The 55538-nt window shown below is 73.9% G+C and carries 59 protein-coding genes (1 of these 59 only partly in view); 36 read left to right on the plus strand and 23 right to left on the minus strand.

Annotated features, from left to right (window positions below):
* Window positions 1-148, minus strand: partial view of an HNH endonuclease signature motif containing protein gene (locus A6V29_RS07845; protein WP_137159791.1) — the start only. The gene continues 1745 nt to the left of window position 1, outside the view; the window shows 148 of its 1893 coding nt (coding positions 1-148); its start codon is at window positions 146-148; the stop codon falls past the left edge of the window.
* An 83-nt stretch (window positions 149-231) separates the two neighbouring features.
* Window positions 232-678: a hypothetical protein gene (locus tag A6V29_RS07850; RefSeq protein ID WP_137159792.1), complete on the minus strand. Its 447-nt coding sequence runs from the start codon at window positions 676-678 to the stop codon at window positions 232-234.
* Window positions 679-1176: 498 nt separating this feature from the next.
* Here A6V29_RS07850 and A6V29_RS07855 point away from each other — a divergent pair, with 498 nt between their 5' ends.
* From A6V29_RS07855 to A6V29_RS07870, 4 genes are all read left to right on the plus strand, one after another.
* Window positions 1177-1608 (plus strand): hypothetical protein, encoded by a 432-nt coding sequence (locus A6V29_RS07855; RefSeq protein WP_137159793.1) that lies wholly within the window; start codon window positions 1177-1179, stop codon window positions 1606-1608.
* Between the two features lie 32 nt (window positions 1609-1640).
* A complete protein-coding gene (locus A6V29_RS20725; RefSeq protein ID WP_170977749.1) occupies window positions 1641-2549 on the plus strand; it encodes a hypothetical protein in 909 nt (302 codons plus the stop codon).
* A gap of 122 nt (window positions 2550-2671) precedes the next feature.
* Window positions 2672-3568: a PrsW family glutamic-type intramembrane protease gene (locus A6V29_RS07865; RefSeq protein WP_170977750.1), complete on the plus strand. Its 897-nt coding sequence runs from the start codon at window positions 2672-2674 to the stop codon at window positions 3566-3568.
* 352 nt (window positions 3569-3920) lie between these two features.
* Window positions 3921-4568, plus strand: a complete 648-nt coding sequence (locus A6V29_RS07870; protein WP_137159795.1) for a DUF4352 domain-containing protein — start codon at window positions 3921-3923, stop codon at window positions 4566-4568.
* Between the two features lie 123 nt (window positions 4569-4691).
* Here the strand turns inward: A6V29_RS07870 and A6V29_RS07875 are convergent, their stop codons facing one another.
* Window positions 4692-6092, minus strand: coding sequence for an ADP-ribosylglycohydrolase family protein (locus A6V29_RS07875; RefSeq protein ID WP_137159796.1), 1401 nt, complete (start codon window positions 6090-6092; stop codon window positions 4692-4694).
* Between the two features lie 282 nt (window positions 6093-6374).
* On the opposite strand from A6V29_RS07875, the gene A6V29_RS20730 reads away from it, so the two are divergent.
* Both A6V29_RS20730 and A6V29_RS07880 read left to right on the plus strand, forming a co-directional pair.
* Window positions 6375-6542 (plus strand): hypothetical protein, encoded by a 168-nt coding sequence (locus tag A6V29_RS20730; RefSeq protein WP_170977751.1) that lies wholly within the window; start codon window positions 6375-6377, stop codon window positions 6540-6542.
* Window positions 6543-6633: 91 nt separating this feature from the next.
* On the plus strand, window positions 6634-6918 hold the full coding sequence (locus tag A6V29_RS07880; RefSeq protein WP_137159797.1) for a hypothetical protein: 285 nt from the start codon (window positions 6634-6636) through the stop codon (window positions 6916-6918).
* Window position 6919: 1 nt separating this feature from the next.
* On the opposite strand, the gene A6V29_RS07885 is transcribed toward A6V29_RS07880, so the two are convergent.
* The gene (locus tag A6V29_RS07885) at window positions 6920-7948 is read right to left on the minus strand and encodes an NAD(P)-dependent alcohol dehydrogenase (RefSeq protein ID WP_137159798.1); all 1029 of its coding nucleotides are present in this window, start codon (window positions 7946-7948) and stop codon (window positions 6920-6922) included.
* A 125-nt stretch (window positions 7949-8073) separates the two neighbouring features.
* Here A6V29_RS07885 and A6V29_RS07890 point away from each other — a divergent pair, with 125 nt between their 5' ends.
* Both A6V29_RS07890 and A6V29_RS07895 read left to right on the plus strand, forming a co-directional pair.
* Window positions 8074-9729 (plus strand): NAD(P)/FAD-dependent oxidoreductase, encoded by a 1656-nt coding sequence (locus tag A6V29_RS07890; protein WP_137159799.1) that lies wholly within the window; start codon window positions 8074-8076, stop codon window positions 9727-9729.
* Window positions 9730-9856: 127 nt separating this feature from the next.
* The gene (locus tag A6V29_RS07895) at window positions 9857-10813 is read left to right on the plus strand and encodes a GGDEF domain-containing protein (protein ID WP_170977752.1); all 957 of its coding nucleotides are present in this window, start codon (window positions 9857-9859) and stop codon (window positions 10811-10813) included.
* A gap of 7 nt (window positions 10814-10820) precedes the next feature.
* Here A6V29_RS07895 and A6V29_RS07900 read toward each other — a convergent pair whose 3' ends face one another.
* Window positions 10821-11849: a transglycosylase domain-containing protein gene (locus tag A6V29_RS07900; RefSeq protein WP_137159801.1), complete on the minus strand. Its 1029-nt coding sequence runs from the start codon at window positions 11847-11849 to the stop codon at window positions 10821-10823.
* A 6-nt stretch (window positions 11850-11855) separates the two neighbouring features.
* Window positions 11856-12140 carry a WhiB family transcriptional regulator gene (locus tag A6V29_RS07905; protein ID WP_170977757.1) on the minus strand — a complete coding sequence of 95 codons (285 nt, stop codon included), beginning with the start codon at window positions 12138-12140 and terminating at the stop codon, window positions 11856-11858.
* 306 nt (window positions 12141-12446) lie between these two features.
* Between A6V29_RS07905 and A6V29_RS20735 the strand changes: the two genes are divergently transcribed.
* The 3 genes from A6V29_RS20735 to A6V29_RS07915 all read left to right on the plus strand — a co-directional run bounded on the left by A6V29_RS20735 (window position 12447) and on the right by A6V29_RS07915 (window position 14690).
* Window positions 12447-12587 (plus strand): hypothetical protein, encoded by a 141-nt coding sequence (locus A6V29_RS20735; protein ID WP_170977753.1) that lies wholly within the window; start codon window positions 12447-12449, stop codon window positions 12585-12587.
* Between the two features lie 162 nt (window positions 12588-12749).
* A complete protein-coding gene (locus A6V29_RS07910) occupies window positions 12750-13724 on the plus strand; it encodes a matrixin family metalloprotease (protein WP_137159803.1) in 975 nt (324 codons plus the stop codon).
* Window positions 13725-13736: 12 nt separating this feature from the next.
* The gene (locus A6V29_RS07915) at window positions 13737-14690 is read left to right on the plus strand and encodes a D-2-hydroxyacid dehydrogenase family protein (protein ID WP_137159804.1); all 954 of its coding nucleotides are present in this window, start codon (window positions 13737-13739) and stop codon (window positions 14688-14690) included.
* A 79-nt stretch (window positions 14691-14769) separates the two neighbouring features.
* Here A6V29_RS07915 and ilvA read toward each other — a convergent pair whose 3' ends face one another.
* Entirely contained in the window at window positions 14770-16032 is a 1263-nt protein-coding gene (gene ilvA / locus A6V29_RS07920; protein ID WP_137159805.1) for a threonine ammonia-lyase IlvA, read from the minus strand.
* A gap of 129 nt (window positions 16033-16161) precedes the next feature.
* Here ilvA and A6V29_RS07925 point away from each other — a divergent pair, with 129 nt between their 5' ends.
* A complete protein-coding gene (locus tag A6V29_RS07925; RefSeq protein WP_212719126.1) occupies window positions 16162-17109 on the plus strand; it encodes a matrixin family metalloprotease in 948 nt (315 codons plus the stop codon).
* On the opposite strand, the gene A6V29_RS07930 is transcribed toward A6V29_RS07925, so the two are convergent.
* A complete protein-coding gene (locus tag A6V29_RS07930) occupies window positions 17082-17516 on the minus strand; it encodes an ATP-binding protein (RefSeq protein WP_137159806.1) in 435 nt (144 codons plus the stop codon). The two genes, A6V29_RS07925 and A6V29_RS07930, sit on opposite strands and share 28 nt — an antisense overlap.
* Window positions 17517-17587: 71 nt before the next feature.
* On the opposite strand from A6V29_RS07930, the gene A6V29_RS07935 reads away from it, so the two are divergent.
* The 3 genes from A6V29_RS07935 to A6V29_RS07945 all read left to right on the plus strand — a co-directional run bounded on the left by A6V29_RS07935 (window position 17588) and on the right by A6V29_RS07945 (window position 21324).
* Complete coding sequence (locus A6V29_RS07935) at window positions 17588-17950, plus strand: STAS domain-containing protein (RefSeq protein WP_170977754.1); 363 nt, start codon at window positions 17588-17590, stop codon at window positions 17948-17950.
* 10 nt (window positions 17951-17960) lie between these two features.
* On the plus strand, window positions 17961-20147 hold the full coding sequence (locus tag A6V29_RS07940) for a SpoIIE family protein phosphatase (RefSeq protein ID WP_137159808.1): 2187 nt from the start codon (window positions 17961-17963) through the stop codon (window positions 20145-20147).
* A gap of 103 nt (window positions 20148-20250) precedes the next feature.
* On the plus strand, window positions 20251-21324 hold the full coding sequence (locus A6V29_RS07945) for a DUF3048 domain-containing protein (RefSeq protein ID WP_137159809.1): 1074 nt from the start codon (window positions 20251-20253) through the stop codon (window positions 21322-21324).
* 3 nt (window positions 21325-21327) lie between these two features.
* Here A6V29_RS07945 and A6V29_RS07950 read toward each other — a convergent pair whose 3' ends face one another.
* From A6V29_RS07950 to proA, 4 genes are all read right to left on the minus strand, one after another.
* A complete protein-coding gene (locus A6V29_RS07950; protein ID WP_137159810.1) occupies window positions 21328-22071 on the minus strand; it encodes a DUF2332 family protein in 744 nt (247 codons plus the stop codon).
* Between the two features lie 136 nt (window positions 22072-22207).
* Window positions 22208-23371: an RtcB family protein gene (locus tag A6V29_RS07955; RefSeq protein ID WP_137159811.1), complete on the minus strand. Its 1164-nt coding sequence runs from the start codon at window positions 23369-23371 to the stop codon at window positions 22208-22210.
* A gap of 221 nt (window positions 23372-23592) precedes the next feature.
* Window positions 23593-24378, minus strand: a complete 786-nt coding sequence (locus A6V29_RS07960; RefSeq protein ID WP_137159812.1) for an LAGLIDADG family homing endonuclease — start codon at window positions 24376-24378, stop codon at window positions 23593-23595.
* A 58-nt stretch (window positions 24379-24436) separates the two neighbouring features.
* On the minus strand, window positions 24437-30349 hold the full coding sequence (proA, locus tag A6V29_RS07965) for an anti-phage protein ProA (RefSeq protein ID WP_137159813.1): 5913 nt from the start codon (window positions 30347-30349) through the stop codon (window positions 24437-24439).
* Window positions 30350-30575: 226 nt separating this feature from the next.
* Here proA and A6V29_RS07970 point away from each other — a divergent pair, with 226 nt between their 5' ends.
* The 9 genes from A6V29_RS07970 to A6V29_RS08010 all read left to right on the plus strand — a co-directional run bounded on the left by A6V29_RS07970 (window position 30576) and on the right by A6V29_RS08010 (window position 37111).
* Window positions 30576-31058, plus strand: coding sequence for a DUF1707 SHOCT-like domain-containing protein (locus A6V29_RS07970; protein ID WP_137159814.1), 483 nt, complete (start codon window positions 30576-30578; stop codon window positions 31056-31058).
* A gap of 118 nt (window positions 31059-31176) precedes the next feature.
* On the plus strand, window positions 31177-32421 hold the full coding sequence (locus A6V29_RS07975) for an HNH endonuclease signature motif containing protein (protein WP_137159815.1): 1245 nt from the start codon (window positions 31177-31179) through the stop codon (window positions 32419-32421).
* A gap of 120 nt (window positions 32422-32541) precedes the next feature.
* The gene (locus A6V29_RS07980) at window positions 32542-33336 is read left to right on the plus strand and encodes an enoyl-CoA hydratase/isomerase family protein (protein WP_137159816.1); all 795 of its coding nucleotides are present in this window, start codon (window positions 32542-32544) and stop codon (window positions 33334-33336) included.
* A 90-nt stretch (window positions 33337-33426) separates the two neighbouring features.
* Entirely contained in the window at window positions 33427-33903 is a 477-nt protein-coding gene (locus A6V29_RS07985; protein ID WP_212719129.1) for a DUF4234 domain-containing protein, read from the plus strand.
* Window positions 33904-34058: 155 nt separating this feature from the next.
* Window positions 34059-34622, plus strand: coding sequence for a DUF4234 domain-containing protein (locus A6V29_RS07990; protein WP_249933101.1), 564 nt, complete (start codon window positions 34059-34061; stop codon window positions 34620-34622).
* Window positions 34623-34644: 22 nt separating this feature from the next.
* Window positions 34645-35214 (plus strand): NUDIX hydrolase, encoded by a 570-nt coding sequence (locus tag A6V29_RS07995; protein ID WP_137159817.1) that lies wholly within the window; start codon window positions 34645-34647, stop codon window positions 35212-35214.
* Window positions 35215-35237: 23 nt separating this feature from the next.
* Window positions 35238-35444 carry a hypothetical protein gene (locus tag A6V29_RS08000; protein ID WP_137159818.1) on the plus strand — a complete coding sequence of 69 codons (207 nt, stop codon included), beginning with the start codon at window positions 35238-35240 and terminating at the stop codon, window positions 35442-35444.
* Between the two features lie 145 nt (window positions 35445-35589).
* Complete coding sequence (locus tag A6V29_RS08005; protein ID WP_137159819.1) at window positions 35590-36564, plus strand: ferritin-like domain-containing protein; 975 nt, start codon at window positions 35590-35592, stop codon at window positions 36562-36564.
* Between the two features lie 142 nt (window positions 36565-36706).
* Window positions 36707-37111 carry a hypothetical protein gene (locus A6V29_RS08010; protein ID WP_137159820.1) on the plus strand — a complete coding sequence of 135 codons (405 nt, stop codon included), beginning with the start codon at window positions 36707-36709 and terminating at the stop codon, window positions 37109-37111.
* Window positions 37112-37398: 287 nt separating this feature from the next.
* On the opposite strand, the gene A6V29_RS08015 is transcribed toward A6V29_RS08010, so the two are convergent.
* Window positions 37399-37782 (minus strand): PaaI family thioesterase, encoded by a 384-nt coding sequence (locus A6V29_RS08015; protein ID WP_137159821.1) that lies wholly within the window; start codon window positions 37780-37782, stop codon window positions 37399-37401.
* Window positions 37783-37825: 43 nt separating this feature from the next.
* Complete coding sequence (locus A6V29_RS08020; RefSeq protein ID WP_137159822.1) at window positions 37826-38338, minus strand: DUF421 domain-containing protein; 513 nt, start codon at window positions 38336-38338, stop codon at window positions 37826-37828.
* Window positions 38339-38392: 54 nt separating this feature from the next.
* Between A6V29_RS08020 and A6V29_RS08025 the strand changes: the two genes are divergently transcribed.
* Window positions 38393-39283: a potassium channel family protein gene (locus A6V29_RS08025; protein WP_212719132.1), complete on the plus strand. Its 891-nt coding sequence runs from the start codon at window positions 38393-38395 to the stop codon at window positions 39281-39283.
* Here the strand turns inward: A6V29_RS08025 and A6V29_RS08030 are convergent.
* The gene (locus tag A6V29_RS08030; protein WP_137159823.1) at window positions 39274-40515 is read right to left on the minus strand and encodes a cation:proton antiporter domain-containing protein; all 1242 of its coding nucleotides are present in this window, start codon (window positions 40513-40515) and stop codon (window positions 39274-39276) included. The two genes, A6V29_RS08025 and A6V29_RS08030, sit on opposite strands and share 10 nt — an antisense overlap.
* 175 nt (window positions 40516-40690) lie before the next feature.
* Here A6V29_RS08030 and A6V29_RS08035 point away from each other — a divergent pair, with 175 nt between their 5' ends.
* A complete protein-coding gene (locus tag A6V29_RS08035; RefSeq protein ID WP_137159824.1) occupies window positions 40691-41116 on the plus strand; it encodes a YciI family protein in 426 nt (141 codons plus the stop codon).
* On the plus strand, window positions 41116-42411 hold the full coding sequence (locus tag A6V29_RS08040; RefSeq protein ID WP_137159825.1) for an RNA polymerase sigma factor: 1296 nt from the start codon (window positions 41116-41118) through the stop codon (window positions 42409-42411). The genes A6V29_RS08035 and A6V29_RS08040 overlap by 1 nt, the downstream gene beginning before the upstream one ends.
* Window positions 42412-42497: 86 nt before the next feature.
* On the opposite strand, the gene A6V29_RS08045 is transcribed toward A6V29_RS08040, so the two are convergent.
* Together A6V29_RS08045 and A6V29_RS08050 are read right to left on the minus strand one after the other, a co-directional pair.
* Window positions 42498-42797 carry a hypothetical protein gene (locus A6V29_RS08045; RefSeq protein ID WP_137159826.1) on the minus strand — a complete coding sequence of 100 codons (300 nt, stop codon included), beginning with the start codon at window positions 42795-42797 and terminating at the stop codon, window positions 42498-42500.
* Window positions 42794-43255, minus strand: coding sequence for a GNAT family N-acetyltransferase (locus A6V29_RS08050; RefSeq protein ID WP_249933103.1), 462 nt, complete (start codon window positions 43253-43255; stop codon window positions 42794-42796). The genes A6V29_RS08045 and A6V29_RS08050 overlap by 4 nt, the downstream gene beginning before the upstream one ends.
* Window positions 43256-43345: 90 nt before the next feature.
* Between A6V29_RS08050 and A6V29_RS08055 the strand changes: the two genes are divergently transcribed.
* The 6 genes from A6V29_RS08055 to A6V29_RS08080 all read left to right on the plus strand — a co-directional run bounded on the left by A6V29_RS08055 (window position 43346) and on the right by A6V29_RS08080 (window position 49431).
* A complete protein-coding gene (locus A6V29_RS08055) occupies window positions 43346-44365 on the plus strand; it encodes an iron ABC transporter substrate-binding protein (protein ID WP_137159828.1) in 1020 nt (339 codons plus the stop codon).
* A 125-nt stretch (window positions 44366-44490) separates the two neighbouring features.
* On the plus strand, window positions 44491-45975 hold the full coding sequence (locus A6V29_RS08060; protein WP_249933104.1) for an ABC transporter permease: 1485 nt from the start codon (window positions 44491-44493) through the stop codon (window positions 45973-45975).
* Window positions 45972-47051: an ABC transporter ATP-binding protein gene (locus A6V29_RS08065; protein ID WP_137159829.1), complete on the plus strand. Its 1080-nt coding sequence runs from the start codon at window positions 45972-45974 to the stop codon at window positions 47049-47051. The genes A6V29_RS08060 and A6V29_RS08065 overlap by 4 nt, the downstream gene beginning before the upstream one ends.
* 9 nt (window positions 47052-47060) lie before the next feature.
* Window positions 47061-47879: an aldolase gene (locus A6V29_RS08070; RefSeq protein ID WP_249933105.1), complete on the plus strand. Its 819-nt coding sequence runs from the start codon at window positions 47061-47063 to the stop codon at window positions 47877-47879.
* Window positions 47876-48739 (plus strand): NAD-dependent epimerase/dehydratase family protein, encoded by an 864-nt coding sequence (locus tag A6V29_RS08075; RefSeq protein ID WP_137159830.1) that lies wholly within the window; start codon window positions 47876-47878, stop codon window positions 48737-48739. The genes A6V29_RS08070 and A6V29_RS08075 overlap by 4 nt, the downstream gene beginning before the upstream one ends.
* Window positions 48736-49431: a glycosyltransferase gene (locus A6V29_RS08080; protein ID WP_249933106.1), complete on the plus strand. Its 696-nt coding sequence runs from the start codon at window positions 48736-48738 to the stop codon at window positions 49429-49431. The genes A6V29_RS08075 and A6V29_RS08080 overlap by 4 nt, the downstream gene beginning before the upstream one ends.
* Window positions 49432-49438: 7 nt before the next feature.
* Here A6V29_RS08080 and A6V29_RS08085 read toward each other — a convergent pair whose 3' ends face one another.
* The 3 genes from A6V29_RS08085 to A6V29_RS08095 are packed head-to-tail and all read right to left on the minus strand — an operon-like array spanning window position 49439 to window position 51834.
* A complete protein-coding gene (locus A6V29_RS08085; protein WP_137159831.1) occupies window positions 49439-50881 on the minus strand; it encodes a glycosyltransferase family protein in 1443 nt (480 codons plus the stop codon).
* A gap of 26 nt (window positions 50882-50907) precedes the next feature.
* A complete protein-coding gene (locus A6V29_RS08090; protein ID WP_137159832.1) occupies window positions 50908-51177 on the minus strand; it encodes a DUF2277 domain-containing protein in 270 nt (89 codons plus the stop codon).
* A 24-nt stretch (window positions 51178-51201) separates the two neighbouring features.
* The gene (locus A6V29_RS08095) at window positions 51202-51834 is read right to left on the minus strand and encodes a hypothetical protein (RefSeq protein ID WP_249933107.1); all 633 of its coding nucleotides are present in this window, start codon (window positions 51832-51834) and stop codon (window positions 51202-51204) included.
* 130 nt (window positions 51835-51964) lie between these two features.
* On the opposite strand from A6V29_RS08095, the gene A6V29_RS08100 reads away from it, so the two are divergent.
* Window positions 51965-52372 (plus strand): hypothetical protein, encoded by a 408-nt coding sequence (locus tag A6V29_RS08100; RefSeq protein WP_137159833.1) that lies wholly within the window; start codon window positions 51965-51967, stop codon window positions 52370-52372.
* Between the two features lie 30 nt (window positions 52373-52402).
* Window positions 52403-53299 carry an SDR family NAD(P)-dependent oxidoreductase gene (locus tag A6V29_RS08105; protein WP_137159834.1) on the plus strand — a complete coding sequence of 299 codons (897 nt, stop codon included), beginning with the start codon at window positions 52403-52405 and terminating at the stop codon, window positions 53297-53299.
* Window positions 53300-53307: 8 nt separating this feature from the next.
* Here the strand turns inward: A6V29_RS08105 and A6V29_RS08110 are convergent, their stop codons facing one another.
* Window positions 53308-53553, minus strand: a complete 246-nt coding sequence (locus tag A6V29_RS08110; protein WP_137159835.1) for a hypothetical protein — start codon at window positions 53551-53553, stop codon at window positions 53308-53310.
* A 19-nt stretch (window positions 53554-53572) separates the two neighbouring features.
* On the opposite strand from A6V29_RS08110, the gene A6V29_RS08115 reads away from it, so the two are divergent.
* The gene (locus tag A6V29_RS08115) at window positions 53573-54202 is read left to right on the plus strand and encodes a hypothetical protein (RefSeq protein ID WP_137159836.1); all 630 of its coding nucleotides are present in this window, start codon (window positions 53573-53575) and stop codon (window positions 54200-54202) included.
* A 1-nt stretch (window position 54203) separates the two neighbouring features.
* On the opposite strand, the gene A6V29_RS08120 is transcribed toward A6V29_RS08115, so the two are convergent.
* Both A6V29_RS08120 and A6V29_RS08125 read right to left on the minus strand, forming a co-directional pair.
* Window positions 54204-54755, minus strand: coding sequence for a dihydrofolate reductase family protein (locus tag A6V29_RS08120; protein ID WP_137159837.1), 552 nt, complete (start codon window positions 54753-54755; stop codon window positions 54204-54206).
* 31 nt (window positions 54756-54786) lie between these two features.
* Window positions 54787-55538: ATP-binding cassette domain-containing protein (locus A6V29_RS08125; protein ID WP_137159838.1), on the minus strand; the 752-nt coding region annotated here is incomplete at its 5' end.

Here is a 55538-nt window from a genome sequence, read left to right on the forward strand (position 1 = left end):
GGCGGATCCGCGAGTCCAGGAAGCGCTGCTGTTCGTCGCGCACGAACAGCGCGGCGTCGGGGTAGTCGTCCCCGAACGGGGTCTCGAGACACGCGTGCAGGTAGTCCGCGTACTCCTCCATGGAGAGGACGACCTCAGTGTCGAACATGTGTTCGAGTGTAGCGCATGACCGAGGCGCTGACCAGCTGAAACGGGCGGAAAGGGCCTGGGGCCGCCGGTCGAGTGGTTCGTTCAGACTCGCCGGTCGGGCCAGCGTCGGCGGGGCAACACGGGGACGGCGGTGCGGCCGTTGCCGACGTGCAGGCTGCAGTCCACACCGGCGCGGTCGCGCACCACTGCCTCGACCGCCGAGCACCAGGCGTGGTCGTCAGGGGACAGCCCGGCCGGGCCACGGCGCTCCAGCAGCAGAGCCAGGTGCAGCTCCCCGGGATCGACGTCCTCGGTCTCGGCGAACGTGTCGTGCAGGGCGACCAGATTGCCGAGGGTCGCGCGGTCGGGTTCGAGCGGCACGTCCTCGAACGGCATGAGCAGCGGGACCATTCTGCCGTCCCGGCGGAGCCAGGCGAGGAAGAGCGTGCGACGGGAGGGCGGGCCGTCGAGCTGCAACAGGGCGCGCCAGCGCTCGGTCAGCTCGGCGTCGCTGGTGACAGGAACAGTGGGGTGCGGGCGGGTCGACATGGACCAGGACTCTGGCGCATCGACGGGACCTCAGCTGACGTTGTCCACAGGCGCGGGCGTCGGTTGCCGCGCCCGGGTCCTAACGAGAAACCAGCGCGGCCATCGCTTACGTGAGCAGTGAGGCGTCGAGGCGCGGCTCCTGAGGCGGTCGCGCTCGACAGGCGAAGCGTTCTTCCGAGCCTGTCCGGATCAATAAGTCGCCTTCTCTGCCGAAGTCTTCTCGAGCCCGAGCATCGGAGAAACATGGAGATCGCGCCCCCGTGTGCGCAGTGTGGGACGCCGTTGCGCGGCAAGGCGTTCTGCACGACCTGCGGCACGCCTGCGCCGGCGCCCGCGACGGTCGACCAGACCGCCGGGCACGCGCCTAGCGACGCCCCGGACCGCGTCACGGACGGCGTGCCTGCACTGGCCAGGGCCGTAGCGGCCACCGCCGCGCAGCCCCCCATGGCAGCTGCCCCGCCGCAGGAGTCGGCTCCGCCGTGGTCAGGTGGACCCACCGTGGCCGCACTCCGCACGAGAACCAACGTCATCGCGCCCCTCGTGCTCGTGGCGCTGTTGCTCTCTGGGTGGGCCATCTGGCGGGGCGTCGAGCAGCACACGGTGAGCGGCACCGTGCTCCTGGTCGACTCGGCCTACTTCGGTCTCGCTCCCGGTCGCACCTGCAGCGGTGAGCTGGGATACGACGACCTGCGCGCAGGTGCGCAGGTGATCCTGACCGACGGCGACGGTGAGACGCTGTCCACGGGGCGCCTGTCGCGCGGCGAGTTCGACGGCCTCGGTTGCGTCTTCTCCTTCGAGGTCGAGGACGTGCCACGTGCGGAGTTCTATGGCGTCAGCGTCGCCAGCGTGTCGCGGGGACACCTGCAGTACTCGTACGACGAGCTGACCGAGGCCGACTGGTCGCTGCAGCTCTCGATAGGGGACGACTGATGCGCCTGCCCCGAAGGTTCACCGCGGACGCCGTGGCCGGCCTGCTGCTCGTCGGGGCGGCAGCTGTCCTGGTCGGCACCCCCTACGACGGCGGCTCATGCACCAACGTCCTCGCCGCCTATGCGATGCCGGCAGCCTCGTTGACCGAAGAAGATCGTCCCCAGAAGCCGCGGACTCTCACCGAGGCGCAGCGTGCCGTCACCGAGGCCGGTGCGGCGGTGGCCGAGCTGGAGTCGGAACGCGCCCAGGTCAAAGATCTCCAAGCGGCGGCCGACGCCGCACGCCAGGCAGCCGCCGACGCGCAGTCCGATCTGTGGGACCTGCCCTACTCCTCCTACTACTCGGGCTCCTACAGCGCCGAGCTGGAGGTCGACATCGCCGAGAGTGCGGTCGAGTCGGCCGAGAGTTGGCTGGAGTACGTGCAGGGTCGAGCGGCCGACACCTCCGGCTACAGCTTCTACACGCAAGACGACGTCGTGGACGCTCAGGCCGATCTGGACGAGGCGAAGGCGGAACTCAGCGACGCGGAATCTGCGCTGGCCGAGGCGGAGGCCGAGGAGGCGGCGAGCGAATCGGAGGCCGAGAACGCGGAGGCCACCGCCGAGCAGCTCGACGCGGCGGCCGAGGCGGCGGAGCAGGCAGCAGCAGACGCCGCCGCCGACCTCGCGGATCGCGAATTGGCCGCCAATCAGCGCCTGTACTCGGCTCGCGACCGCGTCGCGGGACTGGAGGCCCAGCACGATCGAGCGATCGCGGAGTGGTTCCACGAACAGCGGGTGGCAGCCGACGAGGTGACGGCGTCGAACAACGTGCGCGAGTCCTGCCGGGAGAACGGCGCGTGGCGGGTAGGTGTCGCCCTGCTCGACGTCGCCCTCGCCGGGGGTCTCGTGCTCCGCAGGTGGCGCCCCCGCCTGCCACGCTTCTGGCGGCCTACGCGATGAGCCAGCCCTGGCCGTCGGTCAACTTCTGCGGGCAGTGCGGATCGAAGCTGTCCGGCGACGAGCATTTCTGCGGTGACTGTGGCGCCAGACTCGGCGCGACCGGGGACCCTGTGCCGGTTGACGTGCCGGCCTCTGCGGCACCCTCCTCGGTGCCGGGTGCCCTCGACGGCGTGGTCGCCCAGTTCCAGCGGCTGCCGTTCGCAGCACTCCTACCGCTGCAGAGCTGGGCGTCGGACGCCTGGTGGCGTCAGGGGAGGTCGGCGCTCTTCCTGCTGATGGCGCTCGCGCCCTTCGCGCTGCTGCAGGCCACATCGGAGGACGCCGACGTCGAGCGGTCCGCCGTCGGCTTCGCGGTCTACTTCGCCATCCTCTGGCTGGTCGCCATCCGCGAACTCGTCCAGCCCGAACCACTTGGGTGGTCGGTCGTGGCCGGCATCAGCGCATTCACGGCGATCGCCGGGGTGGCGCTGGCGGTCGCCGTCGAGGAACAGCTGGGTGCCAGCACGGACGATCCCTTCTCGAGCATCCTGACCGTGGGGCTGCCCGAGGAAGCCGCAAAGGCAGCTGCCGTCCTCATCTTCCTGATGATCGGGCGGGGGCGATGGAGCCCCCGCACGTACCTCTACGCCGGCGCCGTCAGCGGGCTGGCGTTCGGCGCCGCCGAGGCGGTCACCTACACCACCGCCTACGCCTCGTTCCTGGACCTCGAGGGCGGGCTGGCCGTGACGTTATGGCGGCTGCTCTGCGGCAGCCTCTTCCACGCCTGCATGGCCGGGATCGTCGCGTTCTTCGTCGGGCTCGGCGCGTGGCACCGCGACGTGCTGTGGCACCTGGTCGTCGTCGGTCTTCTGATCGCCGGTGTGCTGCACGGGCTGTACAACTACTTCTCCGACGGGTGGGGAGGTGCCGTGCTGGCAGCCCTCACGGTCTTCACGTTCGTCGGCTACGCCCGCACCGGTGATCGCATCGCGGCGAGGCTGACCGCGTCCAGCGCAATGCCTACCGCCGCAACTCAGTGAGCGCTACGGCGCTCCGAACGCCCCGGTGAGCTCGCACGGCTCGATGCGGAAGCGCGTGGGGGGCGGCTCCAATCGTGATGCAGATGGTCCTGCAGGAAGCCGTGAGGCGTGAGTGGTCGCCCAGCGTAGACCCGGCCGTCATCGCTCTCAAGCGATTGAGCCAGGCAGACGCTGTCCATTATCAGCAACATGGCAACTGCTGCCATGTTGGATAAGTTCCCATGTCAGGCGTCGTAGGTGTTTGGCGCCTTTCCTGCACATAGCCTGTGTGACCTATGGCCACGGGTATCCGGGCCGCGCGGACACAGGAAGTCGATGTCCACGCCCAACGTCAGCTATGCATGGGGGATTCATGTCTCAGCCCACTCCTACGCCAGGTCAGTTCACGGACCCCAGGGGTGCGAAGGCGCAGGCGAAGGCCGAAAGGGCCTACCGGAAGGCCAGCAGGCCGTTCTACAAGAAGAAGCGCTTCATCCTTCTCGCTCTCGTCGCGCTCATCGTCATCATCGTCATCGCGACCAGCGGTGGGAGCGACGATTCCGCGTCGTCCGGCGGCAACGGTTCTGGCGACGGCGGTTCGTCCTCCGGTGGGTCTGCCGCTGAGGCGGGGCTGAACGAGCCGGTTCGCGACGGCAAGTTCGAGTTCACCGTGAACGGCGTCGACTGCTCCAAGACGACGCTCGGCACGGGCCCGATCTCCACGCAGGCAAATGGCACCTTCTGTCTGGTGTCCGTGCGGGTGGAGAACATCGGGAACGAGGCGCAAACCCTCGATTCCACCAGTCAGGTCGCTTACGACGCTCAGGGCAGCAAATACTCGACGGACACTGAGGCAGCGTTTTACCTCGACAACGCCGGCAGCGCGCTCTTTGAGCAGCTCAACCCGGGGACTGGCGTGGACGGGACGCTCGTGTACGACGTTCCGGTCGGTACGACCCTCACCAAGTTGGAGCTCCATGACTCCATGTTCTCGAACGGTGTGACGGTCAATCTCGGCTGATTCGGGGACCAGCGCCGCCCCCTCCCTGGCGTCAGGGAGGGGGCGGCGTCGTGTTCTCTTAGCCCACCGCAGCCGGCTTTGTCCCATGCTGCGGTGCAAGGCGTTGCGCGGGTGACCTGCCACTCAGCAGCGGGCTCCCATTCGATGCAGTGCTTTCGTGAAGCTGGCGTTCCACAGACCGAGGTGCGGCCAGCGCTCGGCGACGTGCGCCGTCGCCTCGTCCGCCGTCATCCCCTCCGTGCGCATCAGCCAGGCCCGCAGCACCAGACCGGTCCGCGAGGCGCCGCCGTGGCAGTGCACCACGAGTCGGTGGCCCTCCGCGCGCAGCGCCGCCATGTCCTCGAGGACGTCGGCCAGCACGACATCCAGGTCGCTGTTGTGCTCGTTGTCGGCGACGTAGGCCATCCGCTGCAGCTCGTGCTCGAACGGCTCGCCCAGCCGGCACAGCGAGATCACCGCGAAGTCTTTCTCGCTGTACCGCGCCCCGTCGAGGTTGGCCGCCCAGATGCCGGGCAGTACCTCCGTCGGCCCGATCCGCGGGATCACGCCCGGGTCGTAGCTCTGCTGCACCCCGGTGTCCAGCGCCGCCGCGAGCTGCTGCAGGTCCGCCAGCCGCCACACGCGATCGCCGTGCCCGGGCACGCGGCCGTGCACCACCGAGGCCCACCGGCTCGGGATGCCGCCCATCCCGTAGACCGCACCGGCCAGCCCGCCGGCCACGCAGGCAACGGTGTCGGTGTCCCCGCCCAGGTCGATCACCAGGCGCAGCACCTCGGCGAAGTCGCGCCCCTCCCGCAGCGCCCACACGGTCTGCCCGAGCGTCGGCCACACCGCGCCGTTCGACTCGGTCGCCCGGTCCGGCGTCCAGTCCTCGGCCAGCACCGTCGCCCACCGGTCGCGGTGCTCGTCGGCCACCAGCGCCAGCGCCCACGGGACAGCCGCCAGCGGATCCCCGCCGTCCAGCGCCACCCGCATCAGCTCGTGGAAGATCGCGCAGCCCTCGCCGGCCGCCGGGTCGCCGTGGGTCAGGGCCGAGATCCGCCGCGCGGCGTCCGTCGTCGCGGCGGTCCCGAACCGCGCGAACCAGATCGCCGCCGGCGTCGTCCGCATCAGCGAGCCGTTGCCCGCCGCGTGCCCGGAACGGGCGAAGTGCTCGGCCGCGGCGACGTCCCACGGCCGGCCGGAGGAGAGCACCGATCGGGTCTGGTTGCCGATGTCCGGCGGCCCGGCCGCCGCCCACCGGGCGAAGCGGTCGAACACGTCCACGAGGTCGAGACCGTCGTGCTCGACCAACGACGTCGCCACGAGCAGCGACACCTGGGTGTCGTCGGTGAACTCGCCCGGCGCCCAGCCCAGCGAGCCACCGCCGCACATCTCGGTCTTCGAACCCCGCGCCGGCACCGGGAAGCGACGGGAGAACTCGCCGGCAGGGCCGAACTCGAACGGCGCCCCAAGCGCGTCGCCGACGGCCGAGCCGACCAGTGCTCCGGCAACCCGGTGCGAGCGGTGCATGGACGTGGTCACGGGCTCTCCTCGATGCGGCGAACTCGACCAACCTCTCACGCCTTCCTGGGGTGTTCCGCCCGGCCCGGGCCGCGCTGCGTCGTCCGCCTGCCCCCGCCGTGAATCGCCCGGACCAGCGATGTCCCGCGCCGTCGCATCGCGGGCGCCACCAGCGACTGGTGGGGCAGGGCGTCAGCAGTGGGACGACCGCCCGCTCCGACTCGCTGACCCGGGCCGCGGCTTCGACGTCACCGGCTCGCACCCTTCGTACGCTGGAGCCGACCCACGGAAAGGACTGATGTCGTGGCCAAGCACCTGCTCGACGAGACGGCCGAGTTCGCCATGCCCCGCATCGGCCGGCACGCCGCCCCGGACACCGGGGAGCTCGAGATCACCCAGCGCATGGAGCCGCTGTCCCCGCGGCAGGCGGCCCGGCAGCCGAGGCCGGACGACGACGTTCGCACTCGCTGACCGGCCGGGCGACGACGCCCGCCGCACCCTGGACCCCGTTCTCACCCGCTACCTCGAGGACAGGGCCTGGTCGGCTGCCCGGGCGCGCCGCATGGTCGACGGGCTCCGGCTGCTGCAGGAGCTCGCCCGCACCGGCGACCGCCCGGTGACCTACGGCGAGTTCGCCGAGCAGCTGCAGCCGGGTCTCGCGCCGCTCGCGTCGTCCCGGGTCCTGGACGACATCGGCACCTTCTGCGAGGTCGCCGGCTGGCCGAACGTCACCTGCTTCGTCGTCTCGGCGACGACGGGGGAGGCCTCACCCGGCTGCCGGCACATCGGCCCGGAGGGGCCGGCCGCCGCCCGCGAGCGGGCGCGGGCCCAATACGGACAGCGGTAGGTCAGGGGACGACGACGGCGCGGCCGCGGATCGTGCCCTCGTGCATCTTCCGGTAGGCCTCGGGCGCCTGGTCGAGCGTGTACCGCTCGGTCTCCACGTGGATCGCGCCCGCGCGCGCCAGATCGAGCACCTCCATGAGCTCCGACCGCGTGCCCCAGTACGGCGCACGCACCGACGCGCCCATCGGCGTCGAGAAGAAGCCGGTCGGCAGCACCGCCCCGCCGATGCCGACGATCTGGATCACGCCGTTCGTCGCGACCGACTGCCGGGCGATCTCCAGCGTCGGCGCGGTACCGACCATGTCGAACACCGCCTGCGCGCCCGTGCCGCCGGTCAGCGAGCGGATCGACTCCACCGCGTGCTCGTCCGACGGCAGCGCCCGGTGCGCTCCCACCTCCCGGGCGAGCTTCAGCTTCTCCTCGCTGATGTCCAGCGCGATCACCGTCGCGCCGGTGATCGCCCGCAGGATCTGGATGCCCACGTGCCCGAGCCCGCCGACCCCGATCACCACGGCAGTCGAGCCGGCCGGCAGCGCGCCCAGCGAGGCCTTGATCGCGTGGTAGGGCGTCAGCCCGGCGTCGGTGAGCGACACCGAGGCCACCGGGTCGAGATCGCCCAGCGGCACCAGGTGCCGGACGTCGTCGACGATCACGTACTCGGCCAGCGCCCCGGGCGCACCCAGCCCGGGCGGCTGGATGCCGAGCGACGAGGCCCGTGGGCAGTAATTCTCCGCCCCCTGCGCACATGCGTGGCAGCGACCGCAGCCCCACGCCCCATACACCGCCACCGACTCGCCGATCTCGACGCCGGTCACCCCCGAACCCAGCGCGTCCACCACGCCGGCGCCCTCGTGACCCAGCGTCAGCGGCAGTTCGTACATGCCCTCCGGCAGGCTCATCACGAACTGGTCGGAGTGGCACAGCCCCGCGGCGGTCACCTTCAGCCGCACCTGGCCCGGCCCCGGATCCGGCGTGGGGATCTCCACCACCTCGGGCTCCGCCCCGATGGTCCGGTACTGCACCGCGCGCATGGGATTCCCTCCGTGAGGTCGACGAGTCAACCGACCCTAGGTCCCGACCTGACTTTTCGTCCTTGGCACCGCGACGGGGCGTTCCTACGATGGCCGGGACACGGGCCCCAGCGTCGGAGCTGCTCATGACCGCGCCCCTGATCCTCGCCGTCGACGACGATCCCGCCTTGCTCGCCCCGGTCGAGCGCGAGCTGCGCACCCGGTACGACCCGGACTACGCCATCTGCTGCCTGAGCGCCCCGGCCGACGCGCTCGACCTCCTCGAGCAGCGCGCCCAGGACGGGGACGACATCGCCCTGGTGCTCGCCGGCGAGGAGCTCGCCGGCGCGCCGGGTTGGGAGTTCCTCGGCCAGGTCGCGCAGTTCTTCCCGCATGCGCAGCGCGGCCTGCTCATCGGCTGGGAGCACCTCGGCGTCCCCGACGTCGGCGACCAGATCTTCGAGGCGATCGCCCAGGGCCGCATCGACCACTACGTCGTCCGGCCCGCGCCGCCGCCCGACGAGCAGTTCCACCAGGCCCTCTCGTCGTTCCTCCTCGCCTGGGCCGAGGCCCGCCGCCGCGCGCCGCACACCATCGAGGTGGTCGGCGAGACCTGGTCGGGCCGGGCCTACGAGCTGCGCGAGGTCCTCGGCCGCTGCGCCATGCCGCACCGCTTCCACCTCGCCGGGTCCGAGCAGGGGCGCGCGGTCCTGGCCGGCACCGGCCCTCGCAGGCTCCCGCTCATCGTCATGCCGAGCGGCGCGGTCATGGAGGACCCGAGCAACACCGACATCGCGCGCTCCGCCGGCAAGGAGCTCGACCCGTCGGGGGAGCGGTACGACCTGGTCATCGTCGGGTGCGGGCCGGCCGGCCTGTCCGCGGCCGTCTACGGCGCCTCCGAGGGGCTGCGCACGGTGGTCATCGACTCGGGCAGCATCGGCGGGCAGGCGACGAGCAGCTCCTCGATCCGCAACTACCTCGGCTTCCAGCGCGGCATCACCGGCGCCGAACTGGCCCGCCGCGCCTACCAGCAGGCCTGGGTGTTCGGCGCCCGCTTCGCCTTCATGCAGGAGGTCACCGACCTGTGCCGCCGGGACGACGGCATCGTCCTCACGCTCGACACCGGGGGCGTGGTGGTCGCCGGCGTCGTCGTCCTCGCCACCGGCGCCCACTACAGCCGGCTCGGTGTGGAGAGCCTCGAGGCGCTGCACGGCGCCGGCGTCTTCTACGGCGCCGCCGCCTCGGAGGCACCGCTCGTCGCCGGCAACGAGGTCTACATCGTCGGCGGCGCCAACTCCGCCGGGCAGGCCGCCGTCCACCTCGCCGCGTACGCCCGTCGCGTCACCCTGGTCGTCCGGGCCGAGTCGCTCGAGAAGGGCATGTCGCGCTACCTCGTCCACCAGGTCGAGGAGACGCCCAACATCGGGGTCCGCACCGGCACCGAGGTGGTCGGCGGCGGAGGCGACGGCTGGCTGGACCAGCTCGTGCTGCGCGACCGGGCCTCCGGCGAGCTGGAGAAGGTCCCCGCCTACGCGCTGTTCCTCATGATCGGCGCCCAGCCGCACACCCAGTGGCTGCCGACGACGGTGCAGCGCGACCCGGCGGGCTTCGTCCTCACCGGCGCGGACCTTGACGGCGGCGCCCTCGACGCCCTCGGCCGCGCACCGATGGTGCAGGAGACCAGCGTGCCCGGCATCCTCGCCGCCGGCGACGCGCGGCACGGGTCGATCAAGCGGGTCGCGTCCGCCGTCGGCGAGGGGTCGATCGCCATCCGATCGGTGCACCGACTGCTCGCCGCGTGAGCCGTCCCACGACCTCACCCCTGCGGGTGTTGCCCTCCGGGAGTAGGGGCTCAAGCACCGCCCGCGACCTGCCGACGGGGGAGGTGTGAAGGAGTCAGCGCCGCCCGAGGTGGCGACGACGCGCGTCATGGCGCGCACCCTGGCCACCTTCTACACCTTCGCCGGCCTCGCCGGCCTGCTCATGCTCCTCGAGGCCGAGACCGGGCCGCGGCGCACGACCCTCACCATCATGTGCGTCGCGGCGATCGCCACCGGCGCCGCGTTCGGCCGCTGGGGCGCCCGCTGGTCGCGCTCGGTCTTCCACGTCGCCGTCGGCAGCGCCACGGTGCTCATCAGCAGCGCCGTCCTGCTCGCGCCCGATCCCGTGACCTCGCTGGCCGCCGCCTGCCTGATCATGTTCGTCGTCGTCGACGCGCACTTCTTCTTCTCCGCCCGCTCGGCGCTCGCGCACCTCGCCGCCGCGATCGTGGGCATCACGTTCGCGCTGGTCGCCGGTGACGTCGGCCTCGGCACCGCGCTCGGCTTCGACCTGGTCCTCGCCAGCGTCGGCATCGTCATCCGCCAGCTGGTCCACCTGGCCTCCAGCGCCACCCAGGACCCGCTCACCGGGCTGAGCAACCGGCGTGGCTTCGACCGCGCGCTCGACGACCTGATGTCCGAGGCGGCCCGCACCCGCGAGACGCTGTCCGCCGTCCTCATCGACGTCGACCACTTCAAGTCGGTCAACGACACCTACGGCCACGAGGAGGGCGACCGGGTGCTCCGCCGGGTCGCCGACCTCTGGCGCGGGGAGGTCCCGAGGGGAGCCTTCCTGGCCCGCCACGGCGGCGACGAGTTCTCCCTGCTCCTGCCGGGCACGCCCGGGCCCGAGGCCCTCGCGCTGGTCCGGCGGATCTGCGCGCTCGAGCCGACCATCTCGCTGTCCTGCGGCGTCGCCCAGTACCGGCCCGGCGACAGCGCCTCCCAGCTCATGCGCTCCGCCGACCGCGCGCTGTACGACGCCAAGACCCTCGGCCGCAACCGCGCCGAGCTCTTCGACTCCGCCGCCCACCCCGGCAGCAGCTGGGCGCCGCCCGTCCGCTGACCTGCGGTCAGCCGGTGCCCTCCGCCGCGATCAGGTCGGCGACCTCCTGCGGGCGGGTCGTGCAGTCGTCACCCGAGGGCTCCTCGTCGGTGGCCAGCCCGGGGATGCCGACGTCCTCGACGGGCTGCAGGCCGAGCCGGTCGAGATGCCGTGGCACGCGCGCCTCGGCGTTGAGCACGTGCGAGCGGGACAGCCAGCCGAGCCCGTCGGCCACCTCGAAGTCCATGCCGCCGCCCGGTGCTCGCTGCACGTGGCCGGGGGAGGGGAGCAGGCCGACGATCCGGACCGCCTGCGCTCGCGTCAGGTCCCGCGGCGGGGTGTCGAAGTAGTACCAGGAGGCCGCGCAGACGCCGTAGATCGTCGGCCCGAACTGCGCGTAGTTGACGTAGAGCTCCAGCATCCGCCGGTCGTCGATCAGCGCCGCGAGCTCGACGGCGAGCAGCGCCTCGACCCCCTTGCGCCAGGCGCTGAGCTCCTGGTTGAGGAAGAGGTTCTTGGCCACCTGCTGCGGGATCGTGGAGCCCGACGGGTCGTCCTCGCCGGCCAGGTGCGCCTGGGCCCGGTCCCACAGCGCGTCCCACTCGAAGGCACCCGAGCGGTAGGGCAGCTGCGAGTCCTCGTGCGCGATCACCGCGGCGAGGAAGGTGCGGGACACGTGCTCGACCGGCACCGACTGCTGGATGGCGCCGTCGGGGTTGGACAGCATGAACATCGTCATCGGCGGGTCCACCCACCGCAGCGACAGCACGAGCAGGCCCTGCAGGACGACGAGCACCGCCAGCACCCGGACGACCCGGGTGAGCAGCCGGCGGCGCTTCCGGGGTGCGCGGGCCGGCTCGGGAGGTGGCGGGGGAGCGGCGGGTGGTTCCGGCGTCTCCCAGTAGGGACGGCGGCGCGGCCGGTCCTCCCGCGGCGGCGGTGCGGCCGGCGGCGGGGGCCCGTACCAGTCGTTCCCGGACGGCGGCGGGCGGTCGAAGCGCGGACCGCGGACCGGCCGGCCGTACTCGTCGTAGCGTTCCGGCCCGGACGGGGTCATGGGCGGTCAGGCGGTGAGCGCCTCGCGCCGCTGCACCCGGATGCGGCGCCGCTCGCGCTCGGACAGGCCGCCCCAGATGCCGAAGCGCTCGTCGTTGGAGAGCGCGAACTCGAGGCACTCGGTGCGCACCACGCAGCCGGCGCACACCCGCTTGGCCTCGCGGGTGGAGCCGCCCTGCTCCGGGAAGAACGCGTCGGGGTCGGTCTCGCCGCAGAGGGCGAGCTGCCGCCAGGCGGTCGCGTCGTCGGGGTCGGCGGCCCACGGCAGCGCGGGCAGCGGCTCCTCCCACACGGTTCCGGACTCGTCGGTCACCAGGGTCAGGAAGGGGCGGGTGTCGAGCACGGGAACTCCAGGGGAAGGACGCAGTGACGGACCGGTACGGACCGCTGTCTGCTCGTCACGCTAAACGGCGGCACCGGCGTGCGGCTCCGGCAGAATCACTGCGATCGTCGGCGCCCGATTGGTGAGTTGTGTCGACATGTCGACGGTCCCGCGTGTCGCCATGTCGACCCGGTGATCCCCGGATCGGCTGATATCGCGGTTGGCGCCGCTCCTTTCGGGGCACCGCAGATCTCGCTCGACGACGAGGAGGCGAACATGGCCGGGATGATCCGGAGGCTGATGGTGTCCGGGATCGCCGCGAAGGTGATCCAGGAGGCGCGCAAGCCGCAGAACCAGGCGAAGATCAAGAAGATGGTCGCCGACTTCCAGAACAAGCAGGCGAACAAGCGCCGCTGACCCACCCGCACGACTCCGACGGCCCCTGACCGCCCCGCGGTCGGGGGCCGTCCGCGTGTCCGGTGGCGCCGTGGCCGCCGACCCGATGGAGTGCACCACGCCGGACCCACTTGATCGGCCGGGCCACGGGCCGTAGACCCCTGGAGAGACGAAGGGGAGCGCGTGGACCAGCTGACGCCGGGGACCGGAGACGGTCCGCCCCCGTACCCGACCGTGCCGCAGTGGGTGCTCGACGAGGCAGCCCGCCTGGAGGCTCCCCGGCCGGCGCGGCGCCGGTCGCCGTGGCGCGTGCCGCTGGTCGTCCTCCTGGTCGTCGTGCTCTGCCTGGGTACCGCCGCCTTCCTCGACCGTGATCGCCTCTTCGCGGAGCCGTCCGGGCCGGTCGCCGCATCTCCCGGCACCGGCAAGCAGGATCTGGACGACGAGGCTTCCGTGGGTGGCGGCACCCTGGCCCCCGAGCGGATCCCGGGGTTCCCCACGCCCGCCGGCGACGCCTCGGACACGCCGCTGGGCGTCCCGCTGGACCCGCCTCCCGGCGGCGGGCCGCACGCCTTCCTGGAGTTCCAGACGTGGGCGGAGGCGCCGGTCGCCTACGACCCGTGCCGGCCGATCCACTACGTCGTCCGCCCGGACAACGCCCCGCCCGGCGGCGCGGAGGTCATCAGGTCGGCGGTCGAGCGCATCTCCGAGGTGACCGGCCTGCAGTTCGTCGACGACGGCGCCACAGCCGAGCGGCCCACCGACGAGCGCGAGCCCTATCAGCCCGACGTCTACGGCGACCGCTGGGCGCCGGTGGTCATCGCCTGGGAGACCGTGGCCGAGAACCCCGACTTCGACGGCGAGCGGGTCGGCGAGGCAGGCAGCCAGTGGGTGGCGATCGGCCTGGGCCCGCACGTGTACGTCACCGGGACCGTGTCGCTGGACGCCGAGGAGTTCGGCGTCATCCTGCGGCGCGGCGGGGAGCGGCTCGCCCGCGCGATCGTGCTGCACGAACTGGCGCACCTCGTCGGCCTGGACCATGTCGACGACCCGAGCCAGCTCATGCACCCGACCACCGGCGACGTCTACGACTTCGCCGACGGCGACCTGACCGGCCTCGCGGCGCTCGGCCGCGGGCGGTGCGTGCCGGAGCTGTAGTAGACCGATCCCATGCACCGGATCGCCGTCCTCGACGACTACCAGTCCGTGGCCGCCCGGTTCTGCGACTGGTCGACGGTCCCCGGGCCGGTCCGGGTGGTCGAGTTCCACGACTCGGTCACCGACGAGGACGCGCTCGCCGCGCGGCTGGAGCCCTTCGACGTCGTCGTCGCCATGCGGGAGCGCACCCAGTTCCGCCGCAGCCTGCTCGAGCGGCTGCCCGACCTGGCGCTGCTGGTCACCACCGGCATGCGCAACGCGGCCATCGACGTCGCCGCGGCCACCGAGCTCGGCATCACCGTCTGCGGCACGAGTGCGAGCGCGGAGGCCACCGTCGAGCTCACCTGGGGGCTGGTCCTGGCCGCGCTCCGGCACATCCCGCGCGAGGACGCCTCGATGCGCACCGGCGGCTGGCAGCAGACCCTCGGTGGCGACCTCGCCGGCGCACGGCTCGGCGTCGTCGGACTGGGCCGGCTCGGCAGCCGGGTCGCCACCATCGGGCAGGCCTTCGGCATGGACGTCGTCGCCTGGAGCGAGAACCTGACCGACGAGCGGGCGGCCGAGGTCGGCGTGCGACGGGTGGCGCGCGACGAGCTCTTCGCGACGTCGGACGTCGTCACCGTCCACCTGCTGCTGTCGCGGCGCACCCGCGCGCTGATCGGCGCCGACGACCTGGCCCGGATGAAGCCGACCGCCGTCCTGGTCAACACCAGCCGCGGCCCGATCGTCGAGCAGCAGGCACTGCTCGACGCGCTGCACTCCGGCCGGATCGCCGGCGCCGGGCTCGACGTCTACGACGAGGAGCCCCTGCCCCGCGAGCACCCGCTCCGCTCGGCCCCGCGCACCGTGCTCACCCCGCACCTGGGCTACGTCACCCGCGGCACTTACGAGACCTTCTACCGCGAGGCGGTCGAGGACGTCGCCGCGTGGGTGGGCGGGAGCCCGGTCCGGGTGCTGGACACGTAGTTCCCGGGACAGTCGGTCTCTGCTTCCCCCTGGAAGCAGAGACCGACTGTCCGCGAAGGAAGTGGTCGGGCCCCGGCGGTCAGACGAGGAAGCGGTAGGCCGCCGTCCCCGGCTCGACCCGGGTGATGCGCAGCGGGCCGGCCTCGATCCGCGCGAGCAGCCCGGCCAGCCCGTCGGCGGAACCGAGTTCGATGCCGGTCAGCGCCGCGCCGGTCTCCCGGTTGTCCCGCTTCACGTACTCGAACAGCACGATGTCGTCCGACGGGCCGAGCACCTCGTCGAGGAAGCGCCGCAGGGCGCCTGGCTCCTGCGGGAACTCGACCAGGAAGTAGTGCTTGAGCCCGCGGTGCACCAGCGACCGCTCGAGCACCTCGGCGTACCGGCTGACGTCGTTGTTGCCGCCGGACAGCACGCAGACCACCGTCTGCCCCGGCTCGACCCGCACGATCCCGCCGCTCACCGCGGCCGGTGACAGCGCCCCCGCGGGCTCGGCGATCACCCCGTCGGTCTGGTACATGTCCAGCATCTCGGTGCAGATCTGGCCCTCGGGCACGGCCAGCAGCTCCGCACCGGTGTCCCGCACCAGCGGGAAGGTCACCGAGCCGGCCCGCAGCACGGCCGCGCCGTCGACGAACGTGTCGATCTCCGGCAGGTCCACCGGCTCGCCGGCGGCCAGGGCGGCCGCCATGTTCGCCGCCCCGGCGGGCTCCACCCCGACCAGCCGGGTCGTGGGGGAGTGGGTGCGCAGGTACGTGCCGGCGCCGGCCATCAGCCCACCGCCGCCGATCGGCAGGACGACGACGTCGGGCGGCGTCGGCAGCTGCTCGAGGATCTCCACCGCCACCGTCGCCTGGCCGGTGACCGTGGACAGCGAGTCGAACGCCGGCACCAGGGTCGCGCCGCTCACCGCGGCGAACGCCTCCGCCGCGGCCGCCGCGGCGTCGTAGGAGTCGCCGGTGACGACGAGCTCCACCATGTCGCCGCCCAGCGCGGCGATCCGCTCGCGCTTCTGTCGCGGGGTCGTGCCCGGGACGAACACCCGCCCGCGCACCTGCAGCGCCCGGCAGGCGTAGGCGACGCCCTGCCCGTGGTTGCCGGCGCTGGCGCACACCACGCCCACGGCCCGGCGGTCCTCCGGCAGCCGCGAGATCACCGTGTACGCCCCGCGGATCTTGTAGGACCGGCCGAGCTGGAGGTCCTCGCGCTTGATCCACACGTCGGCGCCGGTCAGCCCGGAGAGCCGGGCGTTGCGCTGCAGCGGGGTCCGCTCGGCCACCCCGGCGAGCCGGCGGACGGCGTCCTGGACCTGTGCGGTGAAGCTGTCGGGAGCCGCGGCACTCACGGGGCCATCCTCGACCTGCCCCGGGCGGGCGCCGCAGCCGGGGCGGCCCACCCCGACGGAGTGAGCGGTGACGGCGCCCCAGGCCGCGGTCGTGGATGCTGGAGGCCGGTCGACGACGGGACGGGCGGGATGGTGCAGGAGCCGGAACTCGGGCGCGGCCGCCCGATGCCCGCGTCCCCCACCGGCCGCATCCCGCAGTGGGTCCTGGACGAGGCCGCCGGGCGACCGGTCCAGGCCGAGCCTTTCCGCGCCTGGTCACCGGGGGAGCCGCCCTCCGGGCGCTGGCGTCGGTCGCGCGCCCGGCGCTGGCTGACCGCGCTCGTCGTGGTGGCGGTGGCGGTCGGCGCTGTCTTCCTCGTCGACCGGGAGGGGCTGCTCGGCGGCCGCGCCGTCCCGTCGGCGGACGGCACCCGCCCGGCGCCGGGAGCCGACGCGCAGTCCGAACCGCTCGGCACGCCGATGGAGGCGCCCGCCGACGGCGGCACGTTCGCCTACGTCGCGACCCAGCCGGGCTCGGACGAGCCGATCGCCTACGACCCGTGCCGGCCGATCCGCTACGTGGTGAACCCCGAAGGCGCCCCGGACGGCGTCGACCGGCTGCTGGGCGAGGCCTTCGACCGGGTCAGCGCCATCACCGGGCTGCAGTTCGTGGACGACGGCGAGACCGACGAGCCGCCCTCGCGGGAGCGGGAGCCGTTCCAGCCCGACCGGTACGGCGACCGCTGGGCCCCGGTGCTGGTCACCTGGGAGACCGCGGAGGAGAACCCCGACCTGATCACCGCCGCCGGGATGGCGGGCAGCACCCGGCTGGCCGCGCCGGGGCGGCCGAGCATCTACGTGACCGGCTCGGTGACCCTGGACGCCGCCGACTTCGAGGAGATGCTCGCCTGGCCCGAGGGGTGGGCCGTCGCCCGCGCGGTCGTCCTTCACGAGATCGGCCACCTCGTCGGCCTCGCCCACGTGGACGACCAGACCCAGCTGATGTACCCGCAGGCCGGCGCGACGCTCGACTTCGCCTCCGGCGACCTCGCCGGCCTGGTCGCGCTCGGTCAGGGAGCGTGCGTGCCCGAGCTCTGAGCCTCGTCGCGGGCCCGGAGCCGCTTCTCCAGGACGACGCGGTGCCGGCCGTCCTCGGCGCGCACGAACTGCAGGTCGTCGACGAGCGCCTGCATGAGCACCAGCCCGCGGCCGGCCTCCAGCGGCGAGCCCTCGGGCGCGCGCGCCTTCTCCAGGTCGAAGCCGTGGCCCTCGTCGAGCACGCTGATCCGGCACAGCGCGTCGGTGATCGCGACGTCGACCTGGTACTCCTCGTGCTCGCCGGCGTGCTGGATGACGTTCGCCGAGGCCTCGGTGAGCGCCAGCACGATCTCCTCGACCGTCTGCGCCGGGACCTCGAGGTGCTCCATGGCCTGCCGGACCAGCCCGCGCAGCAGCGGCAGGCTGCGAGCGTCCCTCGGAAGACGGACGCTGAACGAGAGGTCCACGGCAGTTCATCCTCCTCGGAGCCGCATGTCCTACCCTCGACCGCGACGACGAGGGGGGAGGGCGGTGCGCGGTGTTCGACGTTGAGCGGCAGACCGTCGCCGGCCGTCCCGCCCTCACCGTACGGGGTGAGCTGGATCTGGCGACCGCGCCGCGGCTCGAGGCGGCCGCCGCCGAGGTCCTCGACGGTTCGGCGGGCGAGCTGGTCGTCGACCTGACCCCCACCACGTTCCTCGACTCCTCCGGCGCCCGCACCCTGCTGGTGGTCGCCCGCCAGGCCGCCGCCGCGGACGTCGCGCTCTACGTCGTCTGCCCGCCGACCAACCGTCCGGTGCGGCTGACCGTCGACCTGCTCGACCTCGGCGCGTACGTGCCGCTCGTGGGCTCGGTCGACGAGATCCCGACCCGCATCGCACGAGGTGACGCCGCCCCGTAGCGTCGCCTCGATGACCGAGCTGGTGGACGACGAGGCCCTGCAGCGCTCCGCCGACGAGCCGATCGCGATCCCCGGGGCGGTCCAGCCGCACGGCGTGCTGCTCGCGGTGTCCGAGCCGGGCCTCGACGTCGTCGTCGCGTCCGCGAACGCCGAGGCGCTGTTCGGCCGGCCGGTGCGCGCCCTCGGCGAGCTGCTGGACGACGACGCCGCCGCGCGCGTGCGGGAGGGGCTCGCCGGCGACCTGGCCGAGATCAACCCGGTGCGGCTGACCGTCGCGGGCACCGAGGTCGACCTCGTCCTGCACCGCCGCGACGGGCTGCTGCTCACCGAATGGGAGCCGGTCGCCGGCGCCGAGCAGGCCGGCGCGGCCTGGCACCGCCGGCTGCCGTCGGTGCTCCAGCGGCTCTCGGCGGCCACCACGCTGGAGGAGCTCGGCGCCACCTTGGCCCGGGACGTCCGCGACGTGACCGGCTTCGACCGGGTGATGGTCTACCGCTTCGACGCCGCCTGGAACGGCGAGGTGATCGCCGAGGACCGCCGGGAGGACCTCGAGCCGTTCCTCGGCCTGCGGTACCCGGCCAGCGACATCCCCGCTCAGGCCCGCGAGCTGTACACCACCAATTGGCTGCGGCTGATCCCCGACGCCGGCTACCGCCCGGTGCCGCTGGAGCCGGCGGTCGACCCGCGCACCGGCCGGCCGTTGGACCTCTCCGGCGCCATGCTGCGCAGCGTCTCCCCGGTGCACCTGGAGTACCTGGCCAACATGGGCGTCGTCTCGTCCATGTCGGTCTCGCTCATCGACCGCGGGAAGCTGTGGGGCCTCATCTCCTGCCACCACTACGCCGGTCCGCACCGCCCCTCCTACGCCGACCGCACCGCGGCGGAGTTCCTCGGCCGCACCGCGTCGCTGCTGCTGCGCACCACGGTGGCCGCCGACGAACAGGAGGGTGTGGTCGACGTCGCCCAGCGCGCCGCCGAGCTGGCCGCGGCCATCGGTCGCACGCCCCGCGCGCTCGGGGCGGCGCTGACCGAGCAGGCAGTGACCCTGCTGGACCTGGTGCCGGCGTCCGGGGCCGCGCTCCGGCTCGGCGGGCGGCTGCACCTGCTGGGCAGTACCCCGCCCGCCGACCGCGTGCCCGGCCTCGTCGGTGCGCTGCTCGACGCCGACGTCACCGCCGTGGACTCGGTGGCCCGCGTGGTGCCCGACGCCGCCGACCTCGCGGGCACCGCCAGCGGCGTGCTCGCGGTCCCGGTGGGTGGTGGTGACTTCCTGGCGTGGTTCCGGCCCGAGACGTTGCGCGAGGTGACCTGGGGCGGCAACCCCCACGCGGGCAAGGTCGAGCAGACCGACGCCGGTCCGCGGCTGAGCCCGCGCCGCTCGTTCGCCGCGTGGAGCGAGACGGTGCGCGGCACCTCGCGGCCGTGGCGGGAGCACGAGGTGGCCGCCGCCCGTTCGCTGGCCAGCCACCTCGTCGCGGCCACGCTCAACAGGTCCGAGGAGGACAACCGGCTCGCCGGGGCGCTGCAGCGCACGCTGCTGCTGGAGGAGCTGCCGAAGGTGCCCGGCGTCGCGCTGGCCGCCCGGTACCTGCCCAGTGCCGAGGACGTCGTCGGCGGGGACTGGTACGACCTCGTGCCGCTGCCCGGCGGGACGGTCGCCGTCGTGCTCGGCGACGTCGCGGGGCACGGGCTGGCCGCGGCCGCGGTCACCGCGCAGCTCCGGCACGCGCTGCGGGCGCACCTGCTGCGGGCCGAGGGGCCGGCGGCGGCGCTCGGCATGCTCAACGAGGTCACCGGCGCGCTGCTTCCGGGGGAGATGGCCACGGTCGTCGTCGCGGAGCTGGACCCGGGCAACGGGGACGTCGTCGTCGCCAGCGCAGGGCACCTGCCGGTGCTGCACGCGCACGCGGACGGCGCCGAGTTCGTGCTGGGCGGGCGTGGCCCGGCGCTGGGTGTGCTCGACGCCCCCGCCTACGAGCAGACCCGGCTGACGATGGCGGGCGACGACCGGCTGCTGCTGTTCAGCGACGGACTGGTCGAGCGGCTGCCCGGCGGGCTGCAGGAGGGCCTGGACGCGCTGCAGGCGGTCGTCGCCGAGGGGCCCGCCGGGGCCGAGGCGCTGCTCGACGCCGTCCTCGCCGCGCTCGCCCCGCCGGGCACCGACGACGTCACCCTGCTCGCGGTGGCCCGCACCTGAACCCGCTGCGTGGCGGTCGGGCCGCGAGGAGGATGGCCGCCCTAGGGTGACGGCGAGCCCGCCCGGCGGGCGGTCCTGCCCCGCCGGCGACAGAGGAGCACCCATGCCTCAGCGGATCCTCACCCGTCGCCGGCTCGGCCTCGCCGCAGCCGGGACCTTCGCCGGGGTCGCCGCCGTGGTGGTCGTGGTGGCCTGCGGAGCGGGCGGCTCGTCGTCCGCGCCGGAGCCGACGACCACGACCGCGGCCGCGCCCGAGCCGCCCCCGCCGGTGCTGGTGCCGTGGCCGCTCACCGGCGTCGAGGTCGAGGCGCCGCCGCAGCGGCCGGCGCTCGCGGTGAAGGTGGAGAACTCGACGGCCGCGCGCCCGCAGAGCGGCCTGAACGAGGCCGACCTGGTGTGGGAGCAGGTCGTCGAGGGCGGCATCACCCGCTTCGTCGCCGTCTACCACTCCACGCTCCCGGCCGAGATCGGGCCGATCCGCTCCGTGCGCCCGATGGACGCCGCCATCGCCGGCCCGCTGCAGGGCCTGTTCGCGTTCTCCGGCGGTGGTCCGGACTTCGTCCGCGCGATCGCCGACACCGGCACCCAGGTGCTCAGCCAGGACGCCGGTGCCGCGGGTTTCTCCCGGTCGAGCGCGCGCTCGGCGCCGCACAACGTCGTCGGCGACCCGGTCGCGATGCTCGCCCAGGCCGACGCCGCGCACCAGGTGCCGCCGCAGCCGCAGTTCGCGTTCGCGCCGGCCGGTCAGCCGCCGACCGCCGTCGCCGCGGGCGCTCCGACGGGTGCGGTGCACCTGAAGCTCTCCGGCACCGGCCGCCCGAGCTGGACCTGGAGCGCCCCCGACGGCGTGTGGCTGCGCTCGGAGGGCACGGTTCCGGCGACGGCGGCCGACGGCGCTCAGCTGCGCGCCGGCAACGTCGTCGTACTGCGGGTCGACGTCGTCAACACCAGGTTCCGCGACCCGGCCGGCAACCCCGTGCCCGAGACCGTCATGGTCGGCTCGGGGGAGGCGCTGGTCGCGACCGGCGGGAGCACGGTGGCGGCGACGTGGACGAAGGCGTCGCCCACCGCGCCCGTCGTCCTCACCGGGCCGGACGGGCTGCCGGTGCTGCTGACCCCGGGCAGCACCTGGGTGGAGCTGGTCCCGCTGCGGACCGGGTCGGTGACCCTGGGCTGACGCTCAGGCGGGGGACAGCGGAGGTCCGTGGCCGTTGCCGTAGGCCAGGACGTCGCCCTCTGGGTCGGTGCCGGGGCCGAACAGGCGCAGCGGCACGGCGCCGTGCGGGCTGTCGTCGGCGTCGTGCTCGAAGGACACCCGCCAGACGCCGGGCCGGGCGGTGAGCTGCTCCACCTGCCGCCACTCCTGCGGGTCGACGTAGCGCCGGACGATGCTGTGCCACACCACCGGCACGCCCCGCGGGTCCAGCGGAGCGCGGTCGCAGCCGGCCCGCTCGACGATCCGGATGTCGGGGAGGTCGAGTTCGAAGCCGGGGTCGGGCAGCCGGCACGGCGAGTGGGGCGGGCCCCACACGTCGCCGATGCGGAACCTGTCGATCGAGAGGTTGAGGCCGGCGGAGGCGCCGATCTCCAGCAGCCGCACCGCTCGCCGGTCCGGCCGGCCACCGCGGCCAGCCCGGCGAGCAGGGCGACGGCGCGGCCCACCTCGTTGGTCTGGCACGGCAGGGCGGTGAGGTCGCTCCGGCGCCCGCCCGGTGAGGACCAGCCGGTGCAGGGCGGCGGCGAACCGCAGCGGGAGCGCGGAGCCCGACGGGTCCTCGGCGTACGGCTCCAGGACCGTCCGGGTGATGCCGCCGGCGTCCCAGTCGTCCGCGGCACCCAGCAGCAGCGCCGTCGTCAGCGCGGACCAGCGCTCGGTCTCGTGCTCCGCGTACTCCCGGAACACGTCGGCGACCGTCGGGGGCATACGCGCATCCTCACCGCTCGGCTCGGCCCCGTCAGTACTGCGGTCCAGCACAGTCGGTCTCTGCTTCCCCACGGAAGCAGAGACCGACTGTGCGGGGAGGAGCTGTCCCGCGTGACGGCGCCGGCCCGACGGGCCGTCAGTCGCCCTTGACGTTGACGATCTGCCGGAGGGTGTGCCGGATCTCGACCAGGTCGGCGGCGTCGGCCATCACCTGGTCGATCGGCTTGTACGCGTCCGGGTGCTCGTCGAGGAAGGCGTCGGAGCGGCCCCAGGCGATGCCGGTCATCCGCTCGTCGAGATCCTTCCGCGTGAACCGCTTCCGGGCGGCCGACCGGGAGAAGTTGCGCCCGGCGCCGTGCGGCGAGGACATCAGCGAAGGCACGTTCCCCTTGCCGGAGACGACGTAGGACGCCGCCCCCATCGAGCCCGGGATCAGGCCGGGCTGGTCCTCGCGCGCCGAGATCGCACCCTTCCGCGACAGCCACACCTCGCGCCCGTAGTGCGTCTCGCGCTCGGTGTAGTTGTGGTGGCAGTTGATCGTCTCGTGCCGCTCGACCTCGGTGCCGACGAACCGACCGAGCTGGTCGACGCAGCGGTCCATCATCTCCTCGCGGTTGAGGTAGGCGAACCGCTGGGCCCAGCGCAGGGCCTCCAGGTAGGCGTCGAACTCCGGCTCGCCCTCGACCAGGTAGGCCAGGTCGCGGTCGGGGAGCTCGATCTGCCGCTGCCGGCACTGCTCCCGCGCCACCGTGATGTGCTTCTGCGCGAGCTTGTTGCCGACACCCCGCGAGCCGGAGTGCAGGAACAGCCAGACCCGGTCTGCCTCGTCGAGGCTCAGTTCGGCAAAGTGGTTGCCCGCCCCCAGTGAGCCGAGCTGCAGCGGCCAGTTCTTCGCGACGTCGTCGGCCTGGCCGACACCGGGCATGGCGCGCAGTTCCTCGACCCGCGGCGGAGCTGTCTCGCGGACCGACTTGTTGTACCGACCGGCAGATAGCGGGATGGAGCGCGAAATCTGCTCGTGCAGCACGTCCAGGTTCCGGCCGGCGACGTCGCCGGCGGTGAACTGGGTGCGGACGGCGATCATCCCGCAACCGATGTCGACGCCGACGGCGGCCGGGATGATCGCGCCGTGGGTCGGGATGACCGAGCCGACCGTCGCGCCCATGCCCAGGTGCGCATCGGGCATCAGCGCCACGTGCGGATAGATGAACGGCATCGAGGCGGTGCGCTCGGCCTGCTCTCGGGTGGTGTCCTCGAGGATCGACGCCCAGTTGAGCAGCCGATCGTTGATCTTCTCCATCGTCCTTTCGATTCGCTCGGTTGCGGTCAGGGATGCCGTACGGCCGGTGCAGTCAACATGTGCCACCGGAACCGTGCAGCTCATTACCCGCAGCGGTCGGGCGAGACGCGCGGCGGATGTGACTCGCCGAGGAGTCGCGTGAGGAGCGCCTGATCGTGATCAGCGACAGGAGTCTGTCGGTTCATGAGCTTTGGCCGCTGTGTACCTCTCGAGGGGGTCGTTCAGCACTGGCGCAGCCGGAATCGACGCATGGCCACGGATCTCTCGCTACGGCCGAGTCGGGAGGCTGCCTGTTGGACCGAGCCCTCGAAGACCTCGGAGTCCTCGGCCGCAGTCCATCGCCGAGCACCGAACTCGGGTCGTGCCCGCATGCCCGAAGGTCTCGTCCATGCTGCTACGAGAACTGCGGATTGGCGCTTCCGATCGAGCGCCAGGCATTCGTCCGGATAGAGCCACGCGGCCATCTCTGCGGCCGGATCTCCCGCGACCATGAGGTTGAAGACGCCGTCACGCGTATTTCGATTGGCAGTGCGGTGCGCTCCGACGGCCGCAAGTACTTGCGAACAGAAGAAGTGAGCCAACGGCTCGCTGGCCGTCACGAAGGCGATGAAGGGTCGCCCCGTCCGGCTGAAGCCGATACTGCCGTCGCCATCGATGACACCTCGCAGGTAGTCGCGCGCGCTGAAAGGCGTGGTCGGTGGGGCGACAGTCGTGGCCTTCCGCCCTGCGGGCAGGCCCAGCGCCACGAGTTCGCGACGAAAGGCTAGATCGCACACGGTCCACACCGCGGAGTGGTGCGCCCCGAAGTTCGTGAGGCGCTCGCGATACGACACTCGCGAGTAGACGTCGAACAGTCCGGAAAACGAATGCAGCACTGCCTCATCACGTCGGGACAACTCGATCGTCAGGCGGCCTCGTTGACCCGTGCCCGCGTAGTGGCTGCCGTCGGTCTGCGCGAAGCCGAAGAAGTAGGCGTGGTCTGGCTTTGTGAGGTCGAGATGCGGCACGAATGCAGCGTCGCGCCCCCCACTGACGGAAATGCGCTGGTGAGCTGCCCGCTGTGGATCAGACGGTGAAGACGCCGTTCGGCTGCTCGGTGAGCTTGCCGCGCTCGACGGCGAGCGCCAGTGCCTTCTCCATCACAGCGGTCACCGTCGCCGAGCGGCGCTTGTGGCCGAACACCGCCGCGGTCTGGGTGAGCAGCTCGTCGCGGCGCATCCCGGCGGAGGCGCGGCAGAGCGCCACCATCGCGTTGCCGATCTCCTCCGGCGCCACGTGGTCGATCGCCCGGTCGGTCGAGGACACCTGCCGGCGGAAGCCCTCGTAGGTCTCCGGCCGCACGCCCTCGGGCCACAGGTAGTCGCCGTCCACGGCCGACGGCGGCAGCAGCGAGAGCAGCATCTGCTTGCGCGCCTCGGACGACCGCGTGAGCCCGAAGGCACCGACGGTCAGCTTGGCCAGCCGGTCGACGTGGATGGGGCCTTCCGCCTTCACGCCCGCCGTCAGCACCCGGCGCACCACCCGCGCCGCCTTCGACGCCGGCAGCTCGTCGAGCACCGACTTCTCGCCGGCCTTCTTCGGGATCCACGGCACGAACGCCGTCTCGCCCTCGAGCCCGGCCGGCCCGGACGAGCGCTTGCTCGGCTTCGGCGCCGGCTTCACGGGGGCGGGGACGGCCACCGACGCGGTCACCGACGAGCGCAGCGCCGCCACGCCCTTGAACGACTCGAGCGCCGCCGTCGGCAGCTGGATCGGCTCGGGGACGGGCGCCGTGGCAGGCGCGGCGTCGACCGCGGCCACCAGCCGGTCGAGCACCGGCTCCGGGTCGAGCAGCCACGAGGGCAGCCACACCCGCTCCACCACGGGCCAGCGCAGCAGGTCGCCGAGCACCTCGACCGGCAGCCCGTCGCGGTCGCCGACGGTCCCGCGGCGCGCCCACGCCGGCCCGTCCAGCAGCACCGCGGCCACCGGTGTCTCCGGGTCGACGGGTCGACTGATCGACAGGTCGACCCGGAACTCCGACAGGCCGACGTCGGTGCGCACGACCAGCCCGCGGTCCCGCAGTCGGGCCGCGATCTCCTCGCGGTGCCGGTCGACGGCGGTGACGCGCGCCGGACGCGGCAGCACGTCGGTGCCCCGCTCGGCCATGTCGAGGTAGGCGCGCAGGTGCTTGATGCCGACCGACGAGGTCTCCTCGGCGCGCAGCTGCTCCGGGTCGAAGGACGAGAAGACGACGACCTGCCGGCGGGCCCGGGTGATCGCCACGTTGAGCCGCCGCTCGCCCCCGCTGCGGTTCAAAGGCCCGAAGTTGAGCGGCAGCGTGCCGTCGGCGGTGGGGGAGAAGCCGGTGGAGAAGAAGACGACGTCGCGCTCGTCGCCCTGCACGTTCTCCAGGTTCTTGACGAACAGCCCCTCGCCGTCGGTGCGGTCCAGGGCGGCGGCCAGCCGCTCGTCGTCGGCGTCGCGCAGCAGCGACTCGATGTAGGAGCGCTGCTGGGCGTTGAAGGTGACCACGCCGATCGAGGGCACCGCCTCGACGCCCTCCCACTTGGGCACCGCGTCGAACCGCCGCCGGATCTCCGCGACGATCGCCTTCGCCTCGATCGGGTTGGTGCGCAGCAGCCGGCCCGCGCCGGACCGGTGGAAGGTGCCCTGCACCCGCACCAGCGAGACCCCGCGGCCGTCCGGTTCCGACGACGGCCGGCCGTGCTGGGGCGCGGGGAAGGACGACAGCCGGTTGTCGTAGTACTGGGCGTTGGAGAACGCGATCAGCGACTCGTCCTGGCTGCGGTAGTGCCACGACAGCCAGTGCCGCGGCACCCGCGCCTGCACGCACTCGCTGAGGATCGACTCCTCGTCCTCGACCGCGGTCTCCACCTCGACGACGTCGTCGGAGGCCCCGTCGCCGGACAACGAGGCGGTCGGCTCGAGGAAGGACGTCGGCGGCATCTGCTTGGAGTCGCCGACGACGACGGCGGCCTTCGCCCGGCCGAGCGCACCGACGGCGTCGGCGACCCGGATCTGCGAGGCCTCGTCGAACACCACCAGGTCGAACTGCGCCGCGGCGGCCGGGAAGAAGCGGGCGACCGAGTCCGGCGACACGAGTACGCACGGCATGACCGCGGTGACCAGCTCGCCGTACTGCGCGAGCAGCTGGCGCACGCCGAGCCCGCGCCGCTGCTTGGCCAGCTCGCGCTGCAGCGCACCCACCTGGCCGGCGCCGGAGGCGGCGTCGAAGGGCCGCTGCGCCAGCACCGAGGCCGGCAGCGCGTCGGTGAGGTGCTCGCGCACCGCGCGGGAGGCGGCGGTGAACCGGCCGATCGCCGTTTCCTGCGCGCCCTCGTCGAACATGTCCAGCCCGGTGGCGTCCAGCCGTTCCTGCACCGAGGCCACCGCCAGGCCGCGGTCCAGGGCCCGGGTCGCGTCGTCGGCCGGGATCGCGCCGGTGACCAGCAGCCGCCGGGCGTCGAACAGCCCGGCGTAGCGCAGCGGCTCGAGGGTGTCGAGGAAGGTGACCCAGCGGCGCAGGGACATGAGCACCGAGCCGTCGGTGCCGCGCTCGGGCCGGGTCATCGACCAGCGCAGCGTGAAGCCCTCGTCGCCGGCCCACGCGCCCAGCTGCTCGGCGCTGCTGCCGCAGACGGCGAGCAGGGTGGTGACCGAGTCGTGTAGCCGCGCGACCGCCGCGGGGGCGGTCGGGTCGCCGGGGATGCCGGCGACGATGAGCTTGCGCAGCGCCACGTGGAAGAGCGAGGACCCGTCGACGGCCTGCCCCGCGCGGCGCAGCCAGGTGACCTGCCGCTCGAGCAGCTCCGGGTCGACGAACGGGTTCCAGCCCTCGGGGGCAGCCAGGCCGGGCAGCGCGTTGATCCGGGCGGTGATCTGCTGCACCGCCGTCTGCACCCGCCACAGGCTCTCCACCAGCGCGGGGACGTCCTTCGGCTTCACCTTCGCGTCCACCCGCAGGTGGGCGGCGAGCTGGTCGCGGACGGCGGTCAGCCGGCGCCGGCGTCCCCACCAGGAGGAGGCCGCCGCGGTCTGCGCCGCCACGTAGATCTCCGGGAGCGGCAGGCCGAGCGCCCCGGGCGTCACGAGGTCCAGGCCGGGGTGGCGGAAGGCGAGGAACGCCGCGACCTCGCCACGGGCCGCGCCGGTCGCCGCCGTCCACCGGCCGGAGAACGTCTCGTCGAGCACGTCGATGCCCACCGGCGGGCCGCTGAGCAGGTGTCCCAGCGCCGCGAAGTCCTCCGGCGTGCGGGCGTGCCGCAGCACGCCGGCCAGCTCGGGGAAGGCCGCGACCGCGCGGACGGCGTCGTCCACCGCGGTGGCGGCGGCCTGGGCGGCCGGCAGGTCGATCGCGGGGGAGTCGACGAACGCCCACGGATGGCGCAGCGAGGGCCGAGTCAGGTCGGCGATCTCGGGCAGGAGGGCGAGGGCCCGCCGCACCGCGGTGAGCACCTCGGCGGGGGCGTTGGCGACGAAGGGCAGCGGGATCGGCAGCGGCTCGACGTCGGTGCCGGCGGCGAGCTCGGCCGTGCGAGCCGAGTACAGCGAGAGCCCGGCGGCGTTCTCGCTGTGCAGCCGCTCGGCGTACCGGGCCAGCAGCCGGCGGGCCGAGCGCAGGTTCTCCGAGTCGGCGGCCAACCCCTGCTCGTCGACCGCGACGGCGTGCTCCAGGGCCAGCCGGATCTGCGCCCGCACCATCGAGGCGCGGCTGCCCTTGTCGTGCAGGTCGAGCGCGAACATCCCCATGCCGACGGCGTCGAGACGCCGCGAGACGACGTCGAGGGCGGCCCGCTTCTCGGCGACGAACAGCACCCGCTTGCCCTCGGCGACGGCGCGGGTGAGCAGGTTGGTGATCGTCTGCGACTTGCCGGTGCCCGGTGGGCCCTCGAGCACGAAGGTGCGCCCGGCATCGGCCTCCGCGATCGCCCGCAGCTGCGAGGCGTCGGCGGCCGCGGGGAGCGTCGCGGCGAGATCGTCGAGGTCGACGAACTCCCCGGTGCCGGGGACCGGGTCGGTGAACGGCTCGGTCGGCTGGTGGACCAGGTGGGACACCAGCGGGTTCTCGGCGAAGTCGGCCCAGTGCTCGTCGAGGTCCTTCCACAGCCGGTACTTCGCGAACTGCAGGATCGCGAGGTCGGCGGTCGCCTCGATGCGGAAGGGCAGCCCGTGGCCGACCAGCGCGACCCGCATCGCCTCGAGCGCCGCCTCGACGTCGATGCTGCCGTCGGCGGTCTCGGTCAGCGTCGGGACGACGAGGCCGTGCAGCTGGCGCAGCTTCTCCAGCAGGCAGTAGTTGGGGGTGCTGCTGCCGGACTCGTCCAGCGCCAGCCGGTAGGAGCCGGCGCGGCTCAGCGGGGTCAGCGTGACCGGGACGAGCACCAGCGGCGAGCGCAGCGGCCGGCCGTCGAGCTCCCACACCAGCGAGCCGAGCGCCAAGTACAGGTTGTTGGCGCCGGTCTCCTCGAGCACCGTCTTCGCCCGGTAGGCGAGGTTGCGCAGCCGGGGCAGGTAGCCGCCGGTGGTGACGTCGGCGTGCACCTCGCGACGGTCGACGAGCAGATCGGCGAGCTGCGCCTCGGGGAGGTCCGCCGCGCTGGTCAGGCCGCGCTCTGTCTGGACGGCGGCGAGCTGGTCGCCGGGCAGCAGGGTGATCGGGGTGCCGTCGTGGACGAAGCGCTCCAGCACCGGCAGCGAGGCGTCGGGCACGTGCAGCGTCAGGCCGGTGCGGTCGGTGAAGTTGATCAGCCGGTTGCGCAGGCTGAGGTCGAGCAGGGCGTTCTTCCACTGCTGCACCCGGGCGGGCGCCTCGGGCCGCGGCGACGTCGTCGTCACCTCGATCGGGGCCGGTGCGCTGTGCACCGCCGCGCGGTACTCGACCACCTGGAGCACGCCCTGCTCGTCGCGGGCCCGCGCCGGCAGCGGCACGATCCCGTCGCGGCGGGCGCGGTGCACGTCGGTGACGCCGATGATCCGGTCCAGCTCGCCGGTGAGCCAGCCGCTGTAGGCGGGCTGGTGCAGGTCGGCGCCGGCGTCGCCCATGCTCGTGAGCAGGGTGGTCTCCACCAGCCGGATCAGCCCGAGGTCGACCAGGTTGACCAGGCCGGCGGCGTCGGTGGTGGCGGCGGACTCGGCGCTGCGCTCCTCGCGCCAGTAGCCGAGGAACGCGTGTGCGTCCCCGCCGCGCTCGCCACCGGCCAGCCAGAGCAGCGGGCGGATACCCGCCTGCTCCAGGGCCGCGGCCATGAGGACGACGGTGTCCAGCGGCGTGCCCACCCGCCAGGTCAGGACGTCGCCCGGCGTGCGCACCTGCTGCCCGAGGTCCGACCAGCTGACCGGTGGCTCGCTGTAGCGGAGGCCGCGACCGCGCAGCGTCTCGGCGATCGCGGCGACCACCTCGTCGACGCGCTCGGCGGTGGCGGCGTACCCGACGAGAGCGCCGCTGCCGGTGGTCCGCTCCAGGTGGTCGGCGGCCTCGGAGACCAGGGCGGTGACCGCCGGGTGGTTGGGCATGACGTGCGCGGCGAGCATCTCCAGCGCCAGCGGCAGGGGAGAGGCCAGCCACTGGTTGGCGGCCAGCACCTGCACGGGGCGGCTCTCCTCGCCGAGGAGCTCGTCGCCGTCCTCGGTGAGCACCTCGACATCGATGACGCCGGGGCGCTGCTCCTCGACCTGCAGCATCGCGGCGGGGTCCATGACCAGGCCGACGTCGGTGAGCACCGTGCTGCGACCGGCCTCGAGGTCGGCCACCAGCTCGACCGGGCGGGCGATCGGGCCCTCGGCGTCGCGGACCGACAGCCGGACCGTCGCGCCCCGCACGGTGCGGTCGGAGACCAGCGCCAGGCGGGGGACGACGGGGATGCCGTTGTGCGCCAGGGCGTAGCTGAGCACCGGGGTGGACGTGATCTCGATGGAGACCGCCGCCGTCCGCGGCGCCACGGCGTCGCGGAGGTCGAGATGGGCAGTGCTCTCCATGCCACCTGTCTACCGGGTGAAGGGGAACGTGCCGTTGATGCTCCCCGACACGTGGGACGCGTGTGGCATGTGCGCCGGGAGGCGGTGAGGGATCACAGGACGGCAGCCGCAGAACGGTCAGGAGCGGCGGGGGGACTGCCGAATCGCGCGAGCCGGGCGGCGGTTCCGGTCGGCCGGGGTCGAGTGGGACCATGTGGTCTCGCTCGTCGATCCCAGCGGAGGTGGCATGGCGCACTCGCCCGAGCTCCGGGTCTCCGACCGCGAGCGCGCGGCCGCTGCGGAACGGCTGCGGGTGGCGCACGACGAGGGGCGCCTCGACCTGCTGGAGTACGACCGGCGGCTGGCGGACGCCTTCGCAGCGGTCACCTACGGCGACCTCGACCGGCTCTTCACCGATCTGCCTCGGACGACGGAGCTCTCGGTGCTGTCGGCGCCGTCCGTGCCCGCCTATTCGGTGGCGGGGGCGGCGGCCGTGGCGCGGTCGGCCGGCTCCACGGTGGCCCGCCGCCCGGCCGGCCTGCCGCTGCCGCTGAAGATCCTCTGGACCATCTGGGGCAGCGTCGTCGCGCTCAACCTGACGATCTGGCTGCTGGTCAGCCTCGGCGTGTCCGAGCCGGTGCACTTCTGGCCGATGTGGCTGGCCGTGCCCGGGGTGCTGCTCGGCATCGGCACCGCGATCACCCTGCGCGTCCGCACCAACGCCCGCTGAGCCGCCTCGTCGTAGTTCCTGGCCGAAGCCGCGTCAAGGGTTGCTCGACACCTGTGGACAAGCGTCTGACCTGGGGATTCATCTGGTGCGGGCTGCCGCGTGGCGGTAGTATTCGTACATGTGTTCGACCGAGTGTGTGACGCCGCTGGAGTGCCTGACCGGTGCCCTGCGGGCGCTGTCCGGTGAGGACCTGAAGCCGCTGTTCGGTCCGGCGGTGCTGGAGCGGGCGAACGCGCTGCTGCGGGCCCGGAACGTGCTGGAGGCCGACCTGGCCCGCACCGTGCGGGAGGGGGAGCTGACCCAGGCCCCGGAGCACGACGGCAAGGCGTCGATGGCCTCGTGGCTGCGCGGCCACCACCGGCTGCCCCAGGGCGCGGCGAGTCAGCTGGTGCGCACCGGCCGGGCGCTGGAGGCGCTGCCGGTGCTGGCCGCGGCGGCCGCCGCCGGTGCGGTGAGCGGCGAGGCGGTGGCGGCGATCGCGCCGGTGGTGTCGGCGGAGAACCTGGCCGCCGCCCGAGCCCAGGGCGTGGACCTCGCCGCGGTCGACGAGGCGCTGACCCAGGTCGCCGCCGGCCGGCCGCACGCCGAGCTGCGGCAGGTCGTCGGGCACTACCTGGCCCGGCTGGACCCCGACGGCCCCGAACCCGACCCCACCGAGCAGCGGTCACTCACCATCAGCCGCGACGCCAAGGGCATGGTCATCGGCCGGTTCGTCCTCGACGCGATCGGCGGGGAGAAGATGCAGGCCGCGATCGAATCGATCCTGCAGGCCGCCCGCCCCGCAGGCGACCTGCGCACCCGCGCCCAGCAGGCCGGCGACGCGCTGGTCCAACTGGCCGACAACGCGCTCGCCGCCGGCACCCTGCCGACCCTGCGCGGGCACAAGCCCCACGTCGTGGTCACCATCGACCTCGCCGACCTGATGGACCCACACTCGGGTGCGGGCGCCGGGCGCACCGGGTTCGGCGGCATCATCTCCGCCGCCCAGGCCCGCTGGCTCGCCTGTGACGGCAACATCACCCGCATCGTCATCGGCCCCGAAGGCCAGCCGCTGGACGTCGGCCGCAGCAAGCGGCTGTTCCCACCCCACCTGCGCCGCGCCATCGAGATCCGCGACCAGCACTGCGTCTTCGCCGGCTGCGACGCCCCCTCCCACTGGTGCGACATCCACCACCTCGTGCACTGGGCAGACGGCGGCGACACTTCCGAAGAGAACGCCGGCCTGCTGTGCGAACGCCACCACACCAAGGTCCACCACGGCTTCCAGATAGTCCGGGACGACGCCGGGCGATGGCACACCTACCGCCCCGACGGCACCGAGATCCTCCTCGGCATCCCCGAACCGTTCTTCATCCACGCCTGACGAACCTCTCCCACCCGAGCCACCCGGCAGGCCCGCACGGAACACCCGCGCGGGCCCGCCGGGCTGCCCGCTGCCGGGGCCCGGTGGAGCATCGACCAGGCGGACCGGTACGAATGGGCCGTGAGCGAGCAGCAGCGGTACGAGTCGGGCCTGGTCGTCGAGGACCGGGGGCACGTGCGGGTCCTGACCCTGGACCGGCCCGAGCGGCGGAACGCCCTCTCCACCGAACTGCAGGCCGACCTGGTCGAACAGCTCCTCGACGCCGCCGGGGGCGGCACCGTGCGGGCCATCGTGCTCACCGGGAACGGCCCGGCCTTCTGCGCCGGATTCGACCTCAAGGAGATCCGGGAGCAGGACGCGCGGGGCGAGCGGTTCCGCCCACCGATGAACCGCCCCGGCCGGTCGGTGTTCGAGGTCGTCACCGAGACGCCCGTGCCGATCGTCGCCGCACTGCAGGGCCATGCCGTGGCCGGTGGGTTCGAGCTCGCGCTGGCCTGCGACATCCGCATCGCCGCACCGGGGATCAAGCTCGGGCTGCCGGAGGCCACGATCGGGATGGGCGCCAACTTCGGCTCCGTCGTCCTGCCCAAGCGCATCCCCATGGGCATCGCCATGGAGATGCTGCTGACCGGCGAGTACGTCACGAGCGAGGTCGGCGAGCGCTGGGGACTGGTCAACCGGCTCGTGCCGGCCGAGGAGGTCCTGCCCGTCGCGCTGGGGCTGGCCGAGACGATCGCCGGCAACGCCCCCATCAGCGTGCGGCGCATGAAGGAGACCGCGGTCAAGGGAGTGGAGCTGCCGCTGTGGCAGGCGCTGCGCCTCGACGTCGGCCCCAACCCGTACCTCAGCGAGGACCGCGCCGAGGGCATCGCGGCCTACCTGGAGAAACGCCGTCCGGAGTGGCGCGGACGCTGAAGTCGCGCAGGTGCTGGTCAGGACCGCTCGGTTCCCCTAGGTTCCGCCCGGGCCGGAGTAACCGGCCGACCACTCACAGGAAGCGGGCGCATGACCACGCCAGCCAGCCAGCCGGCTGCCCAGGACGGGCAGGCCCAGCAGACGCAGTCCTACGACTACCCGGCGCCGGGCGTGCCCGCGCATGCGCAGTACGCCCAGCCCCAGGGCCCCGCGGGCAAGGTGCGCCCCACCGGGATCGCGATCCTGCTCGCGATCGTCACGCTGGGCATCTACACGCTGTACTACTACTACGCCACGCACGAGGAGATGAAGCGGCACAGCGGCGAGGGCATCGGCGGCGTGCTCGCCCTGGTCATCGCGTTCTTCGTCGGCATCGTCTCGCCGTTCCTGCTCAGCCACGAGGTCGGCGGGCTCTTCGAGCGCCGCGGCCAGGAGAAGCGGGTCAGCGCGGTGACCGCCCTCTGGTACTTCCCGGGGATCTTCCTCGTCGTCGGGCCGATCGTCTGGTTCGTGAAGACCAACGGCGCGCTCAACGAGTACTGGCGGAGCCAGGGCGCCCAGGGCTGACCCGCACGGGCTGCCCGCCCACACCTCGACCGGCCGTGTCGTCGCACCGCGACGGCGCGGCCGGTCCGCGTTTCCGCACCGCGCCGCGGAACCCCCCATCGCAGGGGGCACGGCGGGACAATGCGGCCGTCGTGATCCCGACGGAAGGAGCCGGCATGTCCACGCACGAGCACGAGCCCGCGTCACCGCCGCCGACCCCCCAGACGCCGCCGCCCCCGCCGAACTACAGAACCCCGGACGTCGGGCAGACCCAGTCCTACGGAACGCCTCCGCCGCCTCCGCCCCCGAACTACGGCCAAGCCATGCCCGCCCCGCCCTCGTGGGCGCAGTACGCACCCGTCGACGGCGCGCTCGGCAAGCGCCGGCCCACCGGGATGACGATCCTGCTGTTCTTCGTCACCTTCGGGATCTGGGCCTTCATCTACTACTTCCAGACCCACGAGGAGATGAAGCGGCACACCGGCGAGGGCCTCGGCGGCATCGTCGCCCTGCTGATCGCGATCATCTTCGGTCTGGCCAACCCCTTCCTGCTGAGCAACGAGGTCGGCAAGCTCTACGAGCGCCGCGGCCAGCAACCGCCGGTCACCGCGCTCACCGGGCTCTGGTTCTTCCCCGGCATCTTCATCCTGGTCGGGCCGTTCGTCTGGTTCGTCAAGACCAACAACGCGCTCAACGCATACTGGGAGAGCCTGGGGGTCACCGAGACCAGCATCGTCTGACCGCCGGCGCACACTCGTCGGCGTGCCCAAGACCAGCGCGGGGATCCTGCTGCACCGGCTCGGCCCAACGGGCCGCGAGGTCCTGCTCGGGCACATGGGTGGGCCGTTCTGGGCGCGCAAGGACGCCGGGGCATGGTCGATCCCCAAGGGCGAGCACGGCCCCGACGAGGAGCCGCTGGCCGTCGCCCACCGGGAGTTCGCGGAGGAGCTCGGCTCGCCGGTGCCGGCGAGCGAGCTCGTCCCGCTCGGCCGCCTGCGCGCCTCCGGAAAGGTGCTCACCGTGTGGGCGGCCGAAGGCGACCTCGACGCCGGGGCCTGCGTCAGCAACACCTTCGACCTCGAGTGGCCACCCCGGTCCGGACGCATCCAGCAGTTCCCCGAGATCGACCGCGCCGCCTGGTTCGACCTCGCCGAGGCCCGCACCAAGCTGGTCGGAGGCCAGGTGCCGTTCCTGGATCGGCTGGTCGAGGTCCTGGGCGCGCCCTGTGCCCCACCTCGCGCCCGACATGCAGGTGACGGTCCCGTTACAGGTCGTCCCACGGGGTCCGAACGGTCCGGGAACGGTCGGCCGGCCTGGGAGGGTCCGACCTGACCGAGTCCGACAGAGGAGGCGTCATGACCTGCACGCACTGCAATGCCGTCGAGCAGCGGGGCCGCTACTGCGTGGGCTGCGGCAAGCTCCTGCCCCCGTCGCTGCTGCCGGCCCGTCGGGTGCGCCTCGCACCGCAGCACCTCATGGACGACGACACCCAGCCGGTGCTCCGCTTCGACGTGCGGCCGCGCTCTCCGCGCCACGAGCAGCTGCCCAGCCGAGTCGGCTGACCGGGGTCCTCGCTTGCCGAGGGCGAGCCGCGTGGGTGACCCGTCTCACTGCTAGCAATGTGCTTGCAGGAGTTAGCAGTGGGGTGGATCGGGGCATGACCAGAGACGTCAGGTCATCCCCGATCCACACGGAGCTGTTTTTCCCATGAGCAACACCAACGCCAAGCTCATCAACCAGCTGCGCGCGCTGGTCCTGCTCACCCAGACCGAGGAGCAGGTCGCCCGCACCCGCATCTCGCAGGCCCGCACCGACGCCGTGCGTCGCGAGCTGACCCAGAACGCCGACAACGCAGCCGCGCGGACGCTGGAGATCACCGACCAGCTGCGCGCGCTCGGTGGGGTCCCCGACGTCGTCACCCCGGCGATCGGCCGGCTGTCGGCGGTGCTCAAGGCCACCTTCGAGCAGGTCGCCCCCTTCGAGGAGGCGCTCTTCACCGACCTGCAGCTGGAGCACCAGCTGCTCGACCGCGCCACGTACCTGAAGGTCCTCGCCGACCACGCCGGTGAGACCGAGGTGCGGAAGCTCGCCGAGAAGCTCGTCGAGGCGCACTCGGCCACCGTCGAGTGGCTGACCGTCGTCCTCGCCGAGGAGGCCATGGGTGGCCCCGTCGCCCTCGTGCCCACCCCGGTGCAGAAGGTCGCCGGTGGCGTGGCCCGCGCGGTGAACGCGCCGGTCCGCTTCTGGGCCAACACCGTCAACAACGCCGTCGACACGGTCCGGCAGGCCGGCGAGGAGACCTCCGACAGGTTCTCCGCGGTCACCGACCGCGCGGCTGCGCTGAGCGATGCCGTCCGCGAGTCGCTCACCGCCGGCCGCGGCGCCACGCTGCGCCGGGCCGAGCAGGTCGCCGACCGCGAGGGCAACCGCGACGCCGCGCAGGCCGCCCGGTCCGCCCGCGAGGAGCTCGGCCACGTCAGCTCCGACGAGCTGCCGATCCAGGACTACGACTCGCTGACGGTGAACGAGGCGGTCAAGCGGGCCAAGAGCCTCACGAAGCCCCGCGACATCCGCGTCGTCATCGCCTACGAGGAGGCCCACAAGAACCGGGCCGGCGTCATCAGCGCGCTGCAGACCCAGCTCGCCTCGCTGGCGAAGGAAGCCGTCGGCGTCCAGAGCTGAGGCACCACGGCACGCCGGCGCCCGCTCCCCTCCCGGGGTGCGGGCGCCGTCGCGTGTGCAGAGGGTGAACCGGTGGACCGGGCGGGTGAGAAACGTCCCCGTCCGGTTTGGCGCGCCGGGAAGCCGGGGGACACCCCTGGGCATGAGCATCACCCCCGAGGACCTGGCGGCGGAGTCGCTGACCACCGCCGCCACCCGGCTCGACTTCCTCAGCCGTCGTGACAGTGGCAGCACCACGCTGAACACCGTGCAGGACGCCGACGAGGACGACTGGAGCGCGCTGAAGTCCTCCGACACCTCGCTGGACACCCACGAGGCGCTGGAGCTGCTGGCGCTGGGCGAGGTGGTCTCCCGCAAGGCCCACGACAGCCGGCTCATCGGCATCCGGGCGGCGCTGCGCGGAGGTGCCGAGTGGGAGCAGATCGCCCGGGCGCTGGGGGTCACCCCGCAGCAGGCCTGGGACCTCTTCCTCGAGGCGGTCGAGGATGCGCTGGACGACGACGCCGCTGCCTCCGCCCGCGAACTGGCGGGCGTCCGGCCGCGCTGACCGCTCGCGCTACCAGCGCAACGGCTGGATCGACCGCGAGTCGGCGGTGCGGCAGGGGCGGCCGTGCCCCCACGTCGCGATCTGCCGAGGAGCGATCGGCCCGCCGCACTCGGGGCACTCCACCGCCTCCTGGGCGGGAGTCGGCGGCTCGGGGAGCTCTGCGGCGCAGCGTTCGTCATCGGCGGTAACGGGGTGCCTCCTGGCGACACCGCAGCGGAGAACCGTGCGGAGGCTGCCCACGCTACCGCTCGGAGCGCCGTTCCTGAATCGGCAGGAGACCAATGGGGTCAGGGGTGCAGCAGGGCGAAGGTGGCGACGGCGTGACCGATGGCGCGCCCGTCCTGCTCGACGTCGGCCTCGCAGACGGTCAGGTGCTCGCCCCGTGTGCGCACCCGGGCGGTGACCTCCAGCGGCCCCGGCTTCCCCGGTCGCAGGTACGTCACGGTGAGCTGGCTGGTCGCCGGCACGTCGTCGTCCCCGGTGGCCGTGCGCACCGCCGTCCCCATCGCGGTGTCCACGAGCGTGGCCAGCACGCCGCCGTGCAGCGTCCCCGCCGGGTTCAGGTGCTCCTCGCGGGCCTCGAAGACGATGCGGGCCGACCCGTCGTCGGCTTCCTCCACCCGCACGCCCAGTCGCTGCGCGAACCCGCCCGCCGCTGCGTCGTCAGCTATGGAGCGCGGCTACCCGGCGCCGGTGCGGGCACACGTGCACCGGTCACGAGGCCCGGTGCACTCCCTCCAGCGCGGATCGGTTCCCTGCCTGCGCCGCGGTGATGACGCTGAGCGAACCGTCGGACTCGAGGACGACGGCGGCGATGTCCCCGAGGTCCCCGCTGCCGGTCGCCCGGACCGCCTGCCGGACCTCGTCGTCGGTCACCCGCTGCGCGCGGAGGGCGTCCGGGAGCAGGCGGCCGTCGTTGAGCAGCAGGGTGGGTGGGGCGGTGATCACGGAGCGCCCGTCCGGCAACCGGGTCGTCGTCCAGGTGACGACGAACTGCAGACCGGCGAGCAGGGCCAGCGCCGTGGCGCCCTCCGCCCAGGAGACGTCGCTGCTGAGCAGGATGGTGGCCAGCGTCGAGCCCAGCGCCACGCTGATCACCCAGTCGAAGGCGTTGAGCTTGGACAGCGCGCGCCTCCCGGCCAGCCGGAGGACGACGACGACGGTCACGTAGGCGGCCGCGCCCACGGCCAGGACGCGGGCGATGTCGGACCAGGAGTCGAACCACATGGCCGGCCCCTAGCCGCCGCGCCGGACCTGCCGAACTCTGGCAGCCTGACGCCGATGGCATGGGTGGAGTGGTCGGTCACCGCAGTCGGCGTGCTGGTCGTCGCCGTGGCGCTCCGGGACATCTTCCACACCCTGTGGCACCCCAGCGGTCGGGGGAGCGTCAGCGCACGGGTCATGCAGGCGGTCTGGCGGGTGGGACGACGGCGCCGCGGCCGCAGCGCCGGCGGCGTCCTCACCGGGCCCGTTGCGCTCTCCCTGGTCATCCTCGTGTGGGTCACGTTGCTGGTGGCCGGCGGCGCCCTCGTCTACGCGCCGCACCTGCCCGAGGGATTTGTCTTCCAGAGCGGCATCGACGTGAGCGCCCGCAATGACGCGCTCGACGCCGTCTACCTCTCGGCGGTCAGCCTGGCGACGCTCGGCTTCGGCGACGTCGTCCCGGACAGCGGCTGGCTCCGGATCGCCGTCCCGGTCCAGGCACTCATCGGCTTCGGGCTGCTCACCGCCTCGGTGACCTGGGTGCTGCAGGTCTACCCCGCACTGATCCGGCGGCGGGCCACCGCCGTGCGGCTGGCCATGCTCCGCTCCGTACCACCCGAGGAACTGCTCCACGATCCCGACTCGGCGCTCGCCGCGCCCCTGCTGGAGAGCCTGGCGGCCGAGCTGGCGCAGGCGCGCGTCGACCTCACCCAGTACACCGAGACGTTCTACTTCCGGGACCGGGACGAGGACGCGGCACTCCCGGCGACGGTCGTCGTCGCGGCCGGTTTCGCGGTTACCGGGCGGGCCGCGCCCCGCCGCGACGTCCGGGTCGCTGCCGGGCTCCTGCAGACCGCGCTGGACGACCTCGCCCGGGTGCTGGACGAGCAGTTCCTCCACGTGCGCGGATCGACCGACGAGGTGCTGGCCGCCTATGCCGAGGCGCACCACCACGTGCCTCAGGACTGAGCCGGGGTCTCCTGGCGTTGGTCCTCCCGGCGGTCGACCGCCCGGCGGTAGAGCTCCCGGCCCGGGGAGGCGGTGATGCCGTGCACCACCGTGCTCGCCGCCACGACCAGCGTGCCGGCGGCCAAGACGGTCGGATCGGCGCCCAGCCGGTCGGCCTCCATCGTCAGGTAGAACAGCGCCGAGACCCCGATCGGCCCGAACCAGCCCAGGTGGAGCGCGTCGGGCAACCCGAGCTGCAGTGGCCGGCGCAGCAGCAGGAGCACCGGGATCCGGCGCAGCAGCAGGACGGCGACGGCCAGCGCGGGTCCCTGCCAGCCGAGGTCGGCCCAGGCCGCCCAGGGGAGGGCGGCCCCCACGGCGATGAACAGCGGGATGACGAGGAACCTGTTGATCGCCTCGTCGATGGGGGCGTCGGTGGTCCGTTCCGATCCGGTGGCCACCAGGTTGAACGCCAGCCCGCAGACGAACACCGCGAGCACCCCGTCCACCTTCACGATCCCCGACAGGCCCAGCACCGCGAAGGCGAGGACGACGGTGAACAGCGCCAGCGGCCCGTGGTCGGTCGAGCCGTGCTCCTCCCCGGCGCGCAGCGCCCGCCCGCCCAGCCAGCCGAACGCCACGCCCACGGCCACCGCGCCGGCCACCTGCCAGAGCGACTCGAGGACGGCGGCGCCGGTGCTCATCGGGCCGGCGAGCGCGACGGCGACCAGCACCAGCGGCAGGGCCAGCCCGTCGTTGGCGCCGGACTCCAGCGACAGGATCTGCCGGTTCCGCGCCGGCAGGTCCTCCTCCGCGGGGGCGCCGGTCACGACGTTGGAGGCGAGAACCGGATCGGTCGGGCACAGCGCGGCACCCAGCAGCGCGGCGGCGCCGAGGCCCACGCCGAGGAACGCGGCGGACAGCCCGGCGGTGATCACCGCCATGGCCGGCATCGCGACCGCGACCAGGAGCAGCACCGGACGCAGCCGCGATCGCACGTCGCCGAACGGGTACCGCAGCGCCACCGCCATGACCGAGATCGCCAGGAGCAGCCGGGACGCGGTGTGCAGCCAGGTCTGGTCCTCGGTCATCGGTGCCACGGGGAGCAGGTCGAGCACCGCGGGGCCGATCACGATCCCGACCAGTAGCCCGATGAGCGGCTCGGAGATCGGCAGGCGGCGCAGCCGGCCCGACAGCGCGGCCACCCCGATGCCGAGGAGCCCGCCGACGAGCAGGAACACGTCGATGGTCATGCGAACGCCCTGCCCAGGGGCCCGTCCGGTCATGCCACCGGGCCACTCGACCGGGTCCCGGGAACATTTATCGCGGACGTGTCGATTCCGCTGCCGCCCGTTCGACGTCAAGGTAGAGCGGGCCCCGAGCCGGTCGAGAGGACCGGCCCCGCTCGGACCGAACTGGAGAACTCCGATGCGCTTCATGGTGATCGTCAAGGGCAACGCGGACACCGAGGCCGGCGTCATGCCCACCGAGCAGGAGCTGACCGAGATGACCGCCTACAACGAGGAGCTGGTCAAGGCCGGCGTCATGCTGGCGGGCGAGGGGCTGCACCCGACCTCCAAGGGCGCCAAGGTCCGGTTCGACAAGGACGGCGGCGCCACCGTCGTCGACGGGCCGTTCACCGAGACCAAGGAGCTGGTCGCCGGCTTCTGGATCCTCGAGGTCTCCTCCCGCGAGGAGGTCCTCGAGTGGATCAAGAAGGCGCCCTTCAAGGACAGCGAGCTGGAGGTCCGCCAGGTCTTCACCGAGGACGACTTCGGCGACGCCCTCACTCCCGAGCTGCGCGCCAAGGAGGAGCAGATGCGGGCGACCGTCGCCGCCCGGAACGAGGGCTGATGACCGACGCGCCCACCTCGACGGTGTCGACGACAGCGGACCTGCACCGCGTCGTCGACGCCGTCTGGCGCATGGAGTCCGCCCGCATCGTCGGTGCGCTCACCCGCGTGACCGGTGACGTCGCCCTCGCCGAGGACCTCGCCCAGGACGCGCTGCTCGCCGCGCTGGAGCAGTGGTCGGACACCGGTGTGCCGGCCAGGCCGGGCGCGTGGCTCATGGCCACCGCGAAGCACCGCGCGATCGACACCTTCCGGCGGTCGGAGAACCTGCGCCGCAAGACCGCGCTGCTCGGCCGCGACCTGGCCGAGGCGGAGGAACCCGACTGGGCGGCGCAGCTCGACGAGGTGGTCGAGGACGACGTCCTGCGCCTGGTGTTCATCTCCTGCCACCCGGTGCTCTCCCGCGAGGCCCGGGTCGCCCTGACGCTGCGGCTCGTCGGCGGGCTCACCACCGGGGAGATCGCCCGGGCGTTCCTCGTGCCGGAGAGCACGCTGGCGCAGCGGATCGTGCGGGCCAAGCGCACGCTGACTGCTGCGCGCGTGCCGTTCGAGATGCCGGCGGGGGAGGACGTCACCGCCCGACTCTCCTCGGTGCTCGAGGTGCTCTACCTGGTCTTCAACGAGGGGTACTCGGCCACCGCGGGCGAGGACCTCACCCGGCCGGCGCTGTGCCAGGAGGCGATGCGGCTGGGCCGGATCCTCGCGGGGCTGGTGCCCGGCGAGTCCGAGGTGCACGGCCTGGTGGCGCTCATGGAGATCCAGGCGTCCCGCCTCGCGGCCCGGATCGACCCGGACGGTCAGCCGGTGCTGCTCGCCGACCAGGACCGCGGCCGCTGGGACCGCGTGCTCGTGCACCGCGGGCTCGCGGCGCTGGAGCGGGCGGAGCAGACGGCGCGCGACGGGCTCGGGTCCTACGCACTGCAGGCCGGCATCGCGGCCTGCCACGCGCGGGCGCGCACGGTGGAGGAGACCGACTGGGCGCGGATCGCCGCCCTCTACGAGGCGCTGGCGGGGCGCACCGGTTCCCCGGTCGTGGAGCTCAACCGGGCGGTCGCCGTCTCCCGGGCGTACGGCGCCGCGGCGGGGCTCGAGCTGGTCGACGCGCTCACCGACGTGCCCGCGCTGAGCAGCTACCACCTGCTGCCCACGGTCCGCGGCGACCTGCTCGAGCAGCTCGGCCGGCCGGACGAGGCGCGGGCGGAGTTCGAGCGGGCCGCGTCACTGACCCGCAACGAGCGGGAGCGTGCGCTGCTGCTGGACCGCGCCGCCGCCTGCGCCCGGTCGCTGGACGGCTGATCCGGTCCTCGCCGGGCGACCTCGACCGCGCGGTGTCGTAGCCACCGTCGCCGTCGACGACGAGGGCCGCTGCCGCACCGCGCGGATCAGGGCAGCCGGTCGAGCAGCACCCGGGCCAGCGCAACCGCTGCCGGGTCGGGGTCCTCGGTGGCGGACCGGAGCCAGGCGACCAGCGGAGCGGCGACGGCGGGGGAGAGGGCGGTGATCCAGGCGCCGGTGCCCGCGCGGGCCTCGGCGACGTGCTCGGTGCCGCCGTCCGGACCGTGCGCGATCACCTCCGGCCGGGAGGCCAGCAGCCCGCCGAGCCGCCAGTCGCCGCCGGTCGTGCGGGCCGCGAGCCGCTCCAGCCGGTCGGCGGCTTCCCGCAGCAGGTCGGCGTCGTTCATGCGGGCTCCCGGCGCATCGGCACGTGCGGGATGCCGTCCTCCACGTAGCCGGGGCCGCTGCGCCGGAAGCCCAACCGCTCGTACCAGCCCTCCAGGTGCGCCTGCGCGCCGAGCGTGAGCGGGACGTCGCCGTGGTCGGCGACGGCCTGCTCGATCAGCCGGGCGGCCAGCCCCTCGCCGCGGAACGCCGAGGCGGTGGCGACCCGTCCGATCGCCCTGGTCGCGCCGTCGTCGAGCACCCGGATGGTGGCCGCGGCTTCGCCGTCGACCTCGAACCACAGGTGCTCGGTCGCGGGTTCGGTGTCCCGGCCGTCCAGCTCCGGATAGGGGCACTGCTGCTCCACCACGAAGACGTCGACCCGCAGCCGGCACAGCCGGTACACCTCGAACGGGGTCAGCTCGGCGAAGCGGGCTCGGCGCAGGTGCGGGCCGCCCGGGCTGCCGGAGGAGGGGTGCACGCCGTCCTTTGTAGTGCACGGGTGGGACGGGCAGGCGTACAACATGGTTAGGTACGCCTTGCCTTTCTCGCCTCCTGGAGGTCGTCGAGCGTGACCCGATCCATCCGCGCTGCCGCTGCCGTCGCCGGCCTGGCCGCCGTCACCATCCTGGCCTCGTGCGGCGATGCGGGGGCCGGCGACGCGGAGACGTTGACCGTCTACAGCGCGCAGCACGAGAGCCTCGTCCGGGCCATGCTCGAGGGCTTCACCGAGGAGACCGGCATCGAGCTGGAGTTCCGGGACGCCAACGACTCCGAGCTGGCCAACCAGATCGTGCAGGAGGGCGACGCCTCGCCGGCCGACGTCTTCCTCACCGAGAACAGCCCCGCGATCGACGTCGTCGACAGGGCCGGGCTCCTGGCGCCGCTGGACGAGTCGACGCTCGCGCAGGTCGACGAGCAGTTCCGGCCGTCCTCGGGCAACTGGGTCGGCTTCGCCGCCCGCTCCACGACGCTCATCTACAACCCCGACGAGATCGCCGAGGACGAGCTGCCCGCCTCGATGCTCGACCTCGCCGACCCGGCCTGGGAGGGCCGGGTGGCGATCGCCGCCGGGGGTGCGGACTTCCAGGCGATCGTCAGCGCCGTCCTCGCGCTCGAGGGCGAGGAGGCGACCCGGACCTGGCTGACCGGCCTGGCCCGCAACGCCGAGGTCTACGCGAGCAACACCGCGATCATGAAGGCGGTGGACGAGGGCGAGGTGCCGGTCGGCATCACCTACCACTACTACTGGTTCCGGGACCGGGCGCAGAACGGCCTCATCGGGGACGACGCGGACCTGCACTACTTCCGCAACCAGGACCCGGGCGCGTTCGTCAGCGTCTCCGGGGCCGGTGTGCTCGCCTCCTCCGACCAGCCCGAGGAGGCCCAGCGGCTGGTCGAGTACCTGACCAGCCGGGCCGCGCAGGAGCGGCTGGCCGACAGCAGCGCCCTGGAGTACGCCGTCGGCACCGGCGTCGCCTCCGCCGAGGCGCTCCCGCCGCTGGCCGAGCTGGAGGCGCCGGACGTCGACCCCGGCTCGCTCGACGCGCGACTGGTCACCGAGCTCATGCAGGAAGTGGGGCTGCTCTGACCGCACCCACGCTGCCGGTCCCGGGCCCCGGGGCGCCGATCCCACCGGCGGCCCCGGGCTCCCGGCCGTCCGGGGGCGGCTCGACGCCGCGGCTGCGGCGCTCCCCGGTCACCCTCGCGCTGGCCGTGTGCGTGGCCGCGCTCGCGCTGCTCCCGCTGGGCTACATCGCCGGCTACACGATCGACGTCGGCTGGACCGGCATCCGTGAGCTGGTGTTCCGTCCCCGGGTCGCCGAGCTGCTCTGGAACACCGGCCGGCTGGTGGCCGGCACCGTGGCCGGCTGCGCGGTCCTCGGCGTCGGCGCGGCCTGGCTGGTCGAGCGCTCCTCGGTGCCCGCCCGCCGGGTGTGGCACGTCCTGCTCGTCGCGCCGCTGGCGGTGCCGGCCTTCGTCAACAGCTACGCGTGGATCTCGCTGCTGCCGGGGCTGGACACCTACGCCGGCGCGCTGCTGGTCGTCACCCTGTCCTACTTCCCGTTCGTCTACCTGCCGGTCTACGCGGCCTTCCGCGGGCTGGACCCGGCGTTGGAGGAGACCGCGCGCGGGCTCGGCCTGTCCAGCTGGCAGGTGTTCCTGCGCGTGCAGCTGCCCCAGCTCCGGGTGGGGCTGCTCGGGGGGAGCCTGCTGGTCGCGCTGCACCTGCTCGCCGAGTTCGGGGCGCTGCAGATGCTGCGCTACCCGACGTTCACCACCGCGATCTACGACCAGTACCGCGCCACCTTCAACGGCCCCGGCGCGACCATGCTCGCCGGCGTCCTCGTGCTGCTCTGCCTGCTCCTGCTGCTGGCCGAGCTCCGGCTGCGCGGCTCGCGCGGGTACGCGCGCACCGGCCGTGGCGCGGTCCGGCCGGTGCGGCCCGTCGACCTCGGCGCCCTGACCCTGCCGGCGCTCGCGGGCCTCGCGGCGCTGGTCGGGCTTGCCCTGGGCGTGCCGCTGTGGAGCCTCGGCCACTGGATGGTCCGGGGCGCCTCCACGGGCCTGGACTGGTCCGCCCTGGGCGCCACCACCCTCTCGACGCTCGGGCTGGCGGCCGTCGCTGCGGGCGTCACCACGGCCATGGCGCTGCCCACCTCCTGGCTGGCCGTGCGCGCGCGGAGCCGGACGGCGACCCTGCTCGAGCGCAGCACCTACCTCGGCAGCTCGGTGCCCGGCATCGTCGTGGCGCTGGCGCTGGTGACCCTGAGCATCGAGGCCGCGCCGTGGCTCTACCAGACGGTGCCGGTGCTCATCGCCGCCTACGCGATCCTCTTCCTGCCGCGGGCGATCGTCACGGTCCGCTCGAGCGTCGAGCAGGTACCTGCGCTCTACGACGACGTCGCCTCGTCGCTGGGCGCCTCCGCGCCCGAGCGGCTGCGCCGGGTCACCCTGCCGCTGCTGGCACCCGGCCTCGGCGCCGGTGCCGCGCTGGTCTTCCTCGCCGTCGTCACCGAGCTGACGGCGACCCTGCTGCTCGCCCCGACGGGGACGACCACGCTCGCCACCGCTTTCTGGTCGGCGAGCAGCGCGCTGGAGTACGGGGCAGCGGCGCCCTACGCCGTCGTCATGGTGCTGCTCAGCGCCCCCGCGACAGTCCTGCTCTCCCGCGATGCCCGACGAGGTCTGACGACATGAGCTCCTTGACCGTGGAGGACCTGACCAAGTCCTTCGGCCCGACCCAGGTCCTCGACGGGGTGGACCTGCACGTCCCCGAGGGCCGGCTCACCGCGCTGCTGGGCCCCTCGGGGTGCGGCAAGACCACGCTGCTGCGGCTGATCGCCGGGTTCGACGACCCCGACAGCGGCCGGATCGCGATCGGGAACCGCGTCGTGGCCGGCGGCGGGCGCGCCGTCGCCGCCCGCCGCCGAGGGATCGGGTTCGTCCCGCAGGAGGGCGGGCTCTTCCCGCACCTGAGCGTCGCCGCCAACGTCGCGTTCGGGCTGCCCCGCCGATCGCGCCGGGACGCAGGCCGCATCCGCGAGCTCCTCGACCTGGTGGGTCTGGACGCCGGGCTGGCCGGCCGGTCGCCGCACCAGCTCTCCGGCGGCCAGCAGCAGCGGGTGGCGCTGGCCCGGGCGCTGGCCCCCGAACCCGCGCTGGTCCTGCTCGACGAGCCGTTCTCCTCGCTCGACGCCGCGCTCCGCGAGGAGACCCGGCGGGCCGTCACCGCGGCGCTGGCCGCCACCGGCGCCACCGCGGTGCTGGTCACCCACGACCAGGCCGAGGCGCTCTCGACGGCGCACGAGGTGGCGGTGCTGCGCGGCGGCCGGCTGGTGCAGCTCGCCGATCCGCGGACGCTGTACCAGCGCCCCTCCGACCTCGAGCTGGCCACGTTCGTCGGGGAGGCCGTCGTGCTGGACGGCGAGGTGCGCGGCGGGCGGGCGCACTGCGCCCTCGGCGAGGTGGCCGTGGACCCGGCGACCCCGGACGGGCCGGCCCGCCTGCTGCTGCGTCCCGAGCAGCTGCGGCTCTCCGCACCGGTCGAGGGCGACGGCGTGGCCCGCGTCCGCAGCGTCGACTTCTACGGGCACGACTCCCGCGTGTGGCTGGGCCTGCCGTCCGGGGTCACCATCAGCGCCCGGGTGGAGGGCAGCGACGTGCCGGCCCCCGGGGACGCCGTCGTCGTCTCGGTGCGCGGCACCGCCCTCGCCTTCCCGACGAGCGAGGCAGCTCCGGAGGGGCGCTCGCCGATCCGGGTTAGGACAACCTAAGCTCCCGCCGTGGACCTCTTCCTCTTCTCCGTGCACCCCACCTGGGGAGGCGAGGTCGTGGCCGCGGGGGCGGCCGGGATCATCGTCGACTGGGAACGGCGGGGGAAGGCCCGACGGCAGCAGGGCGAGGGCACCCAGATCAACGCCGACACGGTCGAGGACCTCGTCCGGATGCGCGCCGCGACCGACGGCCGCCTGCTGTGCCGGATCAACGGGTACGGCCCCTGGACCGCCGCCGAGGTGGAGCAGGCCCTCGACGGCGGCGCCGACGAACTCCTGCTCTCCATGGTCCGCACGACCGACGAGGTCGACCGCACGCTGGACCTCGTGGCCGGCCGCTGCGGGCTGGGCATCCTCGTCGAGACCCAGGACGCGGTGCGCCGGGCCGCGGCGCTGGCCGCGCGGCCGCTCTCGCGGGTCTACGTCGGGCTCAACGACCTGCGCATCGACCGGCGCTCCACCGAGCTGTTCCGGCCGCTGGTCGACGGCACCGTGGACGCGGTGCGCGCCGAGTCCCGTCAGCCGTTCGGGGTGGCCGGGCTGACCCTGCCGGAGGGCGGTGATCCCGTGCCCGCGTCCCTGCTGGCGGGGGAGCTGGTCCGGCTGGGAGCGTCCTTCACCTTCCTGCGGCGGGCCTTCACCGCCGACATGGCCGGCCGCGACCCCGACGTCGAGGTCCCCCGGCTGCTGGCGGCGCTCGAGGCGCTGCGCCGTCGCGACGACGCGACCCGGGCCCGCCACCGGGCGGCGTTCGTGCGCGCGGTGGTGGGGGAGCCGGTGACCCCCGGCCCGGTCGTGCCGCTACCACCGCTGCCGCAGTCGGCGTGAGAGCGCTGGTCACCGGCGCCGGCGGGTTCGTCGGACGCCACCTGGTCGCCCGGTTGCGTGCGGACGGCTGGGACGTCGTCGGTCTCGGACGGCGGGACGTCGACCTCACCGATCCGGCCGCCGCCACGGCGGCGGTGCGGGCGGCGGACCCGGACGTCGTCTTCTCCCTCGCCGCCGCCCGCGCCAAGGCCACCGCCGCGGAGCGGGCGGCCACCGTCGCGGTCAACACCAGTCCGTGGCTGGTGGACGCCCTGCCCGTCCGCTGCCGGGCCGTCGTCCGGCTCGGCTCCTCCACCGAGTACGCCGCCTCGTCGCGGCCGCTCACCGAGGCCGCGGCGCTCGAGCCGCGCGGGTTCTTCGGCGCCACGAAGGCCGCCGGGTCGCTGCTGCTGCGGGCGGCCGCGGCCGAGCGGGGGGTCCGGGCCGTCGTCCTGCGCGCCTTCCAGGTGTACGGGCCGCACGACCACCCCACCCGGCTGGTGCCGGTGGTGCTGGAGGCGGCCCGCTCCGGCCGCACCGTGCCGCTGCCGGCCCGGGTCAGCCGCCGCGACTGGGTCTGGGTCGGCGACGTCGTCGACGCCTGCGTCCGGGCCGCCGACGACGACGAGCTGCCGCAGGGCACGGTGCTCAACATCGGTACCGGGGTGCAGACCAGCACCGAGGAGCTGGTCGCGATCGCCGAGCAGGTGACCGGCCGGACGATCGCGACCGCACCCGGCGCGCACCCGGGCCGCGAGTGGGACACCACCGACTGGGTCGCCGATCCCGGTGCCGCCCGCCGGCTGCTGGGGTGGGCGCCGACGGTGGACCTCGCCGAGGGGCTGGCGCGGACGTGGGCCACGGTCCGGGACCTGACGTGACGCCGGCGCGGGTGGCGGTCGTCGTGCCCGTGTACGGCAACGCCGCCACGCTGCGCCCGCTGGCCGACCGGGTGGCCGCCGCCATGGACGGGCGGCCCTGGCGGCTGCGGCTGGTCATCGACGCCTCGCCGGACGACAGCGCCTCGGTGGCCGGCGCGCTCGCGCGGGACGACTGCCGGATCGCCGTCCTCGGGCTGACCGACAACGTGGGCCAGCACCGCGCCCTGGCGACGGGACTGGCCGCCGAGCCCGACGCCGACGTGTGGGTCTGCCTGGACGCCGACCTGCAGGACCCGCCGGAGGCGATCCCGGAGCTGCTCGACCGCCTGGCGCAGGGGGACGTCGGCGCGGTGTTCGCCGGTCGGCGTGGCCGCTACGAGAGCCCCGTCCGCCGGCTGACCGGCGGTCTGCACCGCCGGGTGGCCGCCCGGCTGACCGCGCTGCCACCGGACGCCGGGGCGTTCCTCGCGATGGGCCCCGAGGTGCGGGCGGCGGTCGTGACCGCGGTGACCGAGCAGGGGGCACCCAGCGTGGTGCTGGCCGTGCCCGCTGCCGGGCTGCCGACGGTGAGCATCCCGGTCGAGCGGGACCCGCGGCCCGTCGGCCGGTCGGCGTGGTCGGCCCGGGCTCGGCTGCGCCAGTCGGTGGGCTCGCTGCTGTGGGCGGCGCACGTCCGCCGGCGGCGGCGCTGACCGCCGCTCAGCGCTCCCAGACCTGCACGATCAGCGGCGACTTCGTTGCGGGGAACTCGTGGGTGCGCACGACCCGGAGGCCGGCCCCGGTGAGGATCTCGTCGTCGTCGCTGCCCTCCGGCGCGCCGTCCATGATCCGGCGCACCAGCCAGACGCGGTCGGCGCCGGCGGGGGCGTCGTCGGGCGGCAGGATCACGTCGGGGCGCAGCTGCGGGGCCAGCAGCCGCACGTAGTGGTCCAGGCCGATGGCCGACCGCATGTCCGCGGCGACGATCGGCTCGCCCGGCGTGTGCACCTCGGCCAGCAGCCGCGCGACGTCGTCGGCCCGCTCGCGCGGGGGCCGGTCGGCCAGCGGGGCGGCCGCCAGCAGCGAGAAGGCGACGAGCAGGGCGGCCACGGGCGCGCGCGCGGCGCGGGGCGCGGACATCGCACCGAGCGCGGCGAGGACCCCGACCCCGAGCAGCCCGGCGAGCAGGTAGCGGGGGTGGTAGACCGGTCGGAGCAGCTCGGCGGCGGTGAGCAGCACGAGCGGGACGAGCGCCCACCCGGCGGCCACCGCCCGAGCCTCGCCCACGCCGCGCGCCGCGCCCAGGACGGCGAGCCCGACGGTGAGCGCGAGCAGCGGGAAGCTCCCCGCCGCCCAGGCTTCGACGGCGTACCCCGACAGCCGTCCGCCGGTGTCGCGCAGGTGCTCGGCGTTGCGCGAACCGGTCCCGTTCAGCACCGCGAGCGCGACGAAGCCCACGGCGGGAAGTGACGCGGCGGCGCCGACGGCGACCACGGGCAGCGCCCGGCGCCCCCGGAGCACCAGCGCGACGACGACGAAGGCGGCCAGCACCGTGACCGCGTACCAGTGGGCCAGCCCCATCCCGGCGCCGGCCACACCGAACAGGACCAGCCCGCGGGGCGGCTCCTGCAGCCAGCGCGCCAGCCCGAGCACCGTCGCGCCGGTGGCGAGCATCGCGAGGCCGTAGCTGCGGGCCTCGACCGAGTGCTCGAGCAGCAGCGGGTTGACCGCGAGGACCGTGCCGGCGAGGGCACCTGTCACGCGGCCGGCCAGCCGGGTGAGCGCGCGGGTGACGAGCGCGACGCCGCCCGCCGTCGCCAGCAGGGAGAGCACCCGCAGCGACGTGTCGCCCCCAAGTCCCGGCAGCGACATCCAGCCGTGGACGACGAGGTAGTACGGCGCGTTGTACGCCGGCGGCACGCCCGCCAGGTAGCTCGCCGTCGCCTCGCCGGTGGTGATCGCCTCCACGATGCGGCCCAGCGGCAGGCGGGCGACCTCGGCGGTGAAGAGCTCGTCGAACCACAGCCCGTGGCCGGGGAGCAGCAGCAGCACGCCGAGGACGGCGAGCACCGCCGGCGGCAGCAGCTCGAGCGCCGACCACGCCCGGGGGCGGCCGGTCGACGGCGGCGCGTCCGGCGGAGCCGTCGTCGCGGTGGCGGTCACCGCTGCAGGTTAGGCGACCCTCAGCATCAGGTTCCGTAGCGCAGGGCGGCCCGCTGCCGCGCCTTGGCCGCCTCGACCTCCCGGTCCTTGGGCGGCGCGGTCGTGACCAGGGACTCGAGCAGCCGGGCGGAGGCCGCGGCGATCTCCTCGACCGCCCGGTCGAAGGCCTCGGCGTTCACCCGGGACGGCTTCGTCGTCCCGCTGATCTTGCGGACGTACTGCAGCGCCGCGGCGCGAACCTCGTCGTCGGTGGCCGGCGGCTCGAAGTTCGACAGCGGTCGGATGTTCCGGCACATGCCGCGCAGCGTAGGAGCGTCGGTTCAGGCAGGGAACCCCGCGCGGTCGACCTTGCGGTGGAAGCGCTCGCCGACCTTGCCGCCCAGCACGGCGCCCAGCAGCGTGGCGACGAGGATCGCCACCAGCGTGATGACGCCGCCGGTGGTCGCGGTGCCCTCGTCGATCGGGATGCGTGGCAGGTCCAGCTCCTCCAGCACGTTGTACTGCGCCCCGGCGATCGCGCCGGCGGCGGCGAGCACGAGCACGACCACCAGGCCGATGAGCCAGACCGCCACCCCCTGGCGGACGCCGTCGAAGCGGGCCATCCGCCCGGCGACGTAGCCACCGGCGAGGTAGGCGAGGAACAGCACGACCAGGACGGCGATGGCGCCGCCGAGGCCGATCGTCTCGGCCCGCTCGGCGGCCTCGTCGGCGGTGTCCACACCCCGGGCCAGGCCGAACGCGACCCCGCCGGCGCCCAGCAGCGCGATGAGCAGGACGGCGAGGCCGTTGGCCGACAGCCAGCCGAAGAACGCCGCGCCCCAGCTGAGGCCGCCGAAGCGCTCGCGCTGGGCGGTCAGGGGATCACGACTGGCGGCCGGGGTGGAGGTCGTGGTCGCTGCCGGCATCGCCACGGTGCGGTCGTCGTGCTCGGGTGCGGCGTGGTTTCCCGCCATGATGGGCTCCTCGGCTCGGTCGGGTGCTGCGACGGATCCCCCTTGCTGACGGCGGCTCATGCCCGACCCGAGGGGGCGCAAACGGCCCGGCGGGCAGGTTCGCCCGCTCGGGGGAACGGCGGTGGGGACGATGACGGTGCTGCTGGTGGACGCGGCCAACGTGGTCGGCGCCCGGCCCGACGGCTGGTGGCGCGATCGGTCCGCGGCCGCCGCCCGGCTGCTGGCCCGCCTCGCCGTCCTGCCGGGACGCACGCTGGCCGGGCCGGACGGGACACCGGTCCGCTGCGCCGGCGTCGTCGCCGTGCTGGAGGGGCAGGCGCGGTCGGCGGGTGCACCCGACGCCATCGAGGTGGTGCGCGCCGACGGCAGCGGCGACGACGCCCTGGCCGCCCGGGCCGCCGAGCTGGCGGCGGACGGAGCGGACGTCCTCGCCGTCACCGCCGACCGCGGGCTGCGGCAGCGGCTGCCGGCAGGGACGGCCGTCACCGGCCCCGGCTGGCTGCTGGCCTGCCTGGACGAGGTCGCCCCGCCCGCATGACCGGTCGGGGGAGGGGGTAGCCCCCGCCGCATGCCGATCCCCACCGACGCCGGCCCGCTGACAGTCCTGATCACCGGCGCGTCCAGCGGCATCGGTCGGGCGACCGGGCTGGAGCTCGCCGAGCGCGGCGCGCGGCTGGTGCTGATGTCCCGCGATCGGGGATCGCTCGAGGAGGCCGCGGCGGAGATGCGGGCGGCGGGGGCCGGGGAGGTCGTCGTCTGCGCCGGCGACGTCAACGACGAGGACCAGGTGCGCGCCGCGGTCACCGCCGCGACCGGCCGGTTCGGCCGCCTCGACGTCGTCGTCCACTCAGCCCAGGTGATGGCCTACGGGCGGATCGAGGACGTGCCGCGCGAGGTCTACGAGACCGTCGTCGACACCGCCGTCCACGGCACCGCGAACGTGGCCCGGGTGGTGCTCCCGGTGTTCCGGCGGCAGGGGCTCGGCCACCTCGCCGTCGTCAACTCGTTGCTGGGCAACGTGGCGACACCGCTCATGGGCAGCTACGTGACGGCGAAGTGGGGGCAGCACGGCCTGGTCCGCAGCCTGCAGCTGGAGACGCGCGACGAGCCGGGCATCTCGATCTCGATGATCCAGCCGGGCGGGGTGAACACCCCCATCTACAGCCAGGCAGCGTCCTGGACGGGCAACACCGGCCGGCCGCCACCGCCCACGTACTCCCCGTACCGCGTGGCCCGGCGGGTGCTGGCCACGCTGGACCGCCCGCGACGGGTGGTGCAGGCGGGCGTGCTCAACCACGTCGTCACCGCGGGCTTCCGGCTGCTCCCGGGCGTCTACGACCTGCTGGTCGGTCCGCTGCTGCAGCAGCTGGCGATCTCGAAGGACGAGACGCCGCCGACCACGGGGAACGTGCTGGCGTCCCGGCCCGAGGGCAACGCGACCGAGGGGCCCTGGCGCAGCATCTGACCGAGCTGTCAGCGGCGCCGCAGCAGCCGGGCGACCCGGTGGGTGCGGCCGGCGCGCAGCTCGGCGATCGAGGGCCGGTCGGGCTCCTGCGGCGGATCCGGGACGACGGCGAGGGCGGCGTGCCGCTCGTGCAGCCGGGCCCGCACGTCGTCGGGGGTGAGCGCGCGGCGCTGCCGCTCGTTGCGGGCGATGACCGCACCGGTGGCGGCGACACCGGCGAGGCCGGCCAGTCCGAGCAGCTTCCAGGGGCGCACCTCCGTAACGTAGCGCCCCGTGCCTGCGCTCTCGCTCGATGAGGCGGTCGACCAGACCCGCACCGGTGACGTCTGGATCTTCCGCGGGTTCTCGGTGGCCGACCGCGCCATCCGCGCGGTGACCAACGCTCCGGTCAACCACGTCGGCATGGCCGTCGTGGTCGAGGACCTGCCGCCGCTGCTGTGGCACGCGGAGCTCGGCCGGTCGCTGCCGGACGTGTGGACCGGTGAGCACCAGCGCGGCGTCCAGCTGCACGACCTGCGCGACGCCGTCACCACCTGGCGGCGGAAGTACGGCCAGCAGGCCTGGCTGCGCCAGCTGATCGGGGTGGCCGACGACGGAGGGGTGACACCGGAGATGGAGGACGCCGTCCTGCGCACGATCGCCCGGCTGGACGGCAAGCCGTTCCCGACCACCCGCGGGCTGGCCTCCGGCTGGATCAACGGGCGGCTGCGGCGGCGCACCTCGGCGGAGGCGGTGTACTGCGCCGAGCTGGTGGCCGCGACCTACACGGCGATGGGGCTGCTCCCGTCGTCCCGGCCGCAGAACTGGTACGACCCGGGCAAGTTCTGGAGCGGCGACGACCTGGCGCTGCTGCAAGGGGCGAAGCTGGGCGACGAGATCCCGGTCGACGTGACCACCGCCTGACTCAGCGGCGCACCCGGTAGGTCGACTGCACCATCCCGCCGCCGAACGTCCGCGTGCGGACGTGCTCGAGCGGGATGTCGGCGGCCAGCTCGCCGAACGGGGTCAGGCCGGTGCCGATGAGCACCGGCACCCGCGAGAGCGTGAGGTCGTCGACCAGCCCGGCCCGCAGGAAGGCGTGCACGGTCCGGCCGCCGTCGACGTACACCCGGCGCACCCCGGCCGCGGTGAGCGCGGCCAGGGCCTCGTCGAGCGAGCGGTGCACGGTGATCCGCTCGTCGGCCGCCGGATCGAGCGTCGTGCTGAGCACGTGCACCGGCTTGCCCTGGTAGGGCCACTCCGCGAACGGGGCGATGAACTCGTAGGTGCTGCGCCCCATGACGAGGGCGTCGATGCCGGCGACGAACTCCGCGAAGCCGAAGTCGCCGCCCGCGCCGTCGTCGGGCGGGCCGCCGCCGCCCTCGGGGTCGAGGAAGGAGAGCGTGCCGTCGAGCCGGGCGATGAACCCGTCGACGCTCATGCCGAGGAAGACGGAGCCGGTGAGGGGTGCGTCCATGCGGGGGAGGGTGCCGCAGGGGTACGACGGTTCACAGGGTGCTGGGCGCGAGGGTCTCGCCGAGGCGGACGACGGTGTCACCGGCGTCGGCGACGTCGTCGTCGTGGGTCACGCAGACCACGACGCGACCGGCCAGCGCCCGGCGCAGGTCGCCGACCAGCGCCCGGGCCGTGGGCTGGTCCAGGTGCGCGGTCGGCTCGTCGAGCAGCACGACGTCGCGGTCGGCCAGCAGCGCACGGGCGGCCGCCAGCCGGCGGCGCTCACCACCGGACAGGGCCGTGCCGCCCGCGCCGACCCGGGTGTCGAGGCCGGCCGGCAGCGAGGCCAGCAGCGGACCCAGCCCGGTGGCGGTGAGCGCCGCGGTCATGCGGGCCTCGCCGTCCGGGCCGGCGAAGGCGCCCCGGGGCGCGGCGACCGCCAGGTTCGCCCGGACCGTCGAGTCGAAGACGTGCGCCTCCTGCGGCAGCCAGGCCAGGCGGGTGCGCAGGTCGTCGCCGGACATCCGCCGGGTGTCCGCGCCGGCGAGGTCGTAGCGGCCGGCGCGCGGGCGCAGCGCGGCCATGAGGACGGCGAGCAGCGTCGACTTGCCGCTGCCCGACGGGCCGCGCACCACCAGCCAGCCGTCGCCGGCCCGGGCGCCGGCGGTCAGCCCGCGCAGCACGTCGGGTCCGCCCGGCCAGCCCGCGGTCAGCCGGTCCACCGCCAGGTCGCGCACCGGTGCCGGCGGCGGGAGGGGGTGCTGCGGGTCGGCCGGGAGCGGCGCGGTGAGGACGGCGTCCAGGC

It is taken from the genome of Blastococcus sp. CCUG 61487 (assembly GCF_005222955.1).
Classification (GTDB): Bacteria; Actinomycetota; Actinomycetes; order Mycobacteriales; family Geodermatophilaceae; genus Blastococcus.

Bases quoted from the DNA above. Each gene is read 5' to 3' on its own strand.
- A6V29_RS07850 (WP_137159792.1), bottom strand. From the start codon at position 678: ATGTCGACCCGCCCGCACCCCACTGTTCCTGTCACCAGCGACGCCGAG.
- A6V29_RS07870 (WP_137159795.1), top strand. From the start codon at position 3,921: ATGTCTCAGCCCACTCCTACGCCAGGTCAGTTCACGGACCCCAGGGGT.
- A6V29_RS07880 (WP_137159797.1), top strand. From the start codon at position 6,634: ATGGTCGACGGGCTCCGGCTGCTGCAGGAGCTCGCCCGCACCGGCGAC.
- A6V29_RS07885 (WP_137159798.1), bottom strand. From the start codon at position 7,948: ATGCGCGCGGTGCAGTACCGGACCATCGGGGCGGAGCCCGAGGTGGTG.
- A6V29_RS07890 (WP_137159799.1), top strand. From the start codon at position 8,074: ATGACCGCGCCCCTGATCCTCGCCGTCGACGACGATCCCGCCTTGCTC.
- A6V29_RS07895 (WP_170977752.1), top strand. From the start codon at position 9,857: ATGGCGCGCACCCTGGCCACCTTCTACACCTTCGCCGGCCTCGCCGGC.
- A6V29_RS07900 (WP_137159801.1), bottom strand. From the start codon at position 11,849: ATGACCCCGTCCGGGCCGGAACGCTACGACGAGTACGGCCGGCCGGTC.
- A6V29_RS20735 (WP_170977753.1), top strand. From the start codon at position 12,447: ATGGCCGGGATGATCCGGAGGCTGATGGTGTCCGGGATCGCCGCGAAG.
- A6V29_RS07915 (WP_137159804.1), top strand. From the start codon at position 13,737: ATGCACCGGATCGCCGTCCTCGACGACTACCAGTCCGTGGCCGCCCGG.
- A6V29_RS07925 (WP_212719126.1), top strand. From the start codon at position 16,162: ATGGTGCAGGAGCCGGAACTCGGGCGCGGCCGCCCGATGCCCGCGTCC.
- A6V29_RS07940 (WP_137159808.1), top strand. From the start codon at position 17,961: ATGACCGAGCTGGTGGACGACGAGGCCCTGCAGCGCTCCGCCGACGAG.
- A6V29_RS07945 (WP_137159809.1), top strand. From the start codon at position 20,251: ATGCCTCAGCGGATCCTCACCCGTCGCCGGCTCGGCCTCGCCGCAGCC.
- A6V29_RS07950 (WP_137159810.1), bottom strand. From the start codon at position 22,071: ATGCCCCCGACGGTCGCCGACGTGTTCCGGGAGTACGCGGAGCACGAG.
- A6V29_RS07955 (WP_137159811.1), bottom strand. From the start codon at position 23,371: ATGGAGAAGATCAACGATCGGCTGCTCAACTGGGCGTCGATCCTCGAG.
- proA (WP_137159813.1), bottom strand. From the start codon at position 30,349: ATGGAGAGCACTGCCCATCTCGACCTCCGCGACGCCGTGGCGCCGCGG.
- A6V29_RS07970 (WP_137159814.1), top strand. From the start codon at position 30,576: ATGGCGCACTCGCCCGAGCTCCGGGTCTCCGACCGCGAGCGCGCGGCC.
- A6V29_RS07975 (WP_137159815.1), top strand. From the start codon at position 31,177: ATGTGTTCGACCGAGTGTGTGACGCCGCTGGAGTGCCTGACCGGTGCC.
- A6V29_RS07985 (WP_212719129.1), top strand. From the start codon at position 33,427: ATGACCACGCCAGCCAGCCAGCCGGCTGCCCAGGACGGGCAGGCCCAG.
- A6V29_RS07990 (WP_249933101.1), top strand. From the start codon at position 34,059: ATGTCCACGCACGAGCACGAGCCCGCGTCACCGCCGCCGACCCCCCAG.
- A6V29_RS08000 (WP_137159818.1), top strand. From the start codon at position 35,238: ATGACCTGCACGCACTGCAATGCCGTCGAGCAGCGGGGCCGCTACTGC.
- A6V29_RS08005 (WP_137159819.1), top strand. From the start codon at position 35,590: ATGAGCAACACCAACGCCAAGCTCATCAACCAGCTGCGCGCGCTGGTC.
- A6V29_RS08010 (WP_137159820.1), top strand. From the start codon at position 36,707: ATGAGCATCACCCCCGAGGACCTGGCGGCGGAGTCGCTGACCACCGCC.
- A6V29_RS08020 (WP_137159822.1), bottom strand. From the start codon at position 38,338: ATGTGGTTCGACTCCTGGTCCGACATCGCCCGCGTCCTGGCCGTGGGC.
- A6V29_RS08025 (WP_212719132.1), top strand. From the start codon at position 38,393: ATGGCATGGGTGGAGTGGTCGGTCACCGCAGTCGGCGTGCTGGTCGTC.
- A6V29_RS08030 (WP_137159823.1), bottom strand. From the start codon at position 40,515: ATGACCATCGACGTGTTCCTGCTCGTCGGCGGGCTCCTCGGCATCGGG.
- A6V29_RS08035 (WP_137159824.1), top strand. From the start codon at position 40,691: ATGCGCTTCATGGTGATCGTCAAGGGCAACGCGGACACCGAGGCCGGC.
- A6V29_RS08040 (WP_137159825.1), top strand. From the start codon at position 41,116: ATGACCGACGCGCCCACCTCGACGGTGTCGACGACAGCGGACCTGCAC.
- A6V29_RS08045 (WP_137159826.1), bottom strand. From the start codon at position 42,797: ATGAACGACGCCGACCTGCTGCGGGAAGCCGCCGACCGGCTGGAGCGG.
- A6V29_RS08065 (WP_137159829.1), top strand. From the start codon at position 45,972: ATGAGCTCCTTGACCGTGGAGGACCTGACCAAGTCCTTCGGCCCGACC.
- A6V29_RS08090 (WP_137159832.1), bottom strand. From the start codon at position 51,177: ATGTGCCGGAACATCCGACCGCTGTCGAACTTCGAGCCGCCGGCCACC.
- A6V29_RS08095 (WP_249933107.1), bottom strand. From the start codon at position 51,834: ATGGCGGGAAACCACGCCGCACCCGAGCACGACGACCGCACCGTGGCG.
- A6V29_RS08100 (WP_137159833.1), top strand. From the start codon at position 51,965: ATGACGGTGCTGCTGGTGGACGCGGCCAACGTGGTCGGCGCCCGGCCC.
- A6V29_RS08105 (WP_137159834.1), top strand. From the start codon at position 52,403: ATGCCGATCCCCACCGACGCCGGCCCGCTGACAGTCCTGATCACCGGC.
- A6V29_RS08120 (WP_137159837.1), bottom strand. From the start codon at position 54,755: ATGGACGCACCCCTCACCGGCTCCGTCTTCCTCGGCATGAGCGTCGAC.